This window comes from Rhizobium bangladeshense, assembly GCF_001662075.1.
Classification (GTDB): domain Bacteria; phylum Pseudomonadota; class Alphaproteobacteria; order Rhizobiales; family Rhizobiaceae; genus Rhizobium; species Rhizobium bangladeshense_B.
On record NZ_LYPL01000014.1, the window covers coordinates 114585 to 170711 of the forward strand.

At 61.5% G+C, this 56127-nt stretch carries 54 protein-coding genes, 3 pseudogenes and 2 riboswitches (2 of these 59 running past the window's edge); of the genes and pseudogenes, 20 read left to right on the forward strand and 37 right to left on the reverse strand.

What is annotated here, in order from left to right; all coding sequences use genetic code 11:
- The 5 genes and pseudogenes from A7X77_RS24485 to A7X77_RS24505 form a co-directional block, all read right to left on the reverse strand.
- Window positions 1-254, reverse strand: a pseudogene (locus tag A7X77_RS24485) (GNAT family N-acetyltransferase) (it extends 224 nt beyond the left edge of the window).
- Window positions 255-292: 38 nt separating this feature from the next.
- Window positions 293-1573 carry a multidrug effflux MFS transporter gene (locus A7X77_RS24490; protein ID WP_064685427.1) on the reverse strand — a complete coding sequence of 427 codons (1281 nt, stop codon included), beginning with the start codon at window positions 1571-1573 and terminating at the stop codon, window positions 293-295.
- A gap of 35 nt (window positions 1574-1608) precedes the next feature.
- A complete protein-coding gene (locus tag A7X77_RS24495; protein WP_064685428.1) occupies window positions 1609-2814 on the reverse strand; it encodes a multidrug effflux MFS transporter in 1206 nt (401 codons plus the stop codon).
- A gap of 137 nt (window positions 2815-2951) precedes the next feature.
- Window positions 2952-3287, reverse strand: coding sequence for a Grx4 family monothiol glutaredoxin (grxD, locus tag A7X77_RS24500; RefSeq protein ID WP_064685429.1), 336 nt, complete (start codon window positions 3285-3287; stop codon window positions 2952-2954).
- A 233-nt stretch (window positions 3288-3520) separates the two neighbouring features.
- Complete coding sequence (locus A7X77_RS24505) at window positions 3521-3751, reverse strand: hypothetical protein (RefSeq protein ID WP_064685430.1); 231 nt, start codon at window positions 3749-3751, stop codon at window positions 3521-3523.
- Between the two features lie 165 nt (window positions 3752-3916).
- On the opposite strand from A7X77_RS24505, the pseudogene A7X77_RS24510 reads away from it, so the two are divergent.
- Window positions 3917-5107 (forward strand): annotated as a pseudogene (locus A7X77_RS24510) (hypothetical protein); the annotation flags it as partial.
- Window positions 5108-5423: 316 nt separating this feature from the next.
- Here the strand turns inward: A7X77_RS24510 and A7X77_RS24515 are convergent.
- The 4 genes from A7X77_RS24515 to A7X77_RS24530 all read right to left on the reverse strand — a co-directional run bounded on the left by A7X77_RS24515 (window position 5424) and on the right by A7X77_RS24530 (window position 10196).
- Complete coding sequence (locus A7X77_RS24515; RefSeq protein WP_004676237.1) at window positions 5424-5657, reverse strand: BolA/IbaG family iron-sulfur metabolism protein; 234 nt, start codon at window positions 5655-5657, stop codon at window positions 5424-5426.
- 19 nt (window positions 5658-5676) lie between these two features.
- A complete protein-coding gene (gene purL / locus A7X77_RS24520; protein WP_064685431.1) occupies window positions 5677-7908 on the reverse strand; it encodes a phosphoribosylformylglycinamidine synthase subunit PurL in 2232 nt (743 codons plus the stop codon).
- Between the two features lie 171 nt (window positions 7909-8079).
- Window positions 8080-8655: an acyloxyacyl hydrolase gene (locus A7X77_RS24525; protein ID WP_064685432.1), complete on the reverse strand. Its 576-nt coding sequence runs from the start codon at window positions 8653-8655 to the stop codon at window positions 8080-8082.
- Window positions 8656-8777: 122 nt separating this feature from the next.
- On the reverse strand, window positions 8778-10196 hold the full coding sequence (locus A7X77_RS24530; protein WP_064685433.1) for a PLP-dependent aminotransferase family protein: 1419 nt from the start codon (window positions 10194-10196) through the stop codon (window positions 8778-8780).
- Between the two features lie 81 nt (window positions 10197-10277).
- Between A7X77_RS24530 and A7X77_RS24535 the strand changes: the two genes are divergently transcribed.
- A complete protein-coding gene (locus tag A7X77_RS24535) occupies window positions 10278-10535 on the forward strand; it encodes a DUF1127 domain-containing protein (protein WP_064685434.1) in 258 nt (85 codons plus the stop codon).
- 26 nt (window positions 10536-10561) lie between these two features.
- On the opposite strand, the gene A7X77_RS24540 is transcribed toward A7X77_RS24535, so the two are convergent.
- The 7 genes from A7X77_RS24540 to A7X77_RS24570 form a co-directional block, all read right to left on the reverse strand.
- A complete protein-coding gene (locus A7X77_RS24540) occupies window positions 10562-10954 on the reverse strand; it encodes a hypothetical protein (RefSeq protein WP_039619973.1) in 393 nt (130 codons plus the stop codon).
- 80 nt (window positions 10955-11034) lie between these two features.
- Window positions 11035-11706 carry a phosphoribosylformylglycinamidine synthase subunit PurQ gene (purQ, locus tag A7X77_RS24545; protein WP_064685435.1) on the reverse strand — a complete coding sequence of 224 codons (672 nt, stop codon included), beginning with the start codon at window positions 11704-11706 and terminating at the stop codon, window positions 11035-11037.
- Window positions 11703-12257: an RNA 2'-phosphotransferase gene (locus A7X77_RS24550; RefSeq protein ID WP_064685436.1), complete on the reverse strand. Its 555-nt coding sequence runs from the start codon at window positions 12255-12257 to the stop codon at window positions 11703-11705. Before A7X77_RS24550 ends, purQ begins: the two co-directional genes overlap by 4 nt.
- A gap of 41 nt (window positions 12258-12298) precedes the next feature.
- Window positions 12299-12544, reverse strand: coding sequence for a phosphoribosylformylglycinamidine synthase subunit PurS (gene purS, locus A7X77_RS24555; protein WP_064685437.1), 246 nt, complete (start codon window positions 12542-12544; stop codon window positions 12299-12301).
- Window positions 12545-12578: 34 nt separating this feature from the next.
- Window positions 12579-13343: a phosphoribosylaminoimidazolesuccinocarboxamide synthase gene (gene purC / locus A7X77_RS24560; RefSeq protein WP_004676256.1), complete on the reverse strand. Its 765-nt coding sequence runs from the start codon at window positions 13341-13343 to the stop codon at window positions 12579-12581.
- A gap of 248 nt (window positions 13344-13591) precedes the next feature.
- The gene (locus tag A7X77_RS24565) at window positions 13592-15886 is read right to left on the reverse strand and encodes a putative bifunctional diguanylate cyclase/phosphodiesterase (protein WP_064685438.1); all 2295 of its coding nucleotides are present in this window, start codon (window positions 15884-15886) and stop codon (window positions 13592-13594) included.
- Between the two features lie 91 nt (window positions 15887-15977).
- Window positions 15978-16535 carry an alpha/beta hydrolase gene (locus A7X77_RS24570; RefSeq protein WP_064685495.1) on the reverse strand — a complete coding sequence of 186 codons (558 nt, stop codon included), beginning with the start codon at window positions 16533-16535 and terminating at the stop codon, window positions 15978-15980.
- A gap of 173 nt (window positions 16536-16708) precedes the next feature.
- On the opposite strand from A7X77_RS24570, the gene A7X77_RS24575 reads away from it, so the two are divergent.
- Together A7X77_RS24575 and A7X77_RS24580 are read left to right on the forward strand one after the other, a co-directional pair.
- The gene (locus A7X77_RS24575) at window positions 16709-17512 is read left to right on the forward strand and encodes a DUF2189 domain-containing protein (RefSeq protein ID WP_064685439.1); all 804 of its coding nucleotides are present in this window, start codon (window positions 16709-16711) and stop codon (window positions 17510-17512) included.
- Between the two features lie 103 nt (window positions 17513-17615).
- Window positions 17616-18092, forward strand: coding sequence for a low affinity iron permease family protein (locus tag A7X77_RS24580; RefSeq protein WP_064685440.1), 477 nt, complete (start codon window positions 17616-17618; stop codon window positions 18090-18092).
- 133 nt (window positions 18093-18225) lie between these two features.
- Here the strand turns inward: A7X77_RS24580 and A7X77_RS24585 are convergent, their stop codons facing one another.
- The 6 genes from A7X77_RS24585 to A7X77_RS24610 all read right to left on the reverse strand — a co-directional run bounded on the left by A7X77_RS24585 (window position 18226) and on the right by A7X77_RS24610 (window position 24211).
- Window positions 18226-19050 (reverse strand): RDD family protein, encoded by an 825-nt coding sequence (locus A7X77_RS24585; protein WP_082928861.1) that lies wholly within the window; start codon window positions 19048-19050, stop codon window positions 18226-18228.
- Between the two features lie 692 nt (window positions 19051-19742).
- Window positions 19743-21050 (reverse strand): adenylosuccinate lyase, encoded by a 1308-nt coding sequence (gene purB, locus A7X77_RS24590; RefSeq protein WP_064685442.1) that lies wholly within the window; start codon window positions 21048-21050, stop codon window positions 19743-19745.
- A gap of 117 nt (window positions 21051-21167) precedes the next feature.
- On the reverse strand, window positions 21168-21653 hold the full coding sequence (locus A7X77_RS24595) for a hypothetical protein (RefSeq protein ID WP_064685443.1): 486 nt from the start codon (window positions 21651-21653) through the stop codon (window positions 21168-21170).
- Window positions 21654-21667: 14 nt separating this feature from the next.
- Entirely contained in the window at window positions 21668-22393 is a 726-nt protein-coding gene (locus tag A7X77_RS24600; RefSeq protein ID WP_064685444.1) for a DUF2259 domain-containing protein, read from the reverse strand.
- Window positions 22390-23067: a ribulose-phosphate 3-epimerase gene (rpe, locus tag A7X77_RS24605; RefSeq protein ID WP_064685445.1), complete on the reverse strand. Its 678-nt coding sequence runs from the start codon at window positions 23065-23067 to the stop codon at window positions 22390-22392. The genes A7X77_RS24600 and rpe overlap by 4 nt, the downstream gene beginning before the upstream one ends.
- Window positions 23068-23128: 61 nt before the next feature.
- Window positions 23129-24211, reverse strand: a complete 1083-nt coding sequence (locus A7X77_RS24610; protein ID WP_064685446.1) for an ABC transporter substrate-binding protein — start codon at window positions 24209-24211, stop codon at window positions 23129-23131.
- Window positions 24212-24491: 280 nt separating this feature from the next.
- Between A7X77_RS24610 and A7X77_RS24615 the strand changes: the two genes are divergently transcribed.
- Complete coding sequence (locus A7X77_RS24615; protein ID WP_064685447.1) at window positions 24492-24986, forward strand: flavin reductase; 495 nt, start codon at window positions 24492-24494, stop codon at window positions 24984-24986.
- A 32-nt stretch (window positions 24987-25018) separates the two neighbouring features.
- Window positions 25019-25339 (forward strand): TfoX/Sxy family protein, encoded by a 321-nt coding sequence (locus A7X77_RS24620; protein WP_064685448.1) that lies wholly within the window; start codon window positions 25019-25021, stop codon window positions 25337-25339.
- On the opposite strand, the gene A7X77_RS24625 is transcribed toward A7X77_RS24620, so the two are convergent.
- The 5 genes from A7X77_RS24625 to A7X77_RS24645 all read right to left on the reverse strand — a co-directional run bounded on the left by A7X77_RS24625 (window position 25336) and on the right by A7X77_RS24645 (window position 30162).
- Window positions 25336-25755: an NUDIX domain-containing protein gene (locus A7X77_RS24625; RefSeq protein WP_064685449.1), complete on the reverse strand. Its 420-nt coding sequence runs from the start codon at window positions 25753-25755 to the stop codon at window positions 25336-25338. The two genes, A7X77_RS24620 and A7X77_RS24625, sit on opposite strands and share 4 nt — an antisense overlap.
- 7 nt (window positions 25756-25762) lie before the next feature.
- Window positions 25763-27280 carry a DEAD/DEAH box helicase gene (locus A7X77_RS24630; RefSeq protein ID WP_064685450.1) on the reverse strand — a complete coding sequence of 506 codons (1518 nt, stop codon included), beginning with the start codon at window positions 27278-27280 and terminating at the stop codon, window positions 25763-25765.
- A 157-nt stretch (window positions 27281-27437) separates the two neighbouring features.
- A complete protein-coding gene (locus tag A7X77_RS24635) occupies window positions 27438-28760 on the reverse strand; it encodes a M23 family metallopeptidase (protein WP_064685451.1) in 1323 nt (440 codons plus the stop codon).
- Between the two features lie 104 nt (window positions 28761-28864).
- Entirely contained in the window at window positions 28865-29692 is an 828-nt protein-coding gene (locus tag A7X77_RS24640; RefSeq protein WP_064685452.1) for a ferritin-like domain-containing protein, read from the reverse strand.
- Entirely contained in the window at window positions 29689-30162 is a 474-nt protein-coding gene (locus tag A7X77_RS24645) for a peroxiredoxin (protein ID WP_064685453.1), read from the reverse strand. The genes A7X77_RS24640 and A7X77_RS24645 overlap by 4 nt, the downstream gene beginning before the upstream one ends.
- 125 nt (window positions 30163-30287) lie before the next feature.
- On the opposite strand from A7X77_RS24645, the gene A7X77_RS24650 reads away from it, so the two are divergent.
- Window positions 30288-33686, forward strand: a complete 3399-nt coding sequence (locus A7X77_RS24650; RefSeq protein ID WP_064685454.1) for a DUF3971 domain-containing protein — start codon at window positions 30288-30290, stop codon at window positions 33684-33686.
- Between the two features lie 370 nt (window positions 33687-34056).
- A pseudogene (locus A7X77_RS34095) lies at window positions 34057-34337 on the forward strand (hypothetical protein).
- Between the two features lie 83 nt (window positions 34338-34420).
- Here the strand turns inward: A7X77_RS34095 and tyrS are convergent.
- On the reverse strand, window positions 34421-35677 hold the full coding sequence (gene tyrS, locus A7X77_RS24655) for a tyrosine--tRNA ligase (protein ID WP_064685455.1): 1257 nt from the start codon (window positions 35675-35677) through the stop codon (window positions 34421-34423).
- Window positions 35678-35809: 132 nt separating this feature from the next.
- On the opposite strand from tyrS, the gene A7X77_RS24660 reads away from it, so the two are divergent.
- Together A7X77_RS24660 and A7X77_RS24665 are read left to right on the forward strand one after the other, a co-directional pair.
- Window positions 35810-36928 (forward strand): anhydro-N-acetylmuramic acid kinase, encoded by a 1119-nt coding sequence (locus tag A7X77_RS24660; protein ID WP_064685456.1) that lies wholly within the window; start codon window positions 35810-35812, stop codon window positions 36926-36928.
- A complete protein-coding gene (locus A7X77_RS24665; RefSeq protein WP_064685457.1) occupies window positions 36925-37449 on the forward strand; it encodes a GNAT family N-acetyltransferase in 525 nt (174 codons plus the stop codon). The genes A7X77_RS24660 and A7X77_RS24665 overlap by 4 nt, the downstream gene beginning before the upstream one ends.
- On the opposite strand, the gene A7X77_RS24670 is transcribed toward A7X77_RS24665, so the two are convergent.
- Entirely contained in the window at window positions 37446-38621 is a 1176-nt protein-coding gene (locus A7X77_RS24670) for an acyltransferase family protein (protein ID WP_064685458.1), read from the reverse strand. The two genes, A7X77_RS24665 and A7X77_RS24670, sit on opposite strands and share 4 nt — an antisense overlap.
- A gap of 142 nt (window positions 38622-38763) precedes the next feature.
- Window positions 38764-39441 carry an alpha/beta hydrolase gene (locus A7X77_RS24675; protein WP_004675601.1) on the reverse strand — a complete coding sequence of 226 codons (678 nt, stop codon included), beginning with the start codon at window positions 39439-39441 and terminating at the stop codon, window positions 38764-38766.
- Between the two features lie 218 nt (window positions 39442-39659).
- Here A7X77_RS24675 and A7X77_RS24680 point away from each other — a divergent pair, with 218 nt between their 5' ends.
- The 8 genes from A7X77_RS24680 to sufA all read left to right on the forward strand — a co-directional run bounded on the left by A7X77_RS24680 (window position 39660) and on the right by sufA (window position 47176).
- The gene (locus A7X77_RS24680; protein WP_064685459.1) at window positions 39660-40826 is read left to right on the forward strand and encodes a cysteine desulfurase family protein; all 1167 of its coding nucleotides are present in this window, start codon (window positions 39660-39662) and stop codon (window positions 40824-40826) included.
- A gap of 168 nt (window positions 40827-40994) precedes the next feature.
- A complete protein-coding gene (sufB, locus tag A7X77_RS24685) occupies window positions 40995-42464 on the forward strand; it encodes a Fe-S cluster assembly protein SufB (RefSeq protein ID WP_064685460.1) in 1470 nt (489 codons plus the stop codon).
- A gap of 59 nt (window positions 42465-42523) precedes the next feature.
- Window positions 42524-42865, forward strand: coding sequence for a GIY-YIG nuclease family protein (locus A7X77_RS24690; protein WP_064685461.1), 342 nt, complete (start codon window positions 42524-42526; stop codon window positions 42863-42865).
- A gap of 104 nt (window positions 42866-42969) precedes the next feature.
- Window positions 42970-43725 (forward strand): Fe-S cluster assembly ATPase SufC, encoded by a 756-nt coding sequence (gene sufC / locus A7X77_RS24695; RefSeq protein WP_064685462.1) that lies wholly within the window; start codon window positions 42970-42972, stop codon window positions 43723-43725.
- A 24-nt stretch (window positions 43726-43749) separates the two neighbouring features.
- Window positions 43750-45024, forward strand: coding sequence for a Fe-S cluster assembly protein SufD (gene sufD, locus A7X77_RS24700; protein WP_064685463.1), 1275 nt, complete (start codon window positions 43750-43752; stop codon window positions 45022-45024).
- Window positions 45025-45036: 12 nt separating this feature from the next.
- Complete coding sequence (locus A7X77_RS24705; protein WP_064685464.1) at window positions 45037-46278, forward strand: cysteine desulfurase; 1242 nt, start codon at window positions 45037-45039, stop codon at window positions 46276-46278.
- Window positions 46279-46290: 12 nt separating this feature from the next.
- Complete coding sequence (locus A7X77_RS24710; protein WP_016554095.1) at window positions 46291-46671, forward strand: SUF system Fe-S cluster assembly protein; 381 nt, start codon at window positions 46291-46293, stop codon at window positions 46669-46671.
- 112 nt (window positions 46672-46783) lie between these two features.
- Complete coding sequence (sufA, locus tag A7X77_RS24715; protein ID WP_064685465.1) at window positions 46784-47176, forward strand: Fe-S cluster assembly scaffold SufA; 393 nt, start codon at window positions 46784-46786, stop codon at window positions 47174-47176.
- 82 nt (window positions 47177-47258) lie between these two features.
- Here the strand turns inward: sufA and A7X77_RS34310 are convergent, their stop codons facing one another.
- The 6 genes from A7X77_RS34310 to gcvT form a co-directional block, all read right to left on the reverse strand.
- Window positions 47259-47606 carry a hypothetical protein gene (locus tag A7X77_RS34310; protein WP_348626305.1) on the reverse strand — a complete coding sequence of 116 codons (348 nt, stop codon included), beginning with the start codon at window positions 47604-47606 and terminating at the stop codon, window positions 47259-47261.
- 417 nt (window positions 47607-48023) lie between these two features.
- Window positions 48024-48329 carry a flagellar basal body rod C-terminal domain-containing protein gene (locus tag A7X77_RS24720; RefSeq protein WP_064685466.1) on the reverse strand — a complete coding sequence of 102 codons (306 nt, stop codon included), beginning with the start codon at window positions 48327-48329 and terminating at the stop codon, window positions 48024-48026.
- Window positions 48330-48461: 132 nt separating this feature from the next.
- A complete protein-coding gene (locus tag A7X77_RS24725; protein WP_064685467.1) occupies window positions 48462-49502 on the reverse strand; it encodes a glycoside hydrolase family 25 protein in 1041 nt (346 codons plus the stop codon).
- A 208-nt stretch (window positions 49503-49710) separates the two neighbouring features.
- Window positions 49711-52575 carry an aminomethyl-transferring glycine dehydrogenase gene (gcvP, locus tag A7X77_RS24730; RefSeq protein ID WP_064685468.1) on the reverse strand — a complete coding sequence of 955 codons (2865 nt, stop codon included), beginning with the start codon at window positions 52573-52575 and terminating at the stop codon, window positions 49711-49713.
- A complete protein-coding gene (gene gcvH, locus A7X77_RS24735; protein WP_064685469.1) occupies window positions 52575-52937 on the reverse strand; it encodes a glycine cleavage system protein GcvH in 363 nt (120 codons plus the stop codon). Before gcvH ends, gcvP begins: the two co-directional genes overlap by 1 nt.
- Before the next feature lie 26 nt (window positions 52938-52963).
- A complete protein-coding gene (gcvT, locus tag A7X77_RS24740) occupies window positions 52964-54100 on the reverse strand; it encodes a glycine cleavage system aminomethyltransferase GcvT (protein WP_064685470.1) in 1137 nt (378 codons plus the stop codon).
- 74 nt (window positions 54101-54174) lie between these two features.
- A riboswitch (glycine riboswitch) is annotated at window positions 54175-54255 on the reverse strand.
- Window positions 54256-54348: riboswitch (glycine riboswitch) on the reverse strand.
- A 158-nt stretch (window positions 54349-54506) separates the two neighbouring features.
- On the opposite strand from gcvT, the gene A7X77_RS24745 reads away from it, so the two are divergent.
- Complete coding sequence (locus A7X77_RS24745; protein ID WP_064685471.1) at window positions 54507-54887, forward strand: hypothetical protein; 381 nt, start codon at window positions 54507-54509, stop codon at window positions 54885-54887.
- 74 nt (window positions 54888-54961) lie between these two features.
- Window positions 54962-55957, forward strand: coding sequence for a DUF1775 domain-containing protein (locus A7X77_RS24750; protein ID WP_064685472.1), 996 nt, complete (start codon window positions 54962-54964; stop codon window positions 55955-55957).
- Window positions 55958-56015: 58 nt separating this feature from the next.
- On the opposite strand, the gene A7X77_RS24755 is transcribed toward A7X77_RS24750, so the two are convergent.
- A protein-coding gene (locus tag A7X77_RS24755; protein ID WP_064685473.1) for a hypothetical protein crosses the window boundary here: on the reverse strand, window positions 56016-56127 show its 3' portion. It continues 155 nt past the right edge of the window; only the last 112 of its 267 coding nucleotides appear in the window; its start codon lies beyond the right edge, outside the window; the stop codon is at window positions 56016-56018.

Sequence of the window (56127 nt, forward strand, 5' to 3'; positions counted from 1 at the left end):
AGATCATGTCCAGGCATCCGTCTCCGGTCAGGTCGGAAAACCCCACCGGCACTCCATCGATATCCGCGATCCAGCCAGGCCTGCTTATTCGGCGCTGCGCCCACAGGCTGCGATCTTCCACCTTTGCCCAAGCCTCGATCTGAGCGGGCAAATAGTCTTTCGATGAAACCTCCCGAATGGCGCGCAGAAAAATCTCGATCGTCGCGTCCGAATCGCTTTGGCGCGTAAGGCCTGATCAGAATTCGGTCGTCCATCGGAAATGCCTTTCGCGCTGACGCCAATGATTTCGATGTCAGAAGTGCGCCGCACCCGGATCGAGCTGCGGGCTGTCTCCGGGATGAGTGAAGAGCTTGCCGTTCTCGGCCCAGAGGGTGGCTGCGATTGTCACCAGGCCGAAGAGCGCGAAGCCGCCGAAAAGAGGCTGCACCGTGCCGTTGAACATCTGGCCGACCAAGCCGCCGAGGATGGCGCCTGCCGTCGTCGAGACGAAACCGGTGATGGCGGTCGCCGTCCCGGCGAGATTGCCCATCGGCTCAAGGCTGATGGCGGTGAAATTGGTGGCGATCACGGCAAACATCATCAGCACGATGGTGAAGATGCTGTAGGCGGTGGCGAAATCCGCCTTGCCGGCCAGTGCAATGAGAAAGCCTGCTGCCGACAGTGCCGTGAAGATCAGCAGCGCTGCATGCGAAATGCGGCGCATGCCGAATTTGCGGACGAAGAAGCCATTGGCGAAATTGGCCACTGCAATGCCGCCGGCGGTCGCCGCAAAGGCGATCGGCAGCCAATCGCCGAGGCCGTAGACCTCGCCGAAGACCTGCTGCACTGAGATCACGTAGGCGCTGATGACGCCGGTGAACATGGTGAGACCGATCATGTAGCCTGAGGTAATGCGGTTCGTGAGCACGGTCTTGAAGCCGTCGGTGACTGAGTTGACCGACAGCGGCAGGCGTTCTTCCGGCGGCAGCGATTCCTTCAGCCGCAGAAGTGCCCAGACGAAGAGGATGGTGGCGACGGCGCCGAGCAGAATGAAGATCCAATGCCAGTTGGCATAAAGGATGACGAGCTGGCCCACCGAGGGTGCGACGATCGGCACGATCATGAAGACGATCATGACATAGGACATGACGCGGGCCATTTCGCGGCCGCCGAAGCAGTCGCGGACGATGGCCATGGTGGTGATGCGCACCGCCGCGCCGCCGACGCCCTGAACGAAGCGCATGAGGAGCAGCATTTCGAAGCTGCCGGTGGCGGCAGCGGCAAACATTGCGACCACATAACAGGCGAGACCGCCGAGCAGGATGTTGCGGCGGCCGAACGTATCGGAAAGGCTGCCGAAGAATATCTGCGAAACGCCGAAGCCGAGAAAGAAGACGCCGATGATGAGCTGGGCGTCGTTGGTGCTGGTGACGCCGAGGGAGCGGCCGATATTGGGCAATGCCGGCAGCATGCTGTCGATCGCCATGGCAATGCTGGCCGTCATGATCGCAATGGTAACGACGAATTCAGCGAAGCCCATGCCGATACGACGGGAGCCTTGGTTTTCCTGGTGCGGTTTATGCAGCGATGTCATGTGGTGAAATCCTGGATGCGGACGAGGTCGGCCTTTCAAACGGACGGATTGTGCTGCTGGAAGAGGCGGCCCTTCTCGGCAATCAGCACGAAGACCAACCCGGCGATCGAGACAGCGAAATAACCGGCGACCATCGGCAGCGCAGTGCCATCGAAGGCCTGGCCGATGCCGGCGCCGATGATGGCGCCGCCGACGGTGCTCATGAAGCCGAGCACGGAGGAGGCGGTGCCGGCGACATGGCCGAGCGGCTCCATGGCAAGCGAGTTGAAGTTCGAGCCGATCCAGCCGAACTGGAACATGGCCAGACCGAAGAAGGTGATGAACAAGGCGAAGGGCATCGGCTCGGAACTCGCCATCTGGACGATCAGCCAGATGGTGTTGATGGCGATGAAGCCGATCAGCGAGCCGTGCGACAGGCGACGCATGCCGAGCTTGCCGACGAAGCGCGAGTTGAAGAAGGATGACAGTGACATGAAGATCGCCACGCCGGCGAAGGCGACGGGGAAATAGACGCCGAGACCGTAAATGCCGACATAGACCTGCTGAGCGGAATTGATGAAGCCGAACAGCGCGCCGAAGATGAAGGTGCTGGCGATCGTATAGCAGAGCGCCACGCGATTGGTCAGCACGAGCTTGAAGGCACCGAAGATCGAGCGGGCGGTGAAGGGGCGGACATTCCGCGGATGCAGGGTTTCCGGCAGGCGAACGTAAGCCCAGACGGCGATACCGGTCGCCATGGCGGCAATGAAGAGGAAGATCAGGTGCCAATTGCCGAAGAACATGACGACCTGGCCGGCGCCGGGCGCGATCACCGGCACGATCATGAAGACCATCATGATCAGCGACATGACCTCGGCCATCTGCCGGCCGCCATAGATATCGCGGACAATGGAGACGGTGATGACGCGGGTTGCGGCCGAACCAACGCCCTGCAGGAAGCGCAGGGCGAGCAACCCGGCAAAAGAGGGGACGAAGACGATACAGATGGCGGACAGGATGTAGATGACGAGACCGATCAACAGCGGCGTGCGGCGGCCGAAGCGGTCGGAGAGCGGCCCGTAGAACAGCTGAGCGCAGCCGAAACCGAGCAGATAGGTGGAGACGACGAATTGTCGATGATTTTCGCTCTCGACGCCGAGGCTCGCCCCGATCTGCTGCAGCGCCGGCAGCATGATGTCGATCGCCAGAGAATTTACGGCCATCAGGAAAGCGGCGAGCGCGATGAATTCACGCTTGCCCATGGGCAGGCGGCCCGCGGACACGGCTTGTGATGAATCTGTCACAATGAAATTCCCATAAACAGGTCAAGGCGCTGCTGGCTGCAGCGCCTCGAACTCGAGAAACAGATTTGGAAACCGGGCGGACGTCCGGTGACCGGTCAGGCGGCGCCGCGAACGGTGACGCCGTTTTCCTGGAGATGCTGTTGCAGCTCACCGGCCTGGAACATTTCCCGGACGATGTCGCAGCCGCCGATGAACTGGCCCTTTACGTAAAGCTGCGGGATCGTCGGCCAGTTGGAATAATCCTTGATGCCCTGGCGGATCTCCGAATCGGCGAGCACGTTGATGCCCTTGTAGTCGACGCCGATGTAATCGAGAATCTGCACGACCTGGCCGGAGAAACCGCACTGCGGAAACTGCGGCGTGCCCTTCATAAAGAGGACGACGTCGTTGCTCTTGATTTCGTTGTCGATGAATTCGTGAATGCCGCTCATGGGACCTGATCCTTTCAACGGGCGGGTTAAAGGCCCACCGTTTCAATCGTTGTCCTTAGATAGCATGTGACAGCAGGAATTCCAGACGCCCAAACCAAAAAAAGACCGATCTGGTCAGGCCACTCGGCGATGTTGCTATCACGTTACGGTTGTCGGGCTGAATGGGCCTGCATCCGGTCAATTTCGACGTCGCCGCGGGGCCGGGTTCAGCGGTCGGATAATTGCGCCATGCCTCAGCTGCGGCGCTGGCGGCTGCGACCGGCGGCTGTGCGTCGCTTGCTGACCTGTTTGCGGGCAGGTTTGCGCTTGGCGGAAGTCGTCTTTCGGGCGGCAGCCGTTGTCGCAGCGGGGCGCGCCTTGCGCCTTCTGCGCTTCGTCGCGATGCGGCCGGTGGTTTTCTTCAGGATTTCCTTCAGCACGCTATCGACGACGCCTGATATCAATTCTTTGACAAGATCGGCCACAAAACCCCTCCGTTCACGGTGGAAACGACATGGCTGCTATTGAATTCCTGATGACTTCGGTTAGCAAGACGCCTTCGAGACCATACCTGCTTTTTCGCCGAGATCGGCGCCACAGCAGCCGGATCGCACAAACATGCCGGCCATTCGCCCGGCCGAAAGAACGGAATGAGATTGATAAAAAAGCGGGTCGTCCTGCATTTTCCGGGCTTCGAGCCGCTTGACGGCGTTGCCCACCGGGCGCGCTACGAGCGCTCAGCCAGACAGAGTTCCGCCGTTTGGGGCTATTCGCTCGAGATCGGAACGTCGGACGGCAGCGACCCACTCAGTTTCGAGGTTTCGGCCAGCGGCGCGGCGCCTGGGGCACCCGAGATGGCGCCCGGGGAAGAGCCTACTCCTGCCACTTGGCGGACGAAGAGCCGGATACACATGATCGATCACGACACGTTCGTGCGCAGGCTGCGTAGCGGCAATACGCTGAGCCAGATTGTTGCGGGTTTTCGCAGCTGCGCCCAGATCATGGTCGAAGGCGGCATGCGGGGCTATTTCCGTCGTGCCTGGCGCTTCGGCCTGTTCTTCCTCTTTCCGTTCCTGCTGACGGCGCTGGCGATCGCGCTGACGGCGCAGATCGCCGTCGCGCCCTATAGTCTCGGCCTTTCGCCCTGGCACATGCTGTGGAGCGGGCCGCTGGCGCTCTGCTTCTTCATCTTCGCCTTCCTGCCGTTTTCCGAACGCTTCCACACGCTGCATCTCTTTGCCGATTGGCAAATGGCTGTGGCGCTCGGCCGCATGCACCGGGCGGATTTCAACGATTGGCTGGAGGACCGGGCCACCGCCGTACGCAAGGCGCTTGATGAGGAGGCAGATGAATATGTGATCTCCTCGCACAGTATGGGATCGAACGTGGCCGCCCATGTCATCGGCATGTTGCTGGAAAGGGAGCCGGAGATCTTCAAGGGCAAACGTGTAGTGTTTGCAACGCTCGGCAGCGCCATTCTGCAATGCGCGCTGCTGTCATCGGCAAGCCTCCTGCGCGCCCGCGTCGGCTTGATTGCCCGCTGCCCGGAGATTTCGTGGCTTGATGTGCAGTGCCTTACTGACTCGATCAATTTCTATAAAGTGCCGGTTGTCGCCGTCTGCGGCCACCCGGACGCGCCCCCGGCGAAGATGCTCCTGATCCGCGTCAAGCAGATGCTGACGCGCGAACATTACCGCAAGATCCGCAAGGATCAGCTGCGCGTCCATCGGCAATATGTGCTGGGGCCGGATTTGAAGGCGTCCTTCGACTTCACGCTGCTGACATCGGGGCCGGTGCCGGCTTCGGTGTTTGCTTATCCGGAGCAGGACAGGTTGCCGGCACCGAGTTCGTTGGTGGGTTCTTTTGGGGGACTCGATTTAATTCGAGCCCGCCAGAGCGTCGAGATCAATGACCCCTCCGTCATGCTCGGCCTGAGCCGAGTATCCCCGCCGCATCGATCAGCAGCAGTCGCATGGATCCCAGGCTGCAGGCCTGGGATGACGGAGAGTGTGGTTGGCGTTCTCGCCAAGCTCGCTGCCAGCGTACAAAGAGACATCGCAGCAGGTGCTTCATAGCCCGACACTTACTACGCCCTCCCTTACCGCCGTACTTGAAATAGGAATGAGAAGCGGAGAGGGTGGCGGGCTACCTCAATTGTCAATCCGGCGCCGAGGTCTGCAGTGCGAGCGCGTGCAACACGCCGCCCATATTGCCCTTTAGCGCCTCGTAGACCATCTGGTGCTGCTGTACGCGGCTCTTGCCGCGGAAGGCTTCGGCGACGACTTCGGCGGCGTAGTGATCGCCGTCGCCCGCCAGATCGCGGATCGTCACCTTGGCACCGGGAATCCCAGCCTTGATCATGTCTTCGATATCGCCGGGTTTCATGGCCATGATCGTTACTCCTTGCGCATCATTCCGCGGCGAGTTCGCCGCGGCCTTCCATGAAATCAGGGAACCACGATTCATGGGTATCGCGCAATTGCTGAATCGGCAGCGCAATGAGATCGCCGACGACGAGCGCATCGCCACCGACCGTGCCGAGGCGGCGGAAGGGAACGCCGGCGGCTTCCGCATTGACGCAGACGAAATCCGCCACATCGGCCGGCACCGTCAGCACATAGCGCGCCTGATCTTCGCCAAAGAGCAGCGCATGCGGTGTACCCTTGCATTCGCCGAGATCGATCGTCAGGCCCTTGCCGGATGCCATGGCCATTTCAGCCAGTGCGACGGCTAGGCCGCCCGAGGAAATGTCGTGGCAGGCGGTTGCCTGGTCGTTGCGGATGACGGAGCGGACAAAATCACCGTTGCGGCGTTCGGCGAAGAGATCCACTTCGGGGGCGGGACCTTCGCGGCTGTCGAGCACATCCCTGAGATAGACGGACTGGCCGAGATGGCTGCCGTCGAGGCCGATCATGATCACCTTGTCGCCAGTGTTGGCGCTGCCGATGCGAACCATCTTGCGCCAGTCCGGCAGCAGGCCGACGCCTGCAATCGTCGGGGTCGGCAGGATGGCGACGCCGTTGGTCTCATTGTAAAGCGAGACGTTGCCCGACACGATCGGGAAGTCGAGCGCGCGGCAGGCCTCGCCGATGCCCTTCACCGCCTGAACGAACTGGCCCATGATCTCCGGCTTTTCGGGATTGCCGAAGTTGAGATTGTCGGTGGCGGCGAGCGGTTCGGCGCCCGTCGCGGTGATGTTGCGCCAGCATTCGGCGACCGCCTGCTTCCCGCCTTCGAAGGGATCGGCCTCGACATAACGCGGCGTCACGTCGGAGGAGAAGGCAAGCGCCTTGCTCTTATGGCCTTCGACGCGCACGACGCCGGCATCACCGCCCGGAAGCTGCAGCGAATTGCCCTGGATCAGCGTGTCATACTGCTCATAGACCCAGCGTCGGCTCGATTGGTTGGGCGAGCCGACGAGCTGCAGCAGCGCCTGACCGTAATTCTTGGGTGCGGCGACGAGATTGGCGGGCAGGGGGGCAGGCTTGCCGGATTCGCGCCATGGGCGATCATATTCGGGCGCCTGGTCGCCGAGATCCTTGATCGGCAGATTGGCGACTTCTTCGCCCTGGTGCACGACGCGGAATCGCAGGTCGTCGGTCGTCTTGCCAACGATGGCGAAATCGAGGCCCCATTTGACGAAGATCGCCTTGGCCTGCTCTTCCTTTTCCGGCTGCAGCACCATGAGCATGCGCTCCTGGCTTTCCGACAGCATCATCTCGTAGGCGGTCATCCGCTCTTCACGGACCGGCACCTTGTCGAGCTCGAGCAGGATGCCGAGATCGCCCTTGGCGCCCATTTCGACGGCCGAGCAGGTGAGGCCGGCCGCACCCATGTCCTGGATGGCGATGACGGCGCCGGTCTGCATCAGTTCGAGGCAGGCTTCGAGCAGGCACTTTTCGGTGAAGGGATCGCCGACCTGAACGGTCGGGCGCTTTTCCTCGATCGATTCGTCGAATTCGGCCGATGCCATGGTCGCGCCGCCGACGCCGTCGCGGCCGGTCTTGGCGCCGAGATAGACGACCGGAAGGCCGACGCCCTTGGCTTCCGACAGGAAGATGGCATTGGATTTGGCGATACCGGCGGCAAAGGCGTTGACGAGGATATTGCCGTTATAGCGGGCGTCGAACTCGACTTCACCGCCGACCGTCGGCACGCCGAAGGAATTGCCGTAACCGCCAACACCCGAGACAACGCCGGAGACGAGGTGGCGGGTCTTCGGATGATCCGGCTCGCCGAAGCGTAGCGCGTTCATCGCGGCGATCGGGCGCGCACCCATGGTGAAGACGTCGCGCAGGATGCCGCCGACACCGGTCGCGGCACCCTGATAGGGTTCGATGTAGGAGGGGTGGTTGTGGCTCTCCATCTTGAAGACGACACAGTCGCCGTCATCGATATCGACCACGCCGGCATTCTCACCCGGGCCTTGAATGACGCGCGGCCCTTTGGTTGGCAGCGTGCGCAGCCATTTTTTCGAGGACTTGTAGGAGCAGTGCTCGTTCCACATGGCCGAAAAGATGCCGAGCTCGGTGAAGGTTGGCTCGCGGCCGATCAAATCCAAAATGCGCTGATACTCGTCCGGCTTCAGGCCATGGCCCGCGATGAGTTCCGGCGTGATCGGGATGGTGTTTGGAATGGTCATGAGCGGAAAGTCCCTGGCGCGTTTTGCGCTGTCTTTAGCTTAAGTAGCGGCGGCGCGCGACAGAAAAAAGCCTGCCGTCAACAGAGTGAACTGACTCCCGAAAGTTGGACACCCAACTTCGGGGGCAGTTCACAGGGGCGGGCAGGCTTTTTTCGTAAAGGCGGCAATTGCTCAGAACTTGTAGCCGATCTGGATACCGGCGCGCGTCATGCCGTCATTCGGGCCGTCGCAGAGATTGGCATGCGAGGAGTGGGCAATCTGGGCCATTACGTTCCAATGCGGGGTGAAACGGTAGCCGGCGCCGGCATATTCGTGGAAGAGGACGCGGCAGCCAAATTCCGGGCCGTCATCATTGTTGTCCAGGTCGCCGGTGTGGATGACGCCGCCGAAGCCGGCTTCGGCAAAGAACTTCTCGTTGAGATCGACAGTCCAGGTGAAGCCGGTGAAGAATTGGGTGGCTTCACCCGCGGTGCCGATCGAGGTGCCGAGATGGACACGGGGACGCAGCAACTGTTGCTGCCAGCCGACGGCCTGCTCGTATCCGAAAGGATCGAAGAGGGCAGTGATTTCGGGAAAGACGCCGTCTTCCCGGGAATGTCCCGATTGCAGTGAGGTCGAGACCCCGAAACGCAGTTCATCAAATATCTGCTCGCCGGCGGACGCCGAGCCTGCGACGATGCCGGCTGCCGCTGCCAATAACGCCGTAGTCAAAAAACGCAACACGAAGCTTCCGAAGTCCGCACTCATTTGCTGCCCCTTGATTCGCGTCAGGCGAGAATATCGAAGAGGTAGCATGCAGATTGAGTCGGTAAACCGCTGCGAATAGCCCCAGGCATTTTTTGTAGATTATGACGTGTATTTGCAACAGGTCAGATTTCACCATCATAGGCGGATCCGCCATTTTCCAGCAGCCGGCGCAAGATCATCAGGCCGGAGGTCAGTTCCTGCCCTGTCTTCGGCGAGGAAAAACCGATGCGAACGCGATGATAGGACTTCTCGCCGCGGGCTGCCTTGAACTCGTCCTCGTCGTCGACGAGCACACCATCCCGGAAAGCCGCATTCTTGAAGGTGCCCGACATCCAGGGCTCCGGCAATTTCAGCCAGAGGAAGGGCGCATGCGGGTGTGACGCAAAATCGAAGCCCTGCAGTTGCTCGCGAACGAGCCGGAAACGCCGGGAGAGTTCCTCGACGCTCTGCTTGCGGATCTCGTGGGCCGTGCCGCTTTCGACAAGGCGTGCGCAGGTCTCGGCCAGAATGAAGGGTAGGCCGCCGGTGATCATCTTATGCGTCACCCGGATGCGCTGGGCAAAATGCGGCGGGCAGGCGACCCAGCCGCCGCGTACGCCGGCGGCGACCGATTTCGACAGCCCGTTGACCAGGAAGGTGCGATCGGGGGCTAGTGAGGCGAGCAGTGGCGTATCATCGTCAGACATGCCGCCGTAGAGATCATCTTCGATTAGCCAGACGTTGTGTTTCCTGGCGATCGCGGCGATTGCCGCGCGCCGCTCGTGCGGCATGATCGTCACCGTCGGATTGTGAACGGTCGGCATCAGGAAGGCGATCTTTGGATGTTGTTGCTGGCAGAGCCGCTCGAAGTCGTCCGGGATCACCCCATGTTCGTCGGAATCGACCGTCAGCGTGCGGCGTCCGAGAAGGCGGGCGCTGCGGCTGACCTGCGTATAGGTGAGATCCTCAAAGACGATCTTGTCGCCCGGCGCCGAGACGGCGGCGATGGCGGCAACCGCCGCCGCATGAGCGCCGAGTGTCGGCACTATGTTTTCGACATCCGGCGTCCAGCCGCTGCGGGCAAGCCAGAGACGGCCGGCTTCGAACCAGTTGCGCGGAAACGTGCGGGAATAGGATGAAATCTCGGCGAGATGCTGTTGGCCGATCTCGGCGAGGATGCCCGATATGATCTTGCCTTGGCCGAGGTCTGGTGCGGCCGTGGTATCGAAGCGGATTTTGTCGGCAGGCGCGTCCTGGACGCGGGTGCCACTGAGCGAGACAGTCAGCGGGTCGGTCTGTTCGCCGGGCTGCGTCTCGGAGCGGTTCAGCACATAGGTGCCGCGCCCGACCTCGCCGGCGACCAGGCCGCGCTCATGCACCAGCGCATAGGCGCGGCCGATCGTGCCGATGGTCACGCCGATATCATAGGCGAGGTTGCGTTGCGGCGGCAATTTGCTGCCGGCGGGCAGGGCGCCGCTCGCGATGGCGGATTCAATGCTGTCGGCAAGCCGGAGATAGACCGGCCCGGAACCGCGGGAAAGATCAGGAAGCCAATTTGTCATGGTGACAATTGTATATATTGGCACATTGTATCGGTCAAGCGTATGAATCAATTCCAGTGGCAAACCGAGAGGATTCCTGGAATGTCTGCCTTGCCTGAGGTCAAAATGCCGATTGTACCGATTGTCTCTTATGCAGATAGGAGGCGGATCGTCCTTCCCGCAGCACCTTCTGAGGTGACGACGCGTTTGGGGCGGATTTGGGCCGCCATTCTTCTCTGGCATCAGAAGCGAGAAGGCCGGCGGGCGCTGAGAGGCCTGACGGCGAGCGAGCTCAAGGATATCGGCGTGTCGCAGTCCGAAGCCGCACGCGAAGTCGGCAAGTCGTTCTTCTGGGACTGAAGCGTTATCGGGATCGGCGGCTGCGATCAGCTGCAGGCTTTATTGCCGCCCGACCAGCGATTGACGTCGGCGACGATGCGGCCGGCGACCGGTTCCGACATCATCGGACCGAAGGCCTGGAGACGCGACGGGCTTCCCTCGGCCTGAACGACAAGCAGCGGCCGGCTTTCCGGGCTGCCCTTGTGGACGAGCAGGATGCGAGGCCGGCCGGTGAAGGAATTCAGCTCCGGCGCGAGTTTATAGGCTGCAAAAGCCGGGTCACCCGATTTGAACCAGCATGCACTGGCGCCGAGCGCCACGCGTTCCATCGTCGGCAGCGCGGCGCGGTTCGGGCCTGTCGTCGGCGCCGGCGTCTGGCAGGCTGCGAGCATGGCTGCGAGAGCGGTCAACAGGGCGGGGTTTGCGAGGCGATGGCGCATCAATATTGCTCCGATCCGGACGGAAATTTTCGTGTGCATGCCGTTGCCAAGACCGCGCGCTTTTAGGCAGCGAGCAGGGCTCAGGCGGCGATGACGTCGAGCGCCGAGGCGAAAAGGCCGCGGCCGTCCGAACCGCCATGGGCGGCTTCGATCAGGTTTTCCGGATGCGGCATCATCCCGAGTACGTTGCCCTTCTCGTTCATGACCGCGGCGATATCGTTGAGCGAGCCGTTGGGGTTGGTGCCCTCGGCATAACGGAAGACAACCTGGCCATTGCCTTCGATCTTCGCCAGCGTGGCTTCGTCGGCGAAATAATTGCCGTCATGATGGGCAACGGGGCAGCGGATGACCTGACCTTGCGCGTAGGCGCGGGTGAAATCCGTCTCGGCATTGACCACTTCGAGCTTGATCTCGCGGCAGACGAATTTCAGCGAGGCATTGCGCATCAGCGCACCGGGCAGCAGGCCGGCTTCGACGAGGATCTGGAAGCCGTTGCAGACGCCGAGCACTTTCACGCCCTTTGCAGCCTTGTCGATGATCGCCTGCATGACCGGCATGCGCGCGGCGATCGCGCCGCAACGCAAGTAGTCGCCATAGGAGAAGCCGCCGGGGATGACGATCAAGTCCACATCCGGGATTTCGGCTTCCGTCTGCCAGATCGTCACCGGCTCGCGGCCGGAGATATTGGTCAGGGCTGCGATCATGTCGCGGTCGCGGTTGAGGCCCGGAAGTTGAACGACAGCTGATTTCATGGGGTCCCTGCGTCTGGCGAAAGATATTGAACTGGAACACTTTCGGTGAGCCATACTCCATTGTCGGAGACAAAGAAAGAATGACCCTCTGAAAACATGCGGGCAGCGTCCACGCGAAGGATGACATGCTCGCCCTTGCGGCGTAGCGCGACGATTTTCGCCGTCTCGACATCGGCCGAGAGATGCACGTGGTGGCGCTGCATCTTCTTCAAGCCCTCGCGTTCGATCGAGTGCCAGGCAATCGCGGAGGTGCCGTGGAAAAGATCTGCCGGCGGCTCGACCGCAGTCAGCGCGAGATCGACCTCGACGCTATGACCCTGGTTCGCGCGAATTCTGTTGTCGGCGAGCGTGAAGCGCTTCTTTGGATTGTATTCGATGATCGCGATAATCTCGGCACGGGAGACATCGTATTTCGACGTCAAAGCCTTTTCGAGCTCCTCGAACGACACCCAGCCCTCGCCATCAAGCGTCAAGCCGGCGGCATCGGGCGCATGGCGCAGGACATAGCTCATATATTTCGAGACTTCCGTCTCCAGCTGTGCCTTCGTCATGACGCCAAACCCTCAATATCTGCCGGCCGGCAGGTCTGTGATCATCCGTCGATCGCGATCGCGTAGTTCTCGATCACCGTATTGGCGAGGAGTTTTTCGCACATCGCCTTGAGGTCGGCCTCGGCCTTCGCCTTGTCGGCGCCCTCGAGCTCCAGGTCGAAGACCTTGCCCTGCCTGACATGGCCGACGCCCGAGAAGCCGAGGGCGCCGAGCGCGCCTTCGATGGCCTTGCCCTGCGGATCGAGAACGCCGTTTTTCAGCGTGACGGTGACACGAGCCTTGATCACTTTGTCTATCCTGCCTTACTTGACGAGACGATTGTTACTTAACCAAAACGGGGCCGGTGCCGCGCACAGGCTCGTTTTCATTGATGATGCCGAGACGGCGTGCGACTTCGGAATAGGCTTCGAGCAACCCGCCGAGATCGCGGCGGAAGCGGTCCTTGTCCATCTTCTCGCGGGTTTCGATATCCCAGAGCCGGCAGCTGTCCGGCGAGATTTCGTCGGCGAGGATGATGCGCATCATATCGCCTTCGAAGAGGCGGCCGCATTCGATCTTGAAATCGACGAGCTGGATGCCGACGCCGAGGAACAGACCGGTCATGAAATCGTTGACGCGGATGGCAAGCGCCATGATGTCGTCGAGTTCGGCCGGATTGGCCCAGCCGAAAGCGGTGATGTGCTCTTCTGAGACCATCGGATCGTCAAGCGCATCCGACTTGTAATAGAACTCGATGATCGAGCGCGGCAGAACGACGCCTTCCTCGATGCCGAGGCGCTTGGCGAGCGAACCAGCGGCGACATTGCGCACGACGATCTCCAGCGGGATCATTTCCACTTCCTTGATCAACTGCTCGCGCATGTTGAGCCGGCGGATGAAATGGGTGGGGATGCCGATCTTGTTCAGATGGCTGAAGATATATTCGGAAATCCGGTTGTTGAGGACGCCCTTGCCGTCGATGACTTCATGTTTTTTCTTGTTGAAGGCGGTGGCATCGTCCTTGAAAAACTGAATCAAGGTGCCCGGTTCCGGACCCTCATACAGAATCTTTGCCTTGCCCTCGTAGATACGGCGGCGACGGTTCATCGTGGTCATTCTCTGTTGTTGGCGCTCTTGGGATAGCGCGAGTGGATCGATCTCGTGGCGTCCCCTTAAAGGAAAAGAGTTGGTTTCACAATCCGCCTGTCGCTCCTTCCCTCTTTTCGGGATTTCTGGACCCGTTTCCGGATTTTACGGAATACCGCCAGGGGAATCGAATGGATTCCCAAGACGAGTTTAGCGCCTTTTCCTGTAGCGTGGAATGAAGGCGAAATGGCGGGCCGCTTATCCAGGTGTTATTTGGCAGCTCTGCTTGGCAGCGCGCGGCCAAGCTGCGCCTGCAGGGCGCGAGCGGCAGTTTGCCCGTGACGCCAGCTGCCGGCGCGGACGAAGGAAGGGATCTGCATGGCCGGCATCGGCCGGGCGAGCGCATAGCCCTGCAGCATATCGCAATCGAGTCCTTCGAGGATGCGGATGTGATCCGCCGTCTCGACGCCCTCGGCAATGACGCGGATGTTGAGCGAGCGGCCGATGTCGATGATCGAGCCGACCAGTTTGCGCTGCTCGGCCGATTGCGGCAGCAGGCGGATCAGCTCGCGGTCGATCTTCAGCGTCGTTGGGCTCAAGCGCAGAAGGCTGACGATCGAGGCATGGCCGGTGCCGAAATCGTCGATCTGGATGTCGATGCCGAGCTTGCGCAGCTTTTTGAGGTTGGCCGACACCAGCGCGTCGCAATCGTCAAGCGAGATCGATTCCAGCAGTTCGAAGGCGATGGCGCCGGGTTCGATCTTCAGGGCGCGGAGCTTCTTGCCGAGATCGGGATCGGCAAGCCGGCGGGCGGAAACGTTGACCGATACTTTTGGAATCGACAACCCGTCCTTGATCCAGGCGCGGCGGTCGGCCAAGGCGCGCTCCAGAATCAGCGCATCGATCGTCGAGACGACGTCGAGATCCTCGGCGATATCGAGAAAGCGGTCGGGCGTCAAAAGCCCGTGCCGGGGATGCTGCCAGCGGGCGAGCGTCTCGACGCCGGTGACATCAAGGGTGCGGGCATCGAACTGCAATTGATAGAAGGGCACGAATTCGTTGCGCTCGAGGCCGATCAGAATCTCGTCGGCGAGCTGCTTGGCCGTGACGATATCGCTGCGGGCCGATGCCGAGAAGAATTCGAAACGGTTGCGGCCCAGCCCCTTGGCGCGATAGAGCGCGATGTCGGCGTCGAGCAGGATTTGCTTGGCGTCGAGCCTGGCGCCGTTGTCGACGGCGATGCCGATGCTGGCGCCGAAACGGCAGTCGTGCCCCTCGTATCTGACGGGCTTGCGCAATTCGCGGATCACGCGTTCGGCAAGGCCGGCGATCTTTTTCGAGGCGGGATTGACGGCACAGAGGATGACGAATTCATCGCCGCCGATGCGCGCGACGAAATCGGCGGCACGGACGGAGTTGCTCAGCACATTCGCCGCGTGCTGCAGCATGGCGTCGCCGGCCCGGTGGCCAAGCGTGTCGTTGATCTGCTTGAAGCGGTCGAGATCGATGTGGAGGATCGCCAGGGCAAGGCCCTTGGCGCGGCATTCCGCCGAACGCTCGTCGAGCATCTTGTCGAGATAGCGGCGATTCGGCAGGCCGGTGAGATAATCATGCAGCGCCAGATGCTCGATACTCTCCTTGGCGGCTTCGAGCTCGCGGTTGCGCGCCTCGGCCAGATCCTTGGCGCGCTGCAATTCGTTGCGCAGCGCGACGTCCTCGGTGACGTCCCAGTTGGCCCCGATCAGCTTGCGGTGCCCGTTGCCGTCGACGAAAAAAGCGGAGCGGGCACGGATGATGCGCTCGGCGCCGTCACCGCGGATAATGCGGTATTCCTGCTGGAAATCGCTGCCGCTTTCGACGCTGCGGCCGGCGAGGCCCAGCACACGCTCGCGGTCGTCTGGATGCAGGCTTTTCGCCCACGCATCGGCCGCGATCTGATGTGCCGCGCCTTTCAGCCCGTAAATGGCAATGAGGCGATCGTCCCATTCCACCGTATCATTTTCGATATCGGCCTCGAAGACGCCGATATGGGAGATTTCCAGCGCCAGATCCAGACGGCGCGACAGGCGCGACAAGGTCTCCTCGGCTTCCTTGCGGGCGGTGATATCGATATCGGTGCCGACGATGCGGGTCGGCACACCATTCTCGTCCCATTCTACGCAAGCGCCGCGGCAGTCGATCCAGACCCAGTGGCCGTCCCTGTGGCGCTCGCGATATTGGAAGATCTGATAATCGGGGTCGCCGGCGTTCTGGCGCTCGATGGCATGGGCGACGAATTCGCGGTCGTCGGGATGGACGAGCTGCAGCCAGGCATTGTAATCGCCCGCGACCTCCTCGTCGGGCGCCATCCCGCGAATGGTTTTCCACGTGGGCGAGTAATATTTCCGGTCGAGGCGGTAGTTGTGATCCCATACGCCGAGACTCGAGCTGACCAGCGCATGGTTCCATCGGCTCTCCCGCTCCGCCAGTTCGGAACCGCCGGCTGCCCCGCCGACGCCTGCCTCGGCCGCTGTGGCATCGCCGTGCGGGTTCTCGGCCTTTGGATTGGCTTTCTTCACGGGCATTCTCGCTTAATCATCTCGGGCGCAGTCTGCTGTCTTTCCATTAAGAAAGACTTAGAAAGCAACTGCTGAATTAACGAGAAAGCGGTTTTCCTCAATCAGCGGAGAGACGGCTGAGGAACTGGGCAAAGACCATCGTGCCCTCTGGCCAGGGGCCGTGACCGGAATCGGCATTGATATGCCCGGCCTCGCCGGCATCGACGAGAAAGGAGCCCCAACTGCTGGCGATATCGTCGGCATGCTCGTAGCTGCCGAACGGATCGTTGCGGCTCGCCACGGTGATCGACGGGAATGGCAGCGGTTCGCGCGGGTAGGGGCCGAAGGTCATCAGGTGCTTCGGGCGGATGTCGGGATTGGTGACATCGGGTGGGGCGACGAAGAAGGCGCCGGCCACCCGGTTGCGGAAAAGCGGGATGGCGTGGATCGCCGAGGGCACGCCCAGCGAATGGGCGACGAGCACGACGGGCCGGGTCGAGGCGTTCACCTCCTCGGCGATGCGGGCGATCCAATCCTCGCGGACCGGCTTCGTCCATTCGGCCTGTTCGACGCGCCGCGCCGTGCTGAGCTTCGCTTCCCAGCGGCTTTGCCAATGGCCGGGGCCGGAATTGGTATAGCCGGGGATGATGAGGATATCTGCGTCTGAGGCTTTCATAGTGCCGCCGATGTGAGAAAGCCTGTCGAAGATGTCAAGAGGGGCATCAAGGGAGAGAGCGACACGCGCCTTGATATTTGTTATATTGCTCCAGTGCCGGTTGCGGATTTCGTATCGGCTTGCCCGCCGATGTGTGCCGCCGCCGACCAATCTCGGCTGAGGAGGAGAAAGCCATGGCGGCATTTCATGTCATGACGGGTGCCAGCGAAAGCTTAGCGCGGCCCGTCGTCAATCGCATTGGCATTGCTGACGTCTTCGACGCGCTGAAGCGCGGGCTCGACGATTTTAAGGAAAAACCTTCGCATTATGTGTTCCTGTGCCTGATGTATCCGATCGCCGGCATCTTCCTGACGCTATGGACCTCCGGCGCCAATCTTCTGCCGATGGTCTTCCCGCTGATGTCCGGTTTCGTGCTGATCGGCCCGATCGCGGCGATCGGCCTTTATGAGATCAGCCGCCGGCGCGAGGAAGGCCTCGATACATCATGGACGCATGCACTCGAAGTGCGCCACTCGCCTGCACTGCCGTCGATTGTCGCGGTCGGGCTGATGCTTTTTGCCCTTTTCGTCGTCTGGCTGGTAACGGCACAGACGCTTTACACCAATCTTCTCGGAGAAGTGTTTCCGCGCTCCATGACAGATTTCACCCGCCAGGTTTTCGGAACGGCTCAAGGCCTGCAGCTGATCATCTGGGGCAATCTCATCGGCTTCGTCTTCGCGCTGGTGGTGCTGGCTATCTCCGTCATCACCTTTCCGCTGCTGCTCGACCGCGATGTCGGGGCCGTCGCCGCCGTTGTGACCTCGATTCGGGCCACGGTCGCCAATCCGGTGCCGGTGCTGCTTTGGGGGCTGATCGTCGCGGCACTGCTTGTTATCGGCACGATCCCGGTCTTTGCCGGGCTTGCGCTCGTCATCCCGATCCTCGGCCATGCGACCTGGCATCTCTATCGCAAGCTGGTTGCTCGGGAAGTCGCCTAAACAGAGCCTCACTCCCGGGGTTCGGATTCCGATTTCCCCGGGAACCTCAAACCTGCCTCGGAGTTCTTAGCATAGGCTTCGAGGGAGGATTTCAGAGGTGACGATGAAACATCTGTTCACCCGCTTCGCAACCAAGACATCGGAATGGGCGGGCAAGCCCGTCATCTTCATCCTGGCGCTGAGCGTCGTCATCATCTGGGCCTTCCTCGGCCCCGTCTTCGACTACTCGGAAACCTGGCAGCTACTCATCAATACCGGCACAACGATTGTGACCTTCCTGATGGTCTTCGTGCTGCAGAACGCCCAAACGCGCGACACGCGAGCGATCCAGGCCAAGCTCAACGAAATCATCCTGACGAGCCACGCCGAAAACCGCTTCATCGGCATCGAAAATCTTGACGAGGATGAGTTGAAGCATCTCGACCGACTAGTCGCCAAGGCCGCGAAGGGCAGGGGCGAGACGGAGGCTTGCAGGACATCGGAGGTCGGGGAAGTCGCTACCCCGAAAAAGATCGAAGCGCGCAAACGATCGGTGAGCGCCAAGGGCTCGAAGACGAAACGGCCGCTTGAGAAGAGCTGAATTCCAAATAGCTTTTATATCTCGTGGGTCATTTGAAAGGGTTGCTGAGTCCTCGGCGTTTTCTGAAAGAGGAGTTTGCCACCGTCGGATCCTAACCTGACGGAACGCTTCCTTCTGGCGGCTCGGTGCGATCCTATCCGCCGTTACTTCGCGTGCGGCGGACCTCGCAGCCGGTGAGTCGGTCATAGAACATCTGGCCTCGCCAGCTGATGAGCGGCAGGAACCACCAAAGCAGCAGCGCGAGTGTGGCAAAGAACCCGCCTGCCAAGGCGTAAATAGAGGTCGCCACGGTGCCGTCGCGCGCTATCTGGATCATTGAATCGAGGTTTTGCCAGGATGCTGTCACTGCAACGACGGAGTCGATTCCCACAAGGGCGATGAATGGCAAAAACTTCAGTAGTTCCCTTTTGAACGCCTTGCCGAAATGCGGCGACGCGCCATCGACGGTGACCACCCGAATTGACAGGATTTTTTTGCCGAGCGTTCTTCGACCGTTCGCACTGAAGTATGCGAAAGCCAGCGAAACAAGGACTACGCCCACCAACGGGCCGATAGGGTCGGCGATCCCATCGACCGGAGCACCGTTCTGGTCCAGCGGCACCGACACCGAGCGCCATGAAACCGGTCCGCCGTTGGAATTGCCGGTGAGAACCGTCGATCGAAAAAGCGAGCTCGAGGTGCCCAAAAATTCAGTGATTTGGCAGATTTCATTGGCTCTCGTCTCTCCAGGTTTCAGCGGCCATTGGCGCTCGACTTTCTCCACCAGTGGACCAGACGTTAATTCTTCGCACTGCGTGCTCTGAAAGAGGGGCATCGCGAAATTCAATGGAATGATGAGCGCGAGCACAGCGAGCGAAATCTCAAAAATCGTCATGTCGATGAGATATGCAAATGCCCGCCTCCAAAAGAGCCGAGGCTGCAAAACTCTCTGAGAAGTCTGGGTGACGTTGGTGTCCATGTTACCTTGCGCCAAGGAACGCGATATGAGATGCCGGGCTCTATGGGTAAGTGAAACCCATTTATTAATAATTACTAGTATGAGCGGTCAGGAATAAAATGGGGTGAGCATAGAGAACTCCAGACCTGTTCGAAACGATATCTTTAGGACTTGGTCGAGTCACCCTTATAAAACTTTGATCCGATGTTGATGTCGACGTCGAATCCAAATTTTTCTTCCCGATCGCCAGAATAAAAAGGAAAGACACCAAATTGTAGTATTAGCGAATGGCCGGTTTGGGTAATAGTTTGTTGAATGCATACCTTTGTTTTAGGTGCTCCCCTGTCTGCAGATGACGCCAATCGGCAATTCGTCTGTATTTTTGGAAATGGTTCCTGTCGCTATTGATCCGACATCTAGATTGGCTTGCCGATACGCCTTTACCTGGGGAGCCGGCTAGCAAAGTCAGATGGCGTCTGGTGCGACCTTGTCAGGACGTCTGGCGAGCACGTGCTCACCAATGACATCATTCTGCAACAAGGCAGTAAACCGTCATTCCATCGCGCCGTCGCCGAAGTTATCGGCTTCGCTCGGTCGCATCGCCTATCAGGCGCGCTGGACTCGGAGAGCTTTTTTCCGAAACTCAAGGCGGCGAATTCAACCCACTATGCTAAAATCGCCGCCAACTTGATGGGGCTCTTGTTCTCCCCACCTCACGCCGTGCCGAACACCCGCCGGAAGATCGTATCTACGTGCTTGGTGTGGTACCCGAGGTCGAACTTCTCGCGAATATCCTCCTCGGACAACGCAGCGCGGACCTCTGCATCCGCCAGCAGCTCTTCCAGGAAATCCTTGCCCTGTTCCCAGACCTTCATGGCGTTGCGCTGGACCAGGCGGTAGGCGTCTTCGCGGGAAGTGCCGGCCTGTGTCAGCGCCAGGAGGACACGCTGGGAGTGGACGAGGCCGCGGAATTTGTTGAGGTTCTTCTCCATATTCTCCGGGTAGACCAGCAGCTTTTCGATGACGCCGGCCAGACGCGAGAGGGCGAAATCGAGGGTGACGGTGGCGTCGGGGCCGATTATGCGTTCGACCGAGGAGTGGGAGATATCGCGCTCGTGCCAGAGCGCGACGTTTTCCATCGCCGGCAGGGCGTAGGAGCGGACCATGCGGGCGAGGCCGGTCAGGTTTTCGGTGAGAACCGGGTTGCGCTTGTGCGGCATGGCCGAGGAACCCTTCTGGCCGGGCGAGAAATATTCCTCGGCTTCCAGAACCTCGGTGCGCTGCAGATGACGGATCTCGGTCGCTAAGCGCTCGATCGAGGAGGCGACGACGCCGAGGGTGGCGAAATACATGGCGTGGCGGTCGCGCGGGATGACCTGGGTCGAGACCGGCTCGGCCTTCAGGCCAAGCGCCTCGGCGACATGTTCCTCGACACGCGGATCGATATTGGCGAAGGTGCCGACGGCGCCCGAGATGGCGCAGGTCGCGACTTCTTCGCGGGCGGCGACGAGGCGCTGGCGGCAGCGCCCGAATTCGGCATAGGCGAGCGCCAGCTTGACGCCGAAGGTTGTCGGCTCGGCGTGGATGCCGTGCGAGCGGCCGATGGTGACGGTGTCCTTGTGTTCGAAGGCGCGGGTCTTCAGCGCCGCCAGCAGCCGGTCGAGATCGGCAATCAGGATATCGGTGGCGCGCACCAGTTGGACGTTGAAGCAGGTGTCGAGCACGTCGGAGGAGGTCATGCCCTGGTGGACGAAACGTGCATCCGGGCCGACGATCTCGGCGAGGTGGGTCAGGAAGGCGATGACGTCATGCTTGGTGACAGCCTCGATCTCGTCGATGCGCGCGACATCGAAGGTGGCGGCTCCGCCCTTCTCCCAGATGGTCTTCGCCGCCGATTTCGGGATGACGCCGAGTTCGGCCAGCGCGTCGCAGGCATGCGCCTCGATCTCGAACCAGATGCGGAACTTGGTTTCGGGAGACCAGATGGCGACCATTTCGGGCCGGGAGTAACGCGGGATCATGGGCGGCTGCCTTCACTTCAAGGGGTTTGAGCGTCTAGGACGCAATTTCGGACGCAAAACCACTGGGCTTCTGCTGAAACTGCTTCAGCGCCCCTGTAGCAAAGACGGGCGGCAATCTCAACGCATGCGTTTGCCAAGATAATAGCTGCTGACGACAAGGCAGACGAGACCGAGCGGCAGGAAAAGGCGCAGGCCGATCACCAGGAACTGATAGACGGCGCTGATGCTGGTGAAGATGAACTGGAAGACCCAGATGCCGCTTCCGAAGGGTGCGTGCCAGCGCGAATAGAAGATCCGATATTCCATCGCGAAGAGGAAGGCCGTCATGGCGATCGTGGCCACGATCAGCGTCACGAAAAAGGCGGCGAAACGCGCCTCCGGCGGCTTGCCATAGGCGAGGAAGCGGGCAACCGGCAAAGCCGCGGGCCAGGCGAGCAGACCGCCGAGGAAATAGAGCCCGGCGACTTCGGCAAGCCGGCTCGTCTCCAGGCCGTTGCGGAGATAAAGACCGAGCATGGCCGAGGCGAGCATCTGCACGGCCCAAAGCAAGGCGCCGAGGATCAGATGGGAGTAGGGCGGCCATGCCGCCCTCAGGCGCTCCATGTCGGGCAACCAGTTCAGGGATGAACCGGAACGGCGATCCAGCGCCCGTTCCGTTGCGCATCGAAGGCTAGGACGAGGGCGATATGAACCTGGTTTGCGGCTTCCGGCTGATAGACGACTGCGCCGCCGATCCTGTATTCGACCGAACATGCGCGCTCGGCCGGAACCATTTGCACCTGGCGCGCTGCCTGCCGGTTCGGTGCGCCTTCCTTCTCGATCATCTGCAGGCTGAAGCCGAGGACCCGCTTGGCGATCGCCGCGCAGTCCTTCGGCACCGCGATCGGCAACTCGCCGAGCGAAAGCGTATAGGGTGATTTCGGCGGGCCGTCGGTCGCAAGCGTGGTGTAGCGCAGCGTCTTTGCGGGTGAGCCGAGTTCGGTCGGCGGATTGAAGGCGGCGATCAGGCCGGGGTTGGTCAGGAGATCGTATTTGTCCATCTGGCCGCGCGCCGCCGTCAGATTCTGCCGCCGCGCCTTGGAAAGATTGGCGTCTTTGTCGGTGAGTTCGGTGCGGAAGGGCGTGCCCTCGAGATATTGGCCCTTATCGGTATCGATGAAATAGGTGTTGGAATAGGGGACATTGCTGCCCTCCTTGAGGCCGAACTCCTGGAAGGCGAAGACCTTGCCGTCAGCGGAAAAGCCGATCGGCTGGATGCTGGCAATGTCGCCGGCAAGTGACACGCCGGGCAGGCCTGCGAGTGCGGCGGCGAGCAGACCGCCTAAGAAAAGCTGCTTCTTCATGCGCGTGCCCCTTCGGCTGCCTGTCGCAGCTCGGCGACGGTCCGGCGATAATCTTCGACCGTATCACCCTTGAAAATCGCCGAGCCGGCGACGAGGACGTTGCCGCCGGCGCGGGCGATTGCCGGCGCCGTTTCCACCGTGACGCCACCGTCGACCTCAAGCTCGATCGGCCTGTCACCGATCAGCGACTTTGCCGCCGCGATCTTGGCTGCCATCGCCGGAATGAACTTCTGTCCGCCGAAGCCGGGATTGACCGACATGATGAGGATGAGGTCGACATCGTCGAGCACGTTCTCGATGGCGCTGAGCGGGGTTGCCGGATTGAGCGTCACCCCCACCTTCTTGCCGAGATTGCGGACGGTCTGCAGCGACCGATGCAGATGCGGCCCGGATTCGGCATGGACGGTGATGCGGTCGCAGCCGGCCTTGGCGAAAGCTTCGAGATAGTCATCGACCGGCGAGATCATCAAGTGGCAGTCGAAGGTGGCGTCCGTATAGGCGCGCAGCGACTTGATGACATCGGGGCCGAAGGAGAGGTTCGGCACGAAATGCCCGTCCATCACGTCGAGGTGGATCCAGTCGGCCCCGGCCGCGGTGACATTACGCACCTCCTCGCCGAGCCTGGCGAAATCCGCCGCGAGGATCGAGGGGGCAATGCGAATGGGCAGCGTCATCAGTCTTACTCCGTATGGGCGCCAGCCGAGCACGGCGCCGGAATTCGAGGCTGGCCGCCGCTCATTGCGTCGGCGCAGCCGGTGGAAAAAAGCCGTTGCCGCGCCATTCGAGCAGGCGGTACGGGTTTTGCGAAAGTTCATGCGTGCCGGTGAAGGCGACGGCACCGACCGGGGTCTGGAATGTCGTGCCGAGCAGCGTCTCCTGGAGGGGCTTGCCGGCCGCAGCGGCGGCTTCGGCCGCCTGGCCGGCAATGAATGCCGCCGCCAGCGACGGCAGGACATAACCTTCCGGCTCGATCCCTTTGGCGCGCAACGTTTCGGCCGCCGCCGCCGCTTCCGGCAGAACGGCATATTCGGGCAGGGCGACGGCGCGAACGCCAGACCCGAGTGGCAGCGGCTGATCGGCGGCGCGCATGGCGTCGCCGCCGAGGATGGAGAGCGGGATGTTCTCGGCTTCCGCGTCGCGGGCGATGACGGCGATGTCGTTGCGGTCGCCGCCGACGAAGACCTTGGTGGCGCCGGCCCGTTTCAGGCGGCGGACAAGAGCGATCTGTTGCTCCTGCCCCGGGCGATAGGTATCGGTAAAGACCGGTTTCAGGCCGTTCTGTTCCAGCGCGTTGCGCACCGCTTCCGTCAGTTCGCGGCCGTGAATGGTGCCGTCCTCGATCAGGGCGATCGGATCGGCAGCCCAGTTCTTCAGGATCACTTCGTTGATCTTTGCCGCCTCGGCGCCATCGGCGGGCGCCATGCGGAAGAGCGGCCAGGCATTTTTCAGCGCGTCCTCCATCAGGATGCGCGAGCGCACGGAGACGGTGATCGCCGGAATGCCGGCATCCTTCAGCTTCGGCAGGGCGCCTTCCAGCGTCTCGCTGCAGAGAAAGCCGACGGCGATCTGCACCTTGGCCGCGACAAGCGCATCGCCGACTGCCGCGCCGCCATTGTCCTCGCAGGTCTCGTTGACGGCGACGAGCGTATTGCCCGACTGCTGGATCTCGAAACCGGCGCCGGCGGCAATCTGTGCGCCGAGCAGGGCGAGCGGGCCATTCTCAGGGGCGACGACGCCGATCGTCACGCCGGCCGCGTGGCCTTGCGCCGCCGCTCCCAGCAGCATCAGAACGGCTGCTATGCCACGCAGGTTGATCATGAAAGGCGGAGATCCCTAGCCATCGTCCATGCCCTTTTATCCGCAAGGCCGCGATCGTCAAAGAAAAACAAGCGTAACCCAATGCTTTTCACCGGTCCTATTGTAGAAAAGGTAACCCATGCTCGCCATATTGGCGCGATGGAAAGTCGAACTGCAGCGCAGGACGTCCTTTCGGTGACGCAAAGGACGCTGCAGCACATTGATTGCCGCGTAATTTCGTCCTCAATCGATTCCGATTTATGGATGTGTGCAGTCGGCAGAAGAGCGTACGGAGAAGCAGTTGTTGAACAGGCAGCATATCGACCCCGGCCTTTATCGCGATGCCATGAGCCGTTATGCCGGCCATGTGCAACTCGTGACGACGGTGATGGAAGGCATGCGCCGGGGCGTCACCATCACAGCCGCCTGCTCGGTCTCGGATAATCCGGCCTCGGTGCTGATCTGCCTCAACAACACCAATCCGAAGAACGAGATTTTTTTCCGCAGCGGCATCTTCGTGCTGAATACGCTCGGCGCTCACCACCAGGGCGTTGCCGACGCTTTCTCCGGACGCACGGCGCTTGCCGATGACGAACGCTTCGCCAGCGCCCGTTTCGACACACTTGTCACCGGCGCGCCGGTTCTTGCCGATGCGCTTGCCGCCTTCGATTGCCGGGTGACCGACATCAAGGAAATGCCGACCCATAACGTCATCTTCGGCGAAGTCGCCGCCATCCGCTTCAGTGAGAAGCATCCGGCGCTCGTCTATATGAACCGGGATTATCACACGCTGTGATCGGAGCAGCGGAGATTTTGAGGGAATAGAGAATGGACAATGCCGGGATCGAGGAAATGTTTCAGGGGCTCGGCCCAGTCACGATCAAGCGCATGTTCGGCGGCAAAGGCATTTATCACCTCGGGCGCATCGTTGCAGTCGAAGTGCGCGACGAGATGCTGTTGAAGGCCGACGAGACAAGCGCCCCGGAATTTGCCGCCGCCGGCGCCACACAATGGGCCTATGAGGGCAAGAAGGGCAAGCCGGTCAAGATGCCCTACTGGTCGATCCCCGAAGAGGCCTACGACGATCCCGATCTGATGGCGAAATGGGTAAGGCTTGCCTATGAGGCGGCGCTACGCACTGAAAGTTAGCGCTCGGCAGCCGGCAAAGCTGCTATCGCCGCCCTGGTAAAGGCCGACAGCGGCATGGGCAAATCCGTCAGGGCAAACCAGCCGAAATCCGAAAGCTTGTCCGGTTCGGTCAATTGCGGCTCGCCTTCGACATCGCGGGCGAGATAAAGGATAGACATCCAGTGCTGGCGGTCGGCGTCGATGACCTGTTCGGTTACGCCGATCCGTTCGATCCGTCCGATCTTGAGGCCGGTTTCTTCCTCGGCCTCGCGACGCGCGGCTTCTTCGGCCGGCTCCATGTGATCGACCTTGCCGCCGACAATGTTCCAGTAACCGGCTTCAGGCGGATTCACGCGTTTATAGAGGAGGATCTTGTCGTCTCGCAGGATCACCAGACCAACGCCGAGGCCCGGGAAATCATGGCCGGGCCTGCCCATGGGATGGTCAGACCTTTGCGCTGCCGGCGATCAGCATGAAGGCGGGGATGTCGTCGCCGAAGCCGACCGGGGTCGGACCGTCGTCGTGATCGCGATGACGGCGGCGGTCGCGGCTGTCGTCGTTTGCCGGATAGGGCCGATTGTTGCGCGCATTGTTTTGCGGCTTCTGCTCTGCTTTGCGCTCGTTCTTCAAGACTTCGGCCCTTGCTGGTGCTGCTTCGATCACTTGGACGTCATTATCCTGTATGTCATTATCAGATTTATGACTCGCGGCACCGCGATTGCCGCGTCCGCGCCCACGATCCCTCTCGCCCCGCTCACCCTTTGCGCCGCGGTCGCGGCTGCTGCGCCTCGGGCGCTCGTTGTCGGCGCTTTCTTCGGCCGGCGGCAGCGAATTCACATCGCCGCTCAGCCATTCGACCTTTTCGCCGATCAGCTTCTCGATCGCATCGACGAATTTGGTGTCACGCTTGGTCACGAGCGTAAAGGCAGCGCCCGAGCGGCCGGCACGGCCTGTGCGGCCGATGCGGTGGACATAGTCCTCGGAGTGGATCGGCACGTCAAAATTGAAGACGTGGCTGACATCGGGAATGTCGAGGCCGCGGGCGGCGACGTCAGAGGCGACCAGCAGCTGGAGATTGCCGTCACGGAAGCTCTGCAGCATCATCGTGCGGGAGCGCTGATCCATGTCGCCATGCAGCGCGCCAACGGAGAAACCGTGGCGCTCCAGCGAACGAAAGAGATCGGCGACGTCCTTCTTGCGGTTGCAGAAGATGATGGCGTTCTTCAGGTCGGTCTGCGCCCGGACGAGCTCGCGTAGAACCGCGCGCTTCTCGTAGTCCTTGCTGTGCGAGGCGACGAAGCGCTGCGTCACGGTCTTGGCGGCCGATGCCGGCTTTGCCACCTCGATGCGCTCGGGATTTTGCAGGAAGCGGTCGGCGAGCTTCTGGATCTCCGGTGGCATCGTCGCCGAGAAGAACAGCGTCTGACGGGTGAAGGGGATGAGCTTGGCGATGCGTTCGATATCGGGGATGAAACCCATGTCGAGCATGCGGTCGGCTTCGTCGATGACGAGGATTTCGACGCCGCTCATGAGCAGCTTGCCGCGCTCGAAATGGTCGAGCAGGCGGCCGGGCGTGCAAATCAGCACATCGGCGCCGCGCTCAAGCTTGCGGTCCTGGTCTTCGAAGGACACGCCGCCGATCAGCAGGGCGACGTTCAGACGGTGGTTCTTGCCGTACTTCTCGAAATTCTCGGCGACCTGGGCAGCGAGTTCGCGGGTCGGCTCGAGGATCAGCGTGCGGGGCATGCGCGCGCGGGCGCGGCCCTTTTCCAATAGCGACAACATCGGCAGAACGAAGGATGCCGTCTTGCCGGTTCCGGTCTGCGCGATGCCGCAAATATCGCGGCGTTCGAGCGCAAAGGGTATGGCCCCCGCCTGAATAGGTGTGGGGATCGTATAGCCCGCATCGGTAACAGCGGATAACACTTTTTGGCTCAAGCCAAGGTCAGCAAATGTCGTCAAAGGGAAAACTGTTTCCGTTCCGGTTCGGCCGAGCTCTGAACGAGTCGGCGGGATTGCATGCCGCAATGCAGCGCGACATAGCCCCGAATGGCCGGCAAGTCAAGAAATAGAGAGGCCGCACTCCGTGCAGAGTGGAGCGATGGTTACCTGATGGCTATTACTTGATGTAGGTGGCGAGTTTAAGTCCGGCATTCATGAAATATACTGGATCGACCGCCTGGCCGTTCTGGCGCACTTCATAGTGCAGATGGGTGCCGGTCGAGCGGCCGGTACTGCCGGCAAGACCGATGACATCGTTGCGGCCGACCGTGTCGCCGACCCTGACGAGAACCTGAGACATGTGGCCGTAGCGCGTCGAGATGCCGTTGCCGTGGTCGATCTCGACCATATTGCCGTAGCCGCCGGTCCAGCCGGCGGCGATGACCTTGCCGGGCGCCGTCGGGCGGATCCTCTCGCCCGGCGAAAAGCGGAAGTCGATGCCGGAATGCAGCGCGAGGCGGCCGAGGAACGGGTCGCGGCGGTTGCCGAAGGGGCTGGTGACGTCCTTGCCGATGGCGGGATTGCGGAAGGGCAGGGATTCAGCGGTGCTGCGCACGGCCTCCAGCCGGGTCAGCGCGCCGTCGAGGGCGGCCAGCGAATTGTTGAAGTCGTCGTTGCTCTCTGGTTCAAGATAGGGGCCGCCGACGGCGCTCTCCTTCTCCTGCCTGGCGCCGGCCGTCTCCTCAGGCACAGGAATCTTGAAGCGGGTCAGCACAGTCTCGATGGCGCTGGCGGCGTGGCCGGCGTCACTCGTCAGCTGTTCGACGCGGTTGCGCTGGTCCTGCTCGACATCCTTCAGCGACAGCGTCACCTTGGAGAAGATCCGGTCGGCGCGGTCGCCGACTGTCTCGGCGGACGGCACATAGGCAAGTGTCGAATTGTCGGGCGTCGCGTCGGCGGGCGCGCCGCTCGCCAGCTGTCTCTCGATCGCCTCAATGCCGCCGGTGAGCGAAGCGCGCTTGTCCTTGATATCGGGAGCAAAGGACTGGACGGGCAATGACGGCGCGGGCTGGGTGCTGTCCTTGTCCGTCAGGCCGGAACTTTCGGCGCGGTCGAGCAGATTGTCGAGTTTGCCGTGGCGCGAGGTGAGCGCCAGCTGCTGCTCCATCAGCTTGTCGACCTTGTCCTCGACCACCTGCTGGTCAAGAAGCTGGCGGGAAGTGATGCGGTCGACCTGGGCGCGAAGGGCGGCGATGCGGTCCTCGTAATCATGCTGCATGCGCGCCTGGCGCGCCATGGTGGCGCCGATCAGGTCGTCGCGCAGCACGAGATAGGAGGTCGCCAGGAGATAGCCGATCGAGAAGACGCCGACGAAGCAGAAGGCAAGTGCCGCCATCCATGGCCGGACCGTCATGTGGCGCACCTTGTCGCCGCTTGCCAGGATGAGGATGTGTTCCGGCGCCCGCCTGCCGAATACCCGGTGCTGATGTCCGCTGTTCACGCAGGCTCTCCCGATTGATGCTCTACGCCTCTTTCGGAAATTAGACACCGTTATGGTTAACGAATGCTTTCGCAGCCATCATTTGCGTCAGGAAATCAATCAGCTCAGGCGTGGCTGATCGATGCCAGCGAGCGGTAGAAAGACGGCGTCAGCCCGGCTTCGGCACGAGCGAGATCGTTGAAGGGCGGCTTCAGCGGCCCGCGGAAATTGGCGCGCACCAGCTCCTGGAAGGCCTTTGCCGGATCGCGCTTTTCGCGAGCGCAGAGGAAACGGAACCATTTGGCGCCGACGGCGACGTGGCCTTTTTCGTCGTTATAAATGACGTCGAGGACGGCAGCGCTCTCGAGATCGCCGGTCTCACGCATCTTGGCCTGCAGCGACGGTGTAACGTCGAGGCCGCGGGCTTCGAGAATCAGCGGCACGACGGCGAGCCTTGCCGTCAGGTCGTTGCGCGTCGAATGGGCCGCCTGCCACAACCCGTCATGGGCGGGAAGATCGCCGTAATCGGCGCCGAGATCGTTGAGGCGGGCGCGCACCATGCAGAAATGTTTCGCCTCCTCGAACGCGACCTGCATCCAGCCGTCGAAGAAGGAGTTCGGCACCTGTTCGGTCGCGAATCGCGCGACGATATCGAGCGCCAGATCGACGGCGTTGAGCTCGATATGGGCGATGGCATGCAGCAGGGCGATCCGGCCTTTCAGCGTGTGCAGCGAGCGTTTCTCCACCTGCGTCGGCGGCGTCAGCACCGGTTTGTCGGGGCGGCCGGGCCTTTCCGGCAGGGCAGAGTCGAGCGGCGAGCGCAGCGACACTCGGCGGGCGAACCAGCGGGTGGCGCTTTCCTGCGCAAGGGCCGTCTTGCGGTCGAGATCGGCCGAGCGGATGGCGTCGACGGCGCCGCCGCGCAACGAGGTTATCGCGAGATCAACGGTCACGCGGCCAAATTCCTAACGGCCTCGAGCACGGTTTCGGCATGGCCCTGCACTTTCACCTTCTGCCAGATTGTCGCGATCGTGCCGTCCTGACGGATGAGGAAAGTGGTGCGCTCGACGCCCATGAAGTTGCGGCCGTACATGCTCTTTTCCTTCCAGACGCCATAGGCCTGCAACGTCGTCTTCTCTTCGTCCGAGGCGAGCGCCACCGAAAGACGGTGTTTCCTGATGAACTTGTCATGGCAGGCGGCCGAATCGGGCGACATGCCGATCACGGCGGCACCGGCTGCTTGGAACTCCGGCGCCAGCGCCGTGAAAGCCAGCGATTCGGCAGTGCAGCCCGTGGTGTCATCCTTGGGATAGAAGAACAGCACCAGCGGCTTGCCGTGAAAATCGGACAGCGAGACACGGCCGCCGCCGTCGCGGGGGAGATTGAAATCGGGGGCCAGGGCACCGATGCCGGGAACCGCCATTGGGAAAACCTTTCTTTTGCCGGGTTTGTGGATGACACTCTCTCTCCCCGAATTATATAGTGGACGGAAACCCGTCCAGCATGTCCGGGTTCAATTCTTCGATTTAAGGGAGAGCCCGAGGGCGCATGTCAGCCATCCGCGGCGAAAAGGTCACGTTTCGCAAGAAGGATATCGTTGCGCTGGACCGCTTGCCGTCCGCCCAGGCCGAGGATCCGATCATCGTTCATTGCCCGCCGCCGCGTTCGCCGATGCGGCGCACGGCGAAGCTGACCTTGGGATTTCTGGGACTGATTCTCCTGATCCTCGGCGCCATCGTCTTCACCGTCGAGAGCGGCATGTTCGACAAGCCGCTGTCGCAACAGGCGCAGGCGGCGCTGAACGGTGTGGCCGGACCGCGCTACCGCGCCGAAGTCGGCTCCGCCGTTATCCGCTTCACCTCTGACTTCCGGCTGGCGCTCGAAGCGCGCAACGTCAATATGATCGACCAGCAGAGCGGCCAACACCTGTCGACGACGGGTTCGGTGCGGCTCGGGCTCGATCCGCTGCAGCTTTTCCGCGGCCGTATCGCCGTCGCCGATATCGAAGCGGAGGATATCGCGCTCGACACAGCGCTTCTGCCCTCCGGCAACCCCGTCAAGCTCGATGATCTGCGCATCGACGCCATGCCGGCGGCGATGGAGAGGATCTTCTCGCAGCTCGACATGTTCGACAGCATCGTGACACGCGGCTCGACCAATTCCGTGCGCATCTCCGGCATCGACGTCAAATTGGCCGATACCGCAAACGGCCCGTTGTCGCTCGTCGTCGACAACCTTGTCTTTGCGCATGCCGGGCCATCCTCGCTGCAATTGAGAGGTGAGGTTGCGCTCAACGGCGAGGTGGCGGAGCTCGACGTGCTGGCCGAGAAGGACGGCGGCCAGGTGTCGAAGCTGGTGGCGACGCTCAGGCACGCCGACCTCACGCCCTTTGCGTTGAAACGCAACGATCAGGGGGCGATCCGGCAGGGGCTCAGTGCCTTCGTCGACCTGACGGTGTCGGCGACCAGGGAACGCGACGGCGTGCAGCCGGCGCTTGCCGCAACGGTCGATATCGATCCCGGCCTGATTTATGCGGACGGCGATCCGCAGGAGCTGTCGGGCGGGCAGATTAACCTCGCCTATGATTTCGCCAAGCAGACGCTCGAGATCGCCAAGTCGAACGCCCGGTTCGGCGCGACCACGGTTCCCATCAACGGCGCGCTGATCGATCTCGACAAGCTCGACCCGCAGGCCGGCAAGGGTTTCGGCATCGACCTGCTTGTCAGCGGCGGCACCGCCGCGCCTGGCGCTTCCGGCGAACAGCCTCTGTCCTTCGATATCCAGGCGACCGGGCGTTATCTGGTCGCCGGCCGGGAATTTCTGTTTCCTAACATGACCGTTTCCAGCCCGCTCGGCGCGCTTTACGGGGCGTTGCACGTCAGGCTCGGCGATAAGTCGCCGGAAATCAGCTTTGCCGGGCAATCCAGAGAGTTGCAGACGACGGCGATCAAGCAGCTCTGGCCGTTCTGGATGGCGCCCAAGGTGCGCACATGGGTGCACGGCAACCTCTTCGGCGGCACCGTCACAGACGCTGCCATATCCGTCTTCATTCCGTTCGGACGGCTTGACGAGGCAGCCGGCGGCAAGGGATTGAAGCTCGACGCCAATCAGATCCGCATCGGCTTCGACATTGCCGGCGCGCGGATGAACGTGGCCGGCGACATTCCGCCGGTGCGCGATACGGCGGCGCATTTCGATCTGACCGGCCCGGTTGCGACGATTTCGATCAAGAGCGGCACCTCCTATTTCCCCTCCGGCCGGTCCGTCGGTCTCGGGGAGGGAACGTTCGTCATACCTTCCGCCTACGACAAACCCCTGATGGCCGATATCGATCTGGCGGTTTCCGGCGCGGCGGACGCCATCGGCGAACTCCTGACCTACAAACCGATCCGGGTGCTGCAGCGCGCCGGCTTTACGCCCGAGGATTTCAAGGGCCACATCGACGCGAATGTGAAGGCGCATTTCGGACTGCTGTCGTCGCAAAACCCGCCACCGGCAGAGTGGAAGGCCGCCATGAAGCTTGCCGACGTCGATCTGGCCAAGCCGTTTTCCGGCCGCACGATCAGCAATGTCAGCGGCATGCTGAATGGCGATCCGAAGCAAATCACGCTCGACGCCAAGGGCGAGATCGACGGCATTCCCGCCGATATCGATCTGACCGAGCCGGTCGAAGCATCGTCCGGCGTGGAGCGGCAGCGCGTGATCACGGCGACGCTCTCGGATGATCAGCGCAGCAAGGTGATGCCCGGGCTTTCCGATATCGTCAAGGGTAACCTGAAGATGGTGCTGACGCGGATAGACGACGACCGGCAAGACGTTCAGCTCGACCTCACCAAATCGATGCTCGACCTGCCTTGGATCGGCTGGTCGAAAGGCAGCGGCATTGCCGCATCCGCGGAATTCGAGATGTCCGGTCCGCCCGAAAATACTGAGATCAAGAATTTTCGGCTGAAGGGTGACGGCTTCGGCGCCACTGGATCGCTGAACGTCGGCAAGACGGGCCTGATCTCTGCGGATTTCGACAGCGTCAGGCTCTCCTCGCTCGACGATTTCGCCTTGTCGGTGAAGCGCAGCAAGGGCAATTTCGACGTCTCCGTTTCAGGAAGCAGCGCCGATGCGCGCCCGGTCATCGCGCGATTGAAATCGGGCTCGGACGGCGACGAGGGCGGCGATAGCGACAATATCGGCGTGTCGGTGCGGGCCAGGCTGAAAAACGTCGTCGGCTTCAACGACGAAAAGGTCGGCAATTTCCAGGCACAGGTGTCACTGCGCGGCGACAAGTTGCAGGCTCTGAATTTTTCCGGGGTCACCGACAGCGGCGAGGCCGTCGTCAGCCAGATGAAGGATGGCGGCGTCATCAACATCACCAGCGGCGATGCCGGCGCGGTTTCGCGTTTCGCCGATCTCTACCAGCACATCCAGGGCGGGCTGCTCAATCTGGCGATCCGGTTGGGTGCTGAGGGCGGCTGGGACGGCTCGCTCGATGTGCGGCGTTTCTCGATCGTCAACGAACAGCGCCTGCGTTCGATCGTCTCGACACCCGTCGGAAACGAGCAGCGCAGCCTCAACGAAGCCGTCAAACGCGACATCGACACTTCATCGCAACGCTTCCAGCGCGGCTTTGCCCGCATCGTTTCGCGGGGTGGCATGATCGGCATCGAGAACGGGGTTCTGCGCGGCGACCAGATCGGCGCGACCTTCCAGGGCGTGGTGCGCGACCGTAAGGGCAATATGGACATGACCGGCACCTTCATGCCGGCCTACGGCCTCAACCGCCTGTTCGCCGAACTGCCGCTGATCGGCGTCATTCTCGGCAACGGCAGCGACCGCGGCCTGATCGGCATCACCTTCAAGCTGACCGGCAAGTTCGACCAGCCGAACCTGCAGATCAACCCGCTGTCGATCATCGCGCCTGGTGTTTTCCGGCAAATCTTCGAGTTTCAGTGAGACGGGCAGGCAGTAGCCTAAATCTCCTTGCGCTTGAGGAGATCGTCGAGGCCGCCGGGCGGCACCAGCGATAGCCGTAGGCCTCGAGCCTAATGGTGTGACGGCCTTTCTCGTCCGCTGCTCGCTTGAAAATCACCGACTCCGTCACGGTTCGCATTCATGAAGGTCTCGACCGCGAGGCGGTAGATGACCGTGTTCTTATACCAGAGATCGTTGATCGTTCCGGCGCTCTCAATGGGTCTGGTCGCAAATCCCGGCAGCGGAAAAGGTTCGATCAGGTAAGTCGAATAGTGACGCTTTGTTTATTTTAGTTAACTCTGATGTAATGTGGGTCCGGCAAACAACAGTCGGCGCAATGTCGGAGGATGCCATGCAGTGCGCTAGGACAGTCTCTTTCATATCGGTCGCGGTGATCGCCGCTGCAGTAGGCGAGGCTTCGCAGTCTGCGGATAAGGCCGCGCGACTGAGGCCGCCAGAGCTCATCCGTTCCGCCCATGTGCTGACGGTTCCCCTCGATGCGACCGTGACGCCGCCGACGTTCTCGATCAGCTGGTGGTCACGCGTGACGCGGCACCAGACCTCGACCCGCCACCTTATGTCTTCCGGGAGGCTGAACGAACGGACGCGACGTCTCGGCCTGGCGGCGAGTGAGAGGAGCGCGCCAACTGCAAAATTGGGCAAAGAAAGAGCCGGCGCGGGCGCCGGCTTTGATATCGGTTCGGAATTGAAGCCGCTTACGCCGCGCGGCGGATCAGGATGTGCTTCTTCTTGCCGAGCGAGAGCTTGATGACGCCGTCGGCGGTGATCTCCTCGCTGCCGATCAGGCGGCGTTCGTCGCTGACCGCCTCGTCGTTGATGCGCACTGCGCCGCCCTGGACGTGGCGGCGGGCTTCGCCGTTGGAGCCGGCAAGGCCGGCGCGGACCATCAGCGAGAGCAGGCCGATGCCGCCGTCGAGTTCGGTGGCTGGGATCTCGACGGAAGGCAGGTTTTCGGCGACCCGGCCTTCCTCGAAGGTAGTGCGGGCCGTTTCTGCGGACGCTGCGGCGGCCTCACGGCCGTGGACGATGGCGGTCGCTTCCGTGGCGAGGATCTTCTTCGCCTCATTGATCTCGGCACCGCCGAGCGCTTCTAGTCTGGCGATCTCGGAAAGCGGCAGGCGGGTGAAGATCTTCAGGAAGCGGCCGACATCGGCATCCTCGGTATTGCGCCAATACTGCCAGAAATCATAGGGGCTGAAGACGTCCTCGTTCAGCCAGACGGCGCCGGAGGCGCTCTTGCCCATCTTGGCGCCCGAGCTCGTGGTCAGGAGCGGCGTTGTGAGCGCATAAAGCTGCGGCGTTCCCATGCGGTGGCCGAGATCGACACCGTTGATAATGTTGCCCCACTGGTCCGAGCCTCCCATCTGCAGGCGGCAGCCGTAGCGGCGGCTGAGTTCGACGAAGTCGTAGCCCTGCATGATCATGTAGTTGAATTCGAGGAAGGAGAGCGACTGCTCGCGATCGAGGCGCAGCTTGACGCTGTCGAAGGAAAGCATGCGGTTGACCGAGAAGTGCCGGCCGACGTCGCGGAGGAATTCGACATAGTTGAGCTTCATCAGCCAATCGGCATTGTTGACCATGAAGGCATCGGTCGGACCATCGCCGAAGCGTAGGATGCGCGAGAATATTTTCTTGATGCCCTCGATGTTGGTATTGATCGCCTCGGGCGTCAGAAGCTTGCGCTGCTCGTCGCGGAAGGAGGGGTCGCCGACCATCGACGTGCCACCGCCCATCAGCGCGATCGGCCGGTGGCCGGTCTCCTGCAGCCAGTAGAGCATAGTGGCCGAGATCAAATTGCCGATATGCAGGCTGGTCGCGGTTGCGTCGTAACCGACATAGGCCGTCACGACCTCCCTCGCGAACAGATCGTCGAGGCCGCTTTCATCGGAAACCTGATGAATGAAGCCGCGCTCTTTCAGCGTGCGGAGGAAATCGGACTTGAACTCGGACATGGCTTTCGTCTCTTGGTGTCTGCGCTCGGTCCCGTGTGGCCTTACGCAACTTCGTTGTTGTTGATCTGTCGCGGCGCGTTTAGCACTGTTTTTACAAAAGTGCATCCGGGAATCGCATGGGAGGCAAGCCTCATGGACGTGATCAGAACCGCGATCGGGCTGATGAGCGGCACGTCGATGGATGGAATTGATGTCGCACTGATCAGGACAGACGGCCGCGGTTTCATCGAGCGCGGGCCATTCCTGGGTGTGCCCTATGAGGCCGAATTTCGCGAGCGGCTCAAGCGGGCGCTGGACTTGGCGCGTCCGCTAACCGATAGGTGCGAGCGACCCGAGGAACTTCGTGACATCGAGCTTGAGCTGACCGAACGGCACGCAATTGCCGTTACGGCATTCCTTGAGCGTTTCGGGCTGTCTGCCGATGCCATCGATGTTCTCGGCTTTCATGGTCAGACCGTGCTTCACCGGCCCGATGAAGGACTGACGATTCAGATCGGCGACGGTGGCGACCTCGCACGGCGAACCGGCATATCGGTGGTCTACGACATGCGCGCCAATGACATGCTCCATGGCGGGCAGGGCGCGCCGCTGGTGCCGGCATATCACGCCGCGCTCGCCGGAAAATTCCAGCAGGCAGGACAGGCGGTCTGCTTCGTCAATATCGGCGGCATCTCCAATCTGACCTTCATCGGTACGGACGGCCGAATCGTCGCCTTCGACAGCGGGCCGGGCAATACGCTGATTGACCAATGGGTGGAGATGCAGACCGGCAAAACCTATGATCCCGGCGGCGAAATCGGCGGACGCGGCAAGGTCGTGACCGCTCTCGCGGAGCGATATCTGCAAAGCCCGTTCTTCCGCGGCAATGTCCGCCGTTCGCTCGACCGCGGCGATTTCGCGCCGCTTCATCAGGGCGAGGCGAGCCTCGAAGACGGCGCCCGGACGCTCGCCCATGTCGCTGCCGCCTCGATCGTCAAATCCGCCGGCTTCCTGCCCGAGATTCCGTCGATCTACATCGTCTGCGGCGGCGGTCGGCTGAACGCCACGCTGATGGCGGAGTTTTCAATCATGGCCGAAGGGCAGGGATCGCGCGTATTGGCCGCCGAGGAGGCCGGATTCGACGGCGATGCGATGGAGGCCGAAGCCTGGGCTTATCTCGCCGTGCGCTCGCTGGACGGGCTGCCGCTGACATTTCCGGGCACGACCGGCGTTGAAGCTCCCGTCAGCGGTGGGGTGTTGGCAACGCCATGAGTGACGAGCGTCTGATCCTTCGGACGTCGCGGCTGCGTTTCGTCATGTGGAACGAAGGCGATGCGCCGCTGGTACAGTGGCTGCATTCGACGACGGCGACGACACAATATCTTCCCGGTAACGCGCCGTGGAGCCTCGAGAAGGCGGAACAACGGCTGCGGGGCTGGTTCGAGGAGCAGGTGCGCGACGGCACGACCAAATACAAGCTTCTCGGGGTGGATGGCCGTTTCATTGGCCGCGCCGGCATTTCGCGGTTCAGGGGCGAGCAGTTCGAGCTCGGTTATTCTCTGATCGAGGAGGCGTGGGGCAAGGGCCTGGCAACGGAAGCGGCGAGCGCCCTGGCCGACTGGTTCTTCGAAAGCAGACTTGCGTCCGCTTTCATTGCCTTCACGCATCCCGAAAACGTCGCCTCGCAGCGCGTACTCAGGAGGATCGGCATGCACGAACGCGCGCCGATCCTGATCGATGGAGTGTCTGGCACCGCTTTTGAGCTGACCGCTGCCATGCGGTCAAAGCTCTAACTCTTTACGGCAACCGGCCGGACATTGGATCCGCGCCCGGCCTGATTGCCATCCTCGACGCCCCTGACCTGGGCGATAAAGGAGAACTTCTTGCGAAGGCCGAGGATCGGCTTCTCGATGAAATGCCAGGACAGCACCGCGACGGCGAGGGCCGATGGCAGGCCGACGGCATAGAGCGCCAGCGCCCCATATTTCGGATAGAGAAAGACCGACGGAAACGCGCTTATCCAGATCTGCAGGAACGGGTCGTGATAGAGATAGACGCCGTAGGAATAGTCGCCTTTCCGGAAGAAGGCGGGGATCGGGACTTCCGACAGACCGATGAAGACGGTCATGTAAACAAGCGAGGTGATGACGATGGGCCGGTTGATCACCGATTCAATCGCCCGGCTGTCGAGAGTGAGAATGGCGGCGACGCAGACGAGGCAGGAGGCGGCGAAGATCCAGCGCGAATGCGGAATGACCGCCCTGAACTGGAAGGCGACAATGCCCATCAGGAAAGCGGTTATCAGCTGCGAGCCGCGGCTCATGAACAGGAAGCGGGCGACGGGCTTGATCGTGCCCGGCAGCAGATAGGGCATCTTCTGAACGATGAGACCGATGACGATATAGGCGGCCGTCACCGCGAGCAGCTTGTAGCGCGTCTTGACGATAGCGCTGATCATCAGGAACGACATGACGATGTAGCAGAAGATCTCCCAGGGAACCGTCCAGAGAGCGCCATTGACCTTCTGGCTCGGATTATCCTGGAACACGCCCGGCAGCTCATAATGGATCCAGCCGACGATGTTCAGGAAGTATTTGAAGAAACGCGGATCGGTGAAATAGTCGGCATGGTAGACGATCGTGACGATCGGCCCGATGATCAGCGAACAGACGACGATGTCGACGGCAAGAGCCGGGACGATGCGCAATCCGCGATTAATCAGGAAGTTCCGCAGGCTCAGCCGCTGGGCACTGCCGGCGATCAGGAATCCGCTCAAGGCGAAGAACATCGGAACAAGAGCGTATTCAGTAAACCAGAATATCGAGCCCTTAATGAAAGCATCATTTCCGGTCAGTAAAAACGAATGGGTCAGGACAATAGAAAAGGCGAGCCCAATTCGAAGAAAATCAAATCCCGGACCGATTCCCTTATACTTATCCAGGACTTCCCCGAACGAATTGGTCATTTGCGGACCTCGCTTCTGTTTGGATCGCGAGGAACCTACCGCACTGCAATATATATTGCAACACGGTAAGTGATCTGTTTCGACACAAGAGATCCGACGGGTCTCGAGCCCTCCGCAAGACGCGGCGCGTTCGCCTTGTGGTTTAGCGGATCCGCTTTGCCGCCGGCTCCGGCACCAGTTCGCCGTTGAGACGGCGGTCGAGATAGTCCTCGCATTCGCTCATCAGCGTCTCCACCTGACCGTTGAAGAAGTGGTTGGCGTTGGCAACGGTACGATGGGTGATGAGAATGCCCTTCTGGGTTTTCAGCTTCTCTACAAGGCCGTTGACGTCCTTTTCCGGCGCCACCTTGTCGGCCTCGCCGTTGATGATCAGGCCGGAGGAGGGGCAGGGCGCCAGGAAGGAGAAGTCGTAGGTATTGGGTTGCGGGGCGATCGACATGAAGCCCTCGATCTCCGGCCGGCGCATCAGGAGCTGCATGCCGATCCAGGAACCGAAGGAATAACCGGCGACCCAACAGGTCTTCGAATCGGGATGCAGGCTCTGCACCCAGTCGAGCGCCGAGGCGGCATCCGAAAGTTCGCCGGCGCCATGGTCGAATTCGCCCTGGCTGCGGCCAATTCCGCGGAAATTGAAGCGCAACGTCGTGAACCCGCGCTTCTGGAACATGTAGAAGAGCTGGTAGACGATCTGATTGTTCATCGTGCCGCCGAACTGCGGATGCGGATGCAGGATCAGGGCGATGGGCGCGCTTTTTTCCTTGGAGGGCTGGTAGCGGCCTTCAAGACGGCCGGCTGGGCCGTTGAAAATTACTTCGGGCATTGGTACTCCGGGTTTTTATTTCGCGTTCGCGCTGCGTTGGACGACAACATGACTTGACTAACGTTGTCAGCTTTCCTAAAACGCAGTTTAGAACAATTCGAAACTTGCATGGCGATCCACGCTTCGTGGAACGTGTCATAAGGCAAGCCCGGCGGAAATTTCAAGAAAAATGAACCGCGGGTGCTGAAGCAAGCTCGTCAAGCGCAGGACTGAAGATCATGGCGCCGCCACGCCTTTATCTCGACTGGAATGCCACAGCGCCGCTGCACCCAGCAGCGCGCGAGGCGATCATGCGCGCCATCGACGTGTTTGGCAATCCGAACAGCGTGCATGGAGAGGGGCGCGCCGCGCGCGCCGCCATAGAAGGTGCGCGCCGCAAGGTAGCGGCACTGGCCGGCACCGATGCCAGCAATGTGGTCTTCACCAGCGGCGCGACGGAAGCCGCCAATCTGGTGCTGACGCCGGATTTCCGCATGGGCCGTACGCCGCTTCAGCTTGGCCGTCTCTATTTTTCGGCGATCGAACACCCGGCCGTGCGTGAGGGCGGGCGCTTTCCCAAGGAGAAGATGACCGAGATTCCGGTGACGGAAGCCGGCATCGTCGATCTCGACGCGCTTGACCGCCTGCTTGCGGCCCATGACAAGGCCGCCGGCCTGCCGATGGTCGCCGTCATGCTTGTTAACAACGAGACGGGCATCGTCCAGCCGGTCGAGGCGGCGGCAAAATTCGTGCATGCCCATGGCGGGCTTTTCGTGGTCGACGCCGTGCAGGCGGCCGGCCGTATTCCGCTCGATATCAACAGGATCGGCGCCGATTTCATGATCGTCTCCTCGCACAAGATCGGCGGGCCGAAGGGCGCCGGCGCGCTGATTGCGCGCGGCGAGGCGCTGATGCCGCGGCCGCTGATCCAGGGTGGCGGGCAGGAGCGTGGTCACCGTTCGGGGACACAGAATTCGCTGGCGCTGATCGGTTTTGGCGCGGCGGCGGAGACGGCCGCGGGCGAGCTGGAGACGCGCAATGCAGCAATCGGCGCGTTGCGCGCGCGGCTGGAGGAAGGCATGCGGGGGCATGCCGCCGACGTGATCATCCATGGCGAGGGCGGCGAGCGCGTCGCCAATACGATCTTCTTCACCCTGCCGGGGTTGAAGGCCGAGACCGGACAGATCGCGTTCGATCTCGAAGGTGTCGCGCTTTCGGCGGGTTCGGCCTGCTCGTCGGGACGGCTTGGTGAAAGCCATGTGCTGACGGCGATGGGCCGCGACGCCAAGCTCGGCGCACTGCGTATCTCGCTCGGCTTCTCGACCACGGAAGAAGACATAGACAGGGCGGTTGCCGCCTTTGCGAAGATCGCTTGCCGGCGCAGGTCGGCGGGCGAGGCGGCATGACCGCATCATAAACTTGCAGAAACGCAATTTTCTGCTTGCCAATCGGGCTGAAAAGTCCCTTTTGGCCTCTTACATCAGGGCAAGATAATTGCCGACATGAGGGGCAAGTCAATTGCCCCGTGCGCTACAAGCTGCCGGACCTTGTATCCGGCGAGATTGGAGAATGAAATGGCTGCCGTGCAGGAAACGATCGACCAGGTCCGCCTGATCGATGTGGACCAGTACAAATACGGTTTTGAGACCGTCATCGAGATGGACAAGGCGCCGAAGGGCCTGTCCGAGGATATCATCCGTTTCATTTCGGCCAAGAAGCAGGAACCGGAATGGATGCTGGAATGGCGCTTGGAAGCCTATCGGCGCTGGCTGACGCTGGAAGAGCCGACCTGGGCGCGCGTCAATTATCCGAAGATCGATTTCAACGACATCCATTACTACGCCGCGCCGAAGAGCGCGCCGGGTCCGAAGTCGCTCGACGAGGTCGATCCGGAGCTGTTGAAGGTCTATGAGAAGCTCGGCATCCCGCTGCGTGAGCAGGAGATCCTGGCCGGCGTCGAGAAGCCGAAGATCGCTGTCGACGCAGTCTTCGACAGCGTCTCGGTGGTCACCACCTTCAAGGCGGAGCTGAAAAAGGCCGGCGTGATCTTCATGTCGATCTCGGAAGCCATCCGCGAACATCCCGATCTCGTCCGGAAATATCTCGGTTCGGTCGTGCCGACCTCAGACAATTATTACGCGACGTTGAATTCGGCTGTCTTTACCGACGGCTCCTTCGTCTTCGTGCCGAAGGGCGTTCGCTGCCCGATGGAACTGTCGACCTATTTCCGCATCAACGAGAAGGGCACCGGCCAGTTCGAGCGTACGCTGATCATCGCGGAAGAGGGCGCCTACGTCTCCTACCTCGAAGGCTGCACGGCGCCGCAGCGCGATGAAAACCAGCTGCATGCCGCCGTGGTCGAGCTCGTGGCGCTCGACGATGCCGAGATCAAATATTCCACCGTCCAGAACTGGTATCCGGGTGACAAGGAAGGCAAGGGCGGCATCTACAACTTCGTCACCAAGCGCGGCGATTGCCGTGGCGACCGCTCGAAAATTTCCTGGACGCAGGTCGAAACCGGCTCGGCGATCACCTGGAAATATCCGTCCTGCATCTTGCGCGGCGACGACTCCAGAGGCGAATTCTACTCGATCGCCGTGTCGAACGGCCATCAGCAGATCGATAGCGGCACCAAGATGATCCATCTCGGCAAGAACACGTCGAGCCGCATCGTCTCCAAGGGCATCGCCGCCGGCGTCTCCAACAACACCTATCGCGGCCAGGTCTCGGCACACCGCAAGGCGTCGAACGCCCGCAACTTCACCCAATGCGATTCGCTCCTGATCGGTGACAAGTGCGGCGCTCATACCGTGCCCTATATCGAGGCGAAAAACTCGACGGCGCAGTTCGAGCACGAAGCGACGACCTCGAAGATCTCCGAGGATCAGCTGTTCTACTGCCTGCAGCGCGGGATCCCGACCGAAGCGGCGATCGCGCTGATCGTCAACGGCTTCGTCAAGGAAGTCCTGCAGGAACTGCCGATGGAGTTTGCCGTCGAGGCGCAGAAGCTGATCAGCATTTCGCTTGAGGGGAGTGTCGGCTAAAACACAGCCTCCGTCATCCTCGGGCTTGTCCCGAGGATCTGCTGCGGTCAGGGACAGGGATGACTGGTTTTGTCTATATGATGTCCGACAAACCGCGGGGCGTGATCTACACCGGCGTTACGAGTGATTTGCACGGTCGCATATGGGAACACCGCAACGAAATCCATAAGGGTTTCACGCAGAAATACAGAGCAAAAAATCTCGTTTGGTTCGAGAACCATCCGAACATCGTGTTGGCGATCCAGCGGGAGAAATCCCTGAAGCGCTATATGCGCGAGTGGAAAATCAAGCTCATAGAGGAGCTCAATCCGACCTGGATGGACCTTTATGAGCGGATTGATGAAATTGAGAATGTCTATCGACCGCATCCGAATACGCGGGAGTGGAGCGATTACAATTGAGGGCTTAGATCCTCGGGACAAGCCCGAGGATGACGGATCGAGACCAGCGCGAGCGGTCAATTGGGCGGATCCTTGAAATTCGCCGGATAACAGGAAAGACAAAGATGCTTGAAATCAGAAACCTTCATGCCCGCATCGCCGAAGACGGCACCGAGATCATCCGTGGTCTGAACCTGACGGTGAAGGCCGGCGAAGTCGCCGCCATCATGGGGCCGAACGGCTCCGGCAAGTCGACGCTCTCCTATGTGCTGTCCGGCCGCAGCGACTACGAAGTCACCGAAGGCGACATTCTCTATGATGGCGAGAGCATTCTGGAGCTCGATCCGTCCGAGCGCGCCGCCAAGGGTGTCTTCCTTGCGTTCCAGTATCCGGTCGAAATCCCGGGTGTCGCCACCATGCAGTTCCTCAAGGTGGCGATGAACGAGCAGCGCAAGGCGCGTGGCGAGGACGAACTGACGACGCCGGATTTCATGCGTCGCGTCAAGGATGCTGCGGCCAAGCTGCAGATCAACACCGAGATGCTGAAGCGGCCGCTCAATGTCGGCTTCTCCGGCGGTGAGAAGAAGCGCGCCGAGATCCTGCAGATGGCGCTGCTGGAGCCGAAGCTGTGCGTGCTCGACGAAACCGACTCGGGCCTTGACATCGACGCGCTGAAGATCGTCGCCGACGGCGTCAATGCGTTGCGTTCGCCCGATCGCGCTGTCGTCGTCATCACCCACTATCAGCGCCTGCTCGACTATATCGTGCCTGATACGGTTCACGTGCTCTACAAGGGCCAGGTGATCAAGTCGGGCGACAAGACGCTGGCGCATGAGCTCGAAGCCAACGGCTATGCCGATATCATCGGCGCGGCGGCCTGAGTTCGGGTGGAAAGGACGACCTCCATGAACATGCAGACGACGAGTCGCCTGACCGCGGCCGAAACGGCGCTGATCGACGCCTTCAACCAGCAGATCGGCGAGTTGCCGGGCAACGGCATGGTGACGGCGCTGCGCGACCGGCTTCTCGATGACCTGAAGAAGGCCGGCCTGCCGACGCGCCGCATCGAAGCCTGGCATTACACCGACTTCAAAAACTTGCTGCGCGGCTTGCCGCCGCAGGCAGGCGACGCCGGCTCCGACCCGCTTGAGCCGCTCGTCGCGGGTTCCAGGGTGCTGGCGGTGATCCAGGGCCATGCCAATCAGAAGGCGGTCGCAGAGGGCCTTGGTGTGTCAGCCTACAGCGAACGTCTGCGTGACGGCTCGGCTGCAGGCGGGCTTGATGCGATCGGCAGCGACGATGCGGTCGGCCGCATCAATGGCAGCTTCGTGCGCGACGGCTATGTGGTTGACGTGCCCGATGATACCGAGCTTGAAAATCCGCTCGAGATCCAGTTCATCCATGCTGGCGGGCAGACCCATACGCGCCTTCCCGTTACCTTCGGCGCCGGCGTCAAGGCAACTGTTATCGAGCGTCACCGTGCGGTGACGGGCGATGCTGCCTTCGTGTCCCATGTCAGTGACATCACCGTCGGCAAAGGCACGGAGCTAACATGGATCATCCTGCAGCAGCAGGGTGCCGACGATACGCATCTGGGACAGATCCGCGTCGATCTCGGCGCCGATGCCAAGCTTCGCCTGTTCGTCATCAATGCCGGCGGCAAGCTGGTGCGCCAGGAGCTGCATATCAAGGTAACGGGCGAGGGCGCCGATCTGACGCTGCGCGGCATCAATCTGCTCGGAGCCGAAAGCCATACCGACGTGACGATGGTGCTCGGCCACGACGTGCCGCATACCGGCTCGACCGAGGTGATCCGCAATGTCGTCTTCGACCGCGCCAAGGGTGTCTTCCAGGGCATGATTCGGGTGGCGCCCGATGCGCAGAAGACCGACGCCAAAATGGCGTGCAACACGCTCTTGATGTCCGACGACGCCGAATTCTCGGTCAAGCCGGAGCTCGAGATCTTCGCCGACGACGTCCAGTGCGGCCATGGCGCGACGGTGACCGATATCGACGCCAATCATCTCTATTACATGATGGCGCGCGGCATTCCGGAGAACAAGGCGCGGGCAATGCTCGTCAACGCCTTCGTCGCCGAGATCGTCGAGGAACTGGAAGACGAGGCCCTGGTCGAGGCGCTGGAAGGCGTGATTTCGGCCTGGCTCGAAAAGCACGCCTGATCGGATATAGCCATGGACAAGATCGTGCCGGCCACGCAATACGACGTCGAAGCCATCCGCCGGGATTTTCCGATCCTGGCGGAGAAGGTGCACGGCAAGCCGCTGGTCTATCTCGACAACGGCGCCTCGGCCCAGAAGCCGCAGTCGGTGATCGACGCGATCTCGCATGCGTACAGCCACGAATATGCCAATGTGCATCGGGGTCTGCATTATCTCTCCAATGCCGCGACCGATGCCTATGAGGGGGCGCGCGAAAAGGTCCGCCGTTTCCTCAACGCCCCTTCGGTCAACGACATCGTCTTCACCAAGAATTCGACCGAAGCGATCAACACCGTCGCCTATGGCTGGGGCATGCCCAAGCTCGGCGAAGATGACGAGATCGTTCTGACGATCATGGAGCATCACTCCAACATCGTGCCCTGGCATTTCATTCGCGAGCGGCAGGGCGCCAAACTGGTCTGGGTGCCGGTCGACGACGAAGGCGCCTTCCATATCGAGGATTTCGAAAAGAGCCTGACGGAGCGCACCAAGCTCGTCGCCATCACCCATATGTCGAATGCGCTCGGCACGATCGTTCCGGTCAAGGAGGTCTGCCGCATCGCGCATGAACGCGGCATTCCGGTCCTGATCGACGGCAGCCAGGGGGCCGTGCATCTCCCGGTCGACGTTCAGGATATCGATTGCGACTGGTACGTCATGACTGGCCACAAGCTCTACGGACCGTCGGGCATCGGCGTGCTCTACGGCAAGAAGGAGCGGCTTTTCGAGATGCGCCCCTTCCAGGGCGGCGGCGAGATGATCTTCGAGGTTGCCGAGGATGCGGTCACCTACAACGATCCGCCGCATCGCTTCGAAGCCGGTACGCCGCCGATCGTCCAGGCGATCGGTCTCGGTTATGCTCTCGACTATATGGAGAAGGTCGGCCGCGAGGCGATCGCCCGCCATGAGGCCGATCTTGCCGCTTACGCGGTCCAGCGGCTGAAATCGATCAATTCGCTGCGTGTGTTCGGCACGGCGCCCGATAAGGGCAGTATCTTTTCCTTCGAGCTTGCCGGCATCCACGCCCACGACGTCTCGATGGTGATCGACCGGCAGGGCATTGCGGTGCGGGCCGGCACGCATTGCGCCATGCCGCTCTTGAAACGCTTCGGCGTCACCGCCACATGCCGTGCATCCTTCGGCATGTACAATACCCGCGCCGAGGTCGATGCCCTGGCCGATGCGCTGGAATATGCGCGCAAGTTCTTTGCTTGAGGAGTGTCCGTGATGAGCCTGGACGAAAGCGAACAGAAGATCGACGTGCGCGAAGGCATCGTGCATTCCAGCATCCCGGCCGATGAACTGGCCCGGCTGAGCGACGACGTCATCAGCGCGCTGAAAACCGTCTACGACCCGGAAATTCCCGCCGACATCTTCGAACTCGGTCTGATCTACAAGATCGACATCGAGGACGACCGGATGGTGAAGATCATGATGACCCTGACCGCGCCCGGCTGCCCGGTCGCCGGTGAGATGCCGGGCTGGGTGGAAAACGCCGTCGGCGCCGTCGAAGGCGTGTCCGGCGTCGAGGTCGAAATGACTTTCGATCCGCCGTGGACGCCGGACCGCATGTCGGAAGAGGCGCAGGTCGCGGTCGGCTGGTACTGAGCTGCGCTAGTACCCAGTACCGCGCGCGGTATTGATCCGTTTACCTCGGGCGACTACATTTGATTCACGAAGCACCGGATCTTGACCCCGGTTGTGGAAGGAGATGAAGCCGATGGGCTTTGCAGTGATGAGCATGACGGACGGGGCTGCGGCCCGCGTCAAGGCGATCGTCGAGAATTCCGGGCCGGAGGCCAAAGGTGTCCGCGTCGGAATCAAGAAGGGCGGCTGCGCAGGCATGGAATATACCATCGACCTGGTGACCGAGCCGAATGCCAAGGACGATCTGATCGAGCGCGACGGCGCCAAGGTCTGGGTCGAACCGTCAGCCGTGCTCTATCTTCTCGGCACCGAAATGGGTTTCGAGCAGACGACGCTGCGCTCAGGCTTCACCTTCACCAACCCGAACCAGACGTCCGCCTGCGGCTGCGGCGAATCCGTCGAATTGAAGCCCGCCGATCTCGCGGCGCTTGCCGCACAGCGGCAGAGTGAACCGGCGCATTCCTGATACCGCCCACACACGCCGAAATTAGCCGCTAACCGTTCCTGATGAAGCCGGTTTGGCTCCGTTGAGATCGCGGTTTTCTGTTTTATGGATGAGCAAAACGAGGCGCTGCACCACAGGCTGCGTCTTGTTCGGCGGTGCCTGTCGCGAAAAATGATGGTGATTGGGATCGTGTCTCGATTTGCATGATAGAGACGACGCGGCAGCCGGAAGGATTTTTCTCGGCTAACCGAATGCCCAGGTTGGTGGAAAATATCGGGTCGGGATTCCACCGCTCATAGCGCCTAGCGTCGAGGAGTTCTTCTCGCTCGGCGAGAAATGCCGTCCTCAGGTGGATTTCCTCGTCCGCCGAGATCGGCTTTGCTCCCTGAGCGAGTTTGAGCTCGCACGAACGTCTTGATTTGCCATGATCGGGTGGATACTCGGTTTCCACGATGACGAAACGAGCTCCGGGAACGCTGTTCAGCCATTTTGTACCCATACAGAAGTGGAAAGGGGACCCCAGGAGCGGTCACCGGGGCCACCGTCCTGATGTCACGTCCAAGGTCGCGTAATCCTGTTGCATCAAAGTCTTTGCCTGTCACCACGGCAATTCGACAGGTGTGAACAGGTCACGCCAAACACCGGAAAGGTCTTCGCTAGCGTCAGCACTGGTTATCAGGGCGAAATTCAGAAGAATTGATAAGGTAATGCGGCGCAAGCGGAATGCTTTCCTGAGATGATGTATGAGCGCCTGCAGGGCAATTCTGCCAGCAGAGCGGCTGATTTCGCGACGGCCGAGGCAGTTGGCAGATCGACGTAGGTCCGATCCAAGTAGAATTATAACAGCGCGACTAATTGAGAATCGCGCTCAGTCGCGCTTAATGCTCATCAGCATTTCCCACATATCCGCGCCGGTCTCGAAGACCACGGCGTTTGCCTTATAGGCCTGTTCGGCTTCGATGAGATCGGTCAGTTCGGTGGCCGGATCGGCATCCGACGCGGTCGGGTTGACGGTTGCCTGAACGCCGCCTGATGCGACAGTGGTGAGGCTGGTGATTAGCATGGCGTAACCTGATGTGCTGCTGTTGGCGACATTGTTGGCGATCGCGCCGATCCGCGTTGTCTGTGCCCGCATGCCCGAAAGAGCAGTGCTCGTGATGCCCGAAATGCTCATCAGTTGTTCCCCGGAACTGGATGATCCCTTTTACCCGCCAGCATTTAGGGAATGCTGAAGGCATTAAGTTAGCAAAGACCTATGGGGGGGCGTTCCGCGTACCGCTTGTTCCGGATTGGCACGGGATCATCGCTACCGCGATGCCACCCAGTCGTGCCAATCGCTTTCGTTGCCGTTGAAGACGTTGAGGTCGATCTTGCCATCGACGCCGTCGGAAAGACCCGAACCGGAATATTGCCAGAAGACCCATTTGCGGCCCGGATAGACCTTGGAGGGGTGGGCCGCCACCGAGCGCAGCCAGAAGGGATAGTCGAGCATCTGGCCCTTCAAATTGTCGCGGTAGAAATCCGGCGCCGTGTAAATGATCGGGCGTTGGCCGTAATGACGCTCCAGCTTGTCCATGAACACCTGCATCTTTTCCCGGACGCGGGCAGGCGAAATGCGCCGCTTGCAGCTCGATTCGCCGTTCCATTCGACGTCGATGACGGGCGGAAGCGCATTTGCTTCTCTCGGTACGTTGCGGATGAACCAGTCGGCCTGTTCGCCGGCTGTGCGGCACCAGTAGAAGAAGTGATAGGCGCCGTGTTTCAGGCCGGCTTCCCTGGCGCGGCGCCAGTTCTTCCTGAACATCGGGTCGAGGTGATCGCCGCCGTCCGTCGCCTTTATATATACGAAGTTCGCGCCTTGCTTTCGCAGTGTCTCCCAGTCGATCTCGCCCTGCCAGCGCGATACGTCGACGCCGTGCACGGCCAGATTTCTCGGTGAGGTTCTGCCGAAGTTGATCGGCTTGGCGTCGCGGAAACGGTGGCTGTAAATTCGCCCGCGCGACGGTGATTTCGTGCCGATGCCGGGATCGATTGCCGGGTTGTCGGGCATGAGCATCGCAACAGGTCTTTCCGTCGGCATCGGCATGCCAACCGGCCTTTCCGCGGGCACCAACGCTTGCGGCTGCGGAACCGGCCCTGTCCAGCTCAGCGCCTGCTGCTGCGGGCTTGCCTGCGGGGCAGCATCACCCACAGCAGCAGCCGGGATCGGGCCGCTCGTCTTCGTGATCGCATTGGTGGTTTCCGTCGAAGCCACAGGGGTGAGCACATCTTCGGCGCCGGAACTGGCGGCGCATCCCGAGAGGATCAGGGTGGCGAGGAGAATTGCTGGCACAGCCGATGGACGCATAAGAACCCGCACGCAAAACAGAGATCAGCGGCAACATCCATGATGACTGGAAACCGCCTATTTCGAATTGCTAACAGAGACTTGCTAAGAAAGGTTAAATTTGAACCCTATGCCTAGAAACGGCCGTTGTTGGGGTTCGTACCGTGCATGAAAGGCGCGACGCGCAGGCGGCCCCTCTCAACGGTGAGAGGGGCTTGCCGCGTTTACGTTATTCCGCCGCCTCGGCGTAGCTTTCGACCGGCGGGCAGGTGCAGATTAGGTTGCGGTCGCCGTAGACGTTGTCCACCCGGTTGACCGGGGACCAGTATTTGTCGACGCGGAAGGCGCCGGGCGGGAAGCAGGCCTGTTCGCGGCTATAGGGCCGGTCCCATTCGCCGACGAGGTCTTCCACCGTGTGCGGGGCGTTCTTCAGCGGGTTGTTGGCCTTGTCCATGCGGCCTTCTTCGATGGCGCGGGCTTCCTCACGGATCGCCAGCATTGCTTCGCAGAAACGGTCGAGCTCGGCCTTGGTCTCGCTTTCCGTCGGTTCGATCATCAGCGTACCCGCGACCGGCCAGCTCATGGTCGGCGCATGGAAGCCGCAGTCGATCAGCCGCTTGGCGACATCGTCGACTGTCACGCCGGCGCTATCGACCAGCGGCCGCGTGTCGATGATGCATTCATGCGCCACACGGCCGGTCTTCGACTTGTAAAGCACGTCATAGGCGCCCTTCAGCCGGGCGGCGATGTAGTTGGCGTTGAGGATCGCCACCTTGGTCGCCTGCGTCAGGCCTTCGCCGCCCATCATCAGGCAATAGCTCCAGGAGATCGGCAGGATCGAAGCCGAGCCGAAGGCGGCGGCCGAAACCGCGCCCGGACGGCCGTCGGTCTCGGGATGGCCGGGCAGGTGGGGCGCCAGATGCGCCTTGACGCCGATCGGGCCCATGCCGGGGCCGCCGCCGCCATGCGGGATACAGAAGGTCTTGTGCAGGTTGAGATGGGACACGTCGGAGCCGATGTCGCCGGGGCGGGACAAGCCAACCATGGCGTTCATGTTGGCGCCGTCGAGATAGACCTGGCCGCCGTGCTGATGCACGAGATCGCAGATTTCCCTCACCGTCTCCTCGAAGACGCCGTGCGTCGAGGGATATGTGATCATGCAGCAGGAAAGGTTTGCCGCATGCTCCTCAGCCTTGGCGCGGAAATCCTCCATGTCGATGTCGCCATTCTCACGAACCTTGACGACGACCACCTTCATGCCGACCATCTGGGCCGAGGCCGGGTTGGTGCCGTGCGCCGAGGTCGGGATCAGGCAGACGTCGCGATGAGCCTCGCCATTGACGATGTGGTAGTTGCGGATCGTCAGCAGGCCGGCATATTCGCCTTGAGCGCCAGAATTCGGCTGCATCGAGAAGGCGTCGTAGCCGGTGACGGCGCAGAGCTTTTCCGTCAGGTCGTCGAGCATCTCGCGATAGCCGAGCGCCTGGTCGGCCGGCACGAAGGGATGGATATCGGAAAATTCCGGCCAGGTGATTGGCAGCATTTCCGCCGTCGCATTGAGCTTCATCGTGCAGGAGCCGAGCGGGATCATGGCGCGGTCGAGAGCGAGATCCCGGTCGGAGAGCCGGCGGATATAGCGCGTCATCTCGCTCTCGGCCCGGTTCATGTGGAAGATCGGGTGGGTGAGATAATCGCTGGTCCGGAGCAGGCCCTTCGGCAGGCGGTAGGACGGCTCGAAATCGGCAATGGTGAAATTGCCGCCGAAGGCGCGCCAGACGGCTTCGAGGGTCGCAGGCCGGGTGCGCTCGTCGAGGCTCATGCCGATCTTCGTCTCGCCGACCTTGCGCAAATTGACGCCTTCGGCGACGGCGGCGCGCAGGATGAGGCCCTGCATGTGGCCGACATCGACGGTGATCGTGTCGAAGAAGCTTTCCGGTTCAACCTTATAGCCGAGCTTTTCCAGGCCCTTTGCCATCAGCACGGCCTTCTGGTGCACCTGCTGGGCGATCGCCTTGATGCCATCGGGTCCGTGAAAGACCGTATACATCGAGGCCATGACGGCAAGCAGCACCTGGGCGGTGCAGATGTTCGACGTCGCCTTCTCACGGCGGATATGCTGTTCGCGGGTCTGCAGCGATAGGCGGTAGGCGCGGTTGCCGCGGGCGTCGACGGACACGCCGACGAGACGACCCGGCATGGAGCGCTTGATGGCATCCTTGACCGCCATATAGGCCGCATGCGGACCGCCGTAGCCGACGGGAACGCCGAAGCGCTGCGAGGAGCCGACGGCAATGTCGGCGCCCATTTCGCCGGGCGACTTCAAAAGCGTCAGCGCCAGGATATCGGCGGCGACGACGGCGATGGCGCCGGTCTGATGCAAGCGTGCGATGAGGCCGGTGAAATCATGCACGTGGCCGAGTGTGCCCGGATATTGGAAGATCGCGCCGAAGACGTCGACGGGATCGAGATCGGTGAAGGGATTGCCGACGATGACCTGCCAGCCAAGCGGCTCCGCACGGGTGCGGATGAGGGCGATGGTCTGCGGGTGGCAGTCGGCATCGACGAAGAAGGCTTTCGCCTTGGATTTCGACACGCGCTCGGCCATCGCCATGCCTTCGGCGGCGGCGGTCGCCTCGTCGAGCAGCGAAGCGTTGGCGACATCGAGGCCGGTTAGATCACAGACCATCGTCTGGTAGTTCAGGAGCGCTTCGAGGCGGCCCTGGCTGATCTCGGGCTGGTAAGGAGTATAGGCCGTATACCAGGCGGGATTTTCCAGGATATTGCGCTGGATCACCGGCGGCGTGATCGTGCCGTAATAGCCCTGGCCGATCAGCGACACGAGCACCTTGTTCTTGTTGGCGGTCTCGCGCAGCTTGTCGAGCGCCTCGCGCTCGGTCATCGGCGCGCCCCAGACGAGCGGCGCCTTCTGACGGATCGAGGGCGGTAGTGTCGCGTCGATCAGCCCATCTAGGCTGTTATAGCCGATCACCTTCAGCATCTCCGCCATTTCAGTCGGCGACGGGCCGATGTGACGGCGATTTGCGAAATCGTAGGGCTGATAGTCGGTGAACTGGAATTCGGTCGGCGTCGTCATTACGCGGTGAGCTCCTTGTAGGCGGCCTCGTCGAGCAGGCCGTCGGCATCGGAGGGGTTTTTGAGCTTCAGCTTGAAGAACCAGCCGGCGCCTTGAGGATCGGAGTTGATGAGCGAGGGATCGGCAACGATTGCGTCGTTGACAGCGGTGATCTCACCGTCGAGCGGACAATAGACCTCCGAGGCTGCCTTAACGGATTCGACCGTTGCGGCATCGTCGTTCTTCGCAAAGCTCTTGCCGACTTCGGGCAGTTCGACGAAGACGAGATCGCCCAGCTGTTCGACGGCATAGGTGGTGATGCCAACGGTTGCGACATCGCCGTCGAACTCGAGCCATTCATGTTCAGCGGTGAATTTCAGCATGGAAAAATCCTTTCGGAAACGGGGTTTCAGCGTTTGTAGGTCGGCGTAACGAAGGGCAAGGCGGCGACTGTGACGGGCAGGAACTTGCCGCGCAGTTCGGCATAGACCTGGGTGCCTACCACCGCATGGGAGACCGGCAGATAGCCCATCGCGACGGGACCTTCGACGCTGGGGCCGAAGCCGCCTGATGTGACTTCGCCGATTTCGGTCTTGCCCTCGGCATCGGCGTAAAGCTTGGCATGACCGCGCACCGGCGCCTTGCCTTCCGGCTTCAGGCCGACGCGGCGGCGGGCGGCGCCGTTTTCGAGTTCGGAGAGGATGCGGCCGGAGCCGGGGAAGCCGCCGGCGCGCGCACCATTGCCGCGCCGCGCCTTCTGTATGGCCCATTCCAGGGCTGCCTCGACCGGCGAGGTGCTGGTGTCGATATCGTTGCCATAGAGGCAGAGCCCCGCTTCGAGGCGCAGGGAGTCACGGGCGCCGAGGCCGATCGCCTGGACGTCGGGATGTTCGAGCAAGCGCATGGTGACATCCACGGCCTTGTCCGATGGAATCGAGATTTCGAAGCCGTCCTCGCCGCTATAGCCGGAGCGCGAGACCAGACAGGAAACGTCGTGCAGGCGGCAGTGGCGCACGTCCATGAATTTCATCGCCGCGACGTCGGCCCAGAGTTCGGCGAGAACCTCGACCGCGCGTGGTCCCTGCAGCGCAATCAGCGCGCGATTCAAAAGGGTGATATCGCACTGGTCGCCGATATGGGCCTGCAGATGGGCGAGATCGGCCTCCTTGCAGGACGCGTTGACGACGACGAAAAGGTGGTCGTCAAGATGAGTGATCATCAAATCGTCGAGAATGCCGCCGGTATCGTCGGTGAAGAAGCCGTAGCGCTGGCGGCCCTCGGCGAGACCGAGGATATCCACGGGCACCAGGCTTTCGAGCGCCAGCGCCGCATCCTCATAACTTCCCGATTTCGCCTTCACGATGACCTGGCCCATATGGGAGACGTCGAACAGGCCGGCCTCGGTGCGGGTATGAAGATGTTCCTTCATGACGCCCGCGGGATATTGCACCGGCATGTCGTAACCCGCAAACGGCACCATGCGGGCGCCGAGCGAAAGATGCAGGGCATGCAGCGGGGTTTTCTTCAGGGCAGCAGTATCGTCCAAACGACGCCTCCGGGGTTTGCGCCTTGTTGCCAAGGCGCGGGCTCAAATCTGAAGGCGCGACTGCGCCTCTCTCCTGAGCCCCCTCTGTCCCTTTGCCTGAGATTGTTATCCCTTCGGCGAGCGTTTCGCGAACGCTTCTCTCCAGAGTTCCGTCTGCCCCCTTGCTGGTCCTTTGGCCTGAGAGTTTCCGGGGCGGTTGCTCCTTCGGCACCGGTGGTAGAAGCACCGGATTCTCCCAACAGGGTTGGCCGCAATTATCCGGCGGGCGCAGCGCTTGGCAAGGCCAAATGTCGTGACCTGACAAATTTTTGTCGCCATATTCACGGCAGGCCGCTATCTGCGGCAAATCTGCTTTTGCATTCGACAGGGAAAACGGCTATCGCGACATGCTGTTGAAGGGGATCTCATGCGGCGGACTGGACTGAAAGCGACGCTCTTCCTGCGCATGCTTTGCGCCTTCAGTCTGCTTTTGCTCGGATTTGCCCATCAAGCGCCGCAGGCTGTCGCTTCCGATGGTTATGATGCCGCGGCCTATATGCTGCCAGATGGCACCTTTGCCTCGCTCTGCGTCACCGTGAAGGAGGCCGACGGCAAGACCGTCGCCTTCAAGCCGAATTGCGAAGCCTGCCGGCTGTCGGCCTCGGTGATCCTGCCGACGCCGGATGCGGGTTCCTGGCTCGAGCACAAGCTCGTCTCGCTGACCAATTCACCGATCGAAACCGCGGCGATCGCCGGGGTGGGCGCCGTCAGCCGGCCGAATTCCCGCGCGCCTCCGATCTCCGTCTGATCTTCCTCCGCAATCCTAATGCAACATGCCGGTCCGCCTGCGAGACGTGCCGCGGCCGGCGAGGAGATATTTCGATGAAACCGATCAACACGCAAACTATCAAGACTTTGGCACTCGCCGCGCTTCTTTCGGCCACCGCCGTGGCCGGCGCCGAGGCGCATGTGAGCTTCCTCGACAAGCAGGCAGCACAGGAAAGCACCATTCTCGCGACGCTGCAGGTGCCGCATGGCTGCGACGGCAAGGCGACAACGGAAGTGCGGGTCAAGCTGCCGGAAGGCTTCGTCTTCGCCAAGCCGCAGCCGAAAGCGGGCTGGGAGCTCGATGTGGTCAAAGGCGATTACCAGAAGACCTACGACAACCACGGCGACAAGGTGAAGGCGGGCGCGATCGAGATACGCTGGAAGAACGGCAATCTCTCAGACGATTTCTACGATACCTTCGTCATCCAGGGTAAGGTTTCCGGCGTCGAGGCCGGCATCTTGCTCGCCTTTCCGGTGACGCAGATGTGCGGCGACGCGGTCCAGGCTTGGGATCAGGTGGCTGGGGGAGGCGGAGACGCGCATGACCTCAAAAGCCCCGCGCCGCTCCTGAAGATCGTTGCGGGCGACGGCCACGAGCATGACCACGACGACATGGCCGGCATGGATATGACCGGTATGACGGCTGCCGCGCCGGCGGGCGAACCAGTCAAGGCCGGCGATCTCGAAATCTCGGGCGCCTTCGCCAAGGCAATGCTGCCCGGCCAACCGGTCGGCGGTGGTTTTTTCACAGTGAAGAACGACGGCAGGATGGATGATCGCCTGGTATCGGTGTCGTCGCCTGCATCAGGCGAGGTTCAGATCCATGAGATGGTGACCAAGGACAATGTCATGCGGATGCGCCAGCTGAAGGACGGCATCGTCATTGCCGCGGGCGAAACGATCAAGCTCGAGCCCGGCAACCTGCATTTGATGTTCCAGAAGGTAAAGACGCCATTCCGGCAGGGCGAGACGGTGCCGGTGACGCTGACCTTCGAAAAGGCCGGGAAGGTTGACCTGGTGCTGCAAGTACTTTCGGCACAAGGCAAGTGAGTAAGGGTTGACGCAGAAAAGCCCGCGAGGCGGGCTTTTCGCTGGAAAGGGGATTGCCTCAGACGTCCTCGTAGGATTGCAGTGCCTGCTTGAGGCCTGCCTGGGGCTGGCGATTACCCCTCTCCATCAGGTCGAGCGCCACTTCGGTCGATTGGATGATGCTGGCGGGA

Bases quoted from the DNA above. Each gene is read 5' to 3' on its own strand.
- A7X77_RS24490 (WP_064685427.1), bottom strand. From the start codon at position 1,573: ATGACATCGCTGCATAAACCGCACCAGGAAAACCAAGGCTCCCGTCGT.
- A7X77_RS24495 (WP_064685428.1), bottom strand. From the start codon at position 2,814: ATGGGCAAGCGTGAATTCATCGCGCTCGCCGCTTTCCTGATGGCCGTA.
- grxD (WP_064685429.1), bottom strand. From the start codon at position 3,287: ATGAGCGGCATTCACGAATTCATCGACAACGAAATCAAGAGCAACGAC.
- A7X77_RS24515 (WP_004676237.1), bottom strand. From the start codon at position 5,657: ATGGCCATGAAACCCGGCGATATCGAAGACATGATCAAGGCTGGGATT.
- purL (WP_064685431.1), bottom strand. From the start codon at position 7,908: ATGACCATTCCAAACACCATCCCGATCACGCCGGAACTCATCGCGGGC.
- A7X77_RS24525 (WP_064685432.1), bottom strand. From the start codon at position 8,655: ATGAGTGCGGACTTCGGAAGCTTCGTGTTGCGTTTTTTGACTACGGCG.
- A7X77_RS24530 (WP_064685433.1), bottom strand. From the start codon at position 10,196: ATGACAAATTGGCTTCCTGATCTTTCCCGCGGTTCCGGGCCGGTCTAT.
- A7X77_RS24535 (WP_064685434.1), top strand. From the start codon at position 10,278: ATGTCTGCCTTGCCTGAGGTCAAAATGCCGATTGTACCGATTGTCTCT.
- A7X77_RS24540 (WP_039619973.1), bottom strand. From the start codon at position 10,954: ATGCGCCATCGCCTCGCAAACCCCGCCCTGTTGACCGCTCTCGCAGCC.
- purQ (WP_064685435.1), bottom strand. From the start codon at position 11,706: ATGAAATCAGCTGTCGTTCAACTTCCGGGCCTCAACCGCGACCGCGAC.
- A7X77_RS24550 (WP_064685436.1), bottom strand. From the start codon at position 12,257: ATGACGAAGGCACAGCTGGAGACGGAAGTCTCGAAATATATGAGCTAT.
- purC (WP_004676256.1), bottom strand. From the start codon at position 13,343: ATGAACCGTCGCCGCCGTATCTACGAGGGCAAGGCAAAGATTCTGTAT.
- A7X77_RS24565 (WP_064685438.1), bottom strand. From the start codon at position 15,886: ATGCCCGTGAAGAAAGCCAATCCAAAGGCCGAGAACCCGCACGGCGAT.
- A7X77_RS24570 (WP_064685495.1), bottom strand. From the start codon at position 16,535: ATGAAAGCCTCAGACGCAGATATCCTCATCATCCCCGGCTATACCAAT.
- A7X77_RS24575 (WP_064685439.1), top strand. From the start codon at position 16,709: ATGGCGGCATTTCATGTCATGACGGGTGCCAGCGAAAGCTTAGCGCGG.
- A7X77_RS24580 (WP_064685440.1), top strand. From the start codon at position 17,616: ATGAAACATCTGTTCACCCGCTTCGCAACCAAGACATCGGAATGGGCG.
- A7X77_RS24585 (WP_082928861.1), bottom strand. From the start codon at position 19,050: ATGGACACCAACGTCACCCAGACTTCTCAGAGAGTTTTGCAGCCTCGG.
- purB (WP_064685442.1), bottom strand. From the start codon at position 21,050: ATGATCCCGCGTTACTCCCGGCCCGAAATGGTCGCCATCTGGTCTCCC.
- A7X77_RS24595 (WP_064685443.1), bottom strand. From the start codon at position 21,653: ATGGAGCGCCTGAGGGCGGCATGGCCGCCCTACTCCCATCTGATCCTC.
- A7X77_RS24600 (WP_064685444.1), bottom strand. From the start codon at position 22,393: ATGAAGAAGCAGCTTTTCTTAGGCGGTCTGCTCGCCGCCGCACTCGCA.
- rpe (WP_064685445.1), bottom strand. From the start codon at position 23,067: ATGACGCTGCCCATTCGCATTGCCCCCTCGATCCTCGCGGCGGATTTC.
- A7X77_RS24610 (WP_064685446.1), bottom strand. From the start codon at position 24,211: ATGATCAACCTGCGTGGCATAGCAGCCGTTCTGATGCTGCTGGGAGCG.
- A7X77_RS24620 (WP_064685448.1), top strand. From the start codon at position 25,019: ATGGACAATGCCGGGATCGAGGAAATGTTTCAGGGGCTCGGCCCAGTC.
- A7X77_RS24625 (WP_064685449.1), bottom strand. From the start codon at position 25,755: ATGGGCAGGCCCGGCCATGATTTCCCGGGCCTCGGCGTTGGTCTGGTG.
- A7X77_RS24645 (WP_064685453.1), bottom strand. From the start codon at position 30,162: ATGGCGGTTCCCGGCATCGGTGCCCTGGCCCCCGATTTCAATCTCCCC.
- A7X77_RS24650 (WP_064685454.1), top strand. From the start codon at position 30,288: ATGTCAGCCATCCGCGGCGAAAAGGTCACGTTTCGCAAGAAGGATATC.
- tyrS (WP_064685455.1), bottom strand. From the start codon at position 35,677: ATGTCCGAGTTCAAGTCCGATTTCCTCCGCACGCTGAAAGAGCGCGGC.
- A7X77_RS24660 (WP_064685456.1), top strand. From the start codon at position 35,810: ATGGACGTGATCAGAACCGCGATCGGGCTGATGAGCGGCACGTCGATG.
- A7X77_RS24665 (WP_064685457.1), top strand. From the start codon at position 36,925: ATGAGTGACGAGCGTCTGATCCTTCGGACGTCGCGGCTGCGTTTCGTC.
- A7X77_RS24670 (WP_064685458.1), bottom strand. From the start codon at position 38,621: ATGACCAATTCGTTCGGGGAAGTCCTGGATAAGTATAAGGGAATCGGT.
- A7X77_RS24675 (WP_004675601.1), bottom strand. From the start codon at position 39,441: ATGCCCGAAGTAATTTTCAACGGCCCAGCCGGCCGTCTTGAAGGCCGC.
- A7X77_RS24680 (WP_064685459.1), top strand. From the start codon at position 39,660: ATGGCGCCGCCACGCCTTTATCTCGACTGGAATGCCACAGCGCCGCTG.
- sufB (WP_064685460.1), top strand. From the start codon at position 40,995: ATGGCTGCCGTGCAGGAAACGATCGACCAGGTCCGCCTGATCGATGTG.
- A7X77_RS24690 (WP_064685461.1), top strand. From the start codon at position 42,524: ATGACTGGTTTTGTCTATATGATGTCCGACAAACCGCGGGGCGTGATC.
- sufC (WP_064685462.1), top strand. From the start codon at position 42,970: ATGCTTGAAATCAGAAACCTTCATGCCCGCATCGCCGAAGACGGCACC.
- sufD (WP_064685463.1), top strand. From the start codon at position 43,750: ATGAACATGCAGACGACGAGTCGCCTGACCGCGGCCGAAACGGCGCTG.
- A7X77_RS24705 (WP_064685464.1), top strand. From the start codon at position 45,037: ATGGACAAGATCGTGCCGGCCACGCAATACGACGTCGAAGCCATCCGC.
- A7X77_RS24710 (WP_016554095.1), top strand. From the start codon at position 46,291: ATGAGCCTGGACGAAAGCGAACAGAAGATCGACGTGCGCGAAGGCATC.
- sufA (WP_064685465.1), top strand. From the start codon at position 46,784: ATGGGCTTTGCAGTGATGAGCATGACGGACGGGGCTGCGGCCCGCGTC.
- A7X77_RS24720 (WP_064685466.1), bottom strand. From the start codon at position 48,329: ATGAGCATTTCGGGCATCACGAGCACTGCTCTTTCGGGCATGCGGGCA.
- A7X77_RS24725 (WP_064685467.1), bottom strand. From the start codon at position 49,502: ATGCGTCCATCGGCTGTGCCAGCAATTCTCCTCGCCACCCTGATCCTC.
- gcvP (WP_064685468.1), bottom strand. From the start codon at position 52,575: ATGACGACGCCGACCGAATTCCAGTTCACCGACTATCAGCCCTACGAT.
- gcvH (WP_064685469.1), bottom strand. From the start codon at position 52,937: ATGCTGAAATTCACCGCTGAACATGAATGGCTCGAGTTCGACGGCGAT.
- A7X77_RS24745 (WP_064685471.1), top strand. From the start codon at position 54,507: ATGCGGCGGACTGGACTGAAAGCGACGCTCTTCCTGCGCATGCTTTGC.
- A7X77_RS24750 (WP_064685472.1), top strand. From the start codon at position 54,962: ATGAAACCGATCAACACGCAAACTATCAAGACTTTGGCACTCGCCGCG.